The sequence below is a fragment of the Mesorhizobium sp. WSM3860 genome, assembly GCF_002294995.1.
Classification (GTDB): Bacteria; Pseudomonadota; Alphaproteobacteria; order Rhizobiales; family Rhizobiaceae; genus Mesorhizobium.
The window spans coordinates 54,815-109,849 of sequence record NZ_NSGF01000017.1 but is presented as its reverse complement, the minus strand read 5'-3'; the positions used below and the strand labels follow the sequence as shown (position 1 = coordinate 109,849).

55 protein-coding genes, 3 tRNA genes and 2 pseudogenes (1 of these 60 running past the window's edge) are annotated in these 55,035 nt (G+C 62.9%); 28 read left to right on the top strand and 32 right to left on the bottom strand.

Annotated elements, in window-relative coordinates; all coding sequences use genetic code 11:
* On the bottom strand, nucleotides 1–1,624 hold the 5' portion of the coding sequence (locus CK220_RS23765; RefSeq protein WP_095813859.1) for a hypothetical protein. 113 nt of this gene lie to the left of the window's left edge; 1,624 of the gene's 1,737 nt are visible here — the first part of the coding sequence; it begins with the start codon at nucleotides 1,622–1,624; its stop codon lies beyond the left edge, outside the window.
* A gap of 164 nt (nucleotides 1,625–1,788) precedes the next feature.
* Nucleotides 1,789–2,964: an elongation factor Tu gene (gene tuf, locus CK220_RS23760; RefSeq protein WP_066989565.1), complete on the bottom strand. Its 1,176-nt coding sequence runs from the start codon at nucleotides 2,962–2,964 to the stop codon at nucleotides 1,789–1,791.
* A gap of 285 nt (nucleotides 2,965–3,249) precedes the next feature.
* On the opposite strand from tuf, the gene CK220_RS23755 reads away from it, so the two are divergent.
* On the top strand, nucleotides 3,250–4,137 hold the full coding sequence (locus CK220_RS23755; RefSeq protein ID WP_095813858.1) for a DMT family transporter: 888 nt from the start codon (nucleotides 3,250–3,252) through the stop codon (nucleotides 4,135–4,137).
* Nucleotides 4,138–4,162: 25 nt separating this feature from the next.
* On the opposite strand, the gene CK220_RS23750 is transcribed toward CK220_RS23755, so the two are convergent.
* The 3 genes from CK220_RS23750 to CK220_RS23740 form a co-directional block, all read right to left on the bottom strand.
* The gene (locus tag CK220_RS23750; RefSeq protein ID WP_095813857.1) at nucleotides 4,163–4,969 is read right to left on the bottom strand and encodes a sulfotransferase family 2 domain-containing protein; all 807 of its coding nucleotides are present in this window, start codon (nucleotides 4,967–4,969) and stop codon (nucleotides 4,163–4,165) included.
* Between the two features lie 42 nt (nucleotides 4,970–5,011).
* A tRNA-Gly gene (locus tag CK220_RS23745) sits at nucleotides 5,012–5,085 on the bottom strand.
* A 68-nt stretch (nucleotides 5,086–5,153) separates the two neighbouring features.
* A tRNA-Tyr gene (locus CK220_RS23740) sits at nucleotides 5,154–5,238 on the bottom strand.
* 199 nt (nucleotides 5,239–5,437) lie between these two features.
* Here CK220_RS23740 and rlmB point away from each other — a divergent pair.
* Complete coding sequence (gene rlmB, locus CK220_RS23735; protein ID WP_095813856.1) at nucleotides 5,438–6,298, top strand: 23S rRNA (guanosine(2251)-2'-O)-methyltransferase RlmB; 861 nt, start codon at nucleotides 5,438–5,440, stop codon at nucleotides 6,296–6,298.
* A 49-nt stretch (nucleotides 6,299–6,347) separates the two neighbouring features.
* Entirely contained in the window at nucleotides 6,348–6,728 is a 381-nt protein-coding gene (locus tag CK220_RS23730; protein WP_141245206.1) for a hypothetical protein, read from the top strand.
* On the opposite strand, the gene CK220_RS23725 is transcribed toward CK220_RS23730, so the two are convergent.
* The 3 genes from CK220_RS23725 to gcl form a co-directional block, all read right to left on the bottom strand.
* Nucleotides 6,725–7,609 carry a 2-hydroxy-3-oxopropionate reductase gene (locus CK220_RS23725; protein ID WP_095813854.1) on the bottom strand — a complete coding sequence of 295 codons (885 nt, stop codon included), beginning with the start codon at nucleotides 7,607–7,609 and terminating at the stop codon, nucleotides 6,725–6,727. The two genes, CK220_RS23730 and CK220_RS23725, sit on opposite strands and share 4 nt — an antisense overlap.
* A 191-nt stretch (nucleotides 7,610–7,800) precedes the next feature.
* A complete protein-coding gene (gene otnI / locus CK220_RS23720) occupies nucleotides 7,801–8,598 on the bottom strand; it encodes a 2-oxo-tetronate isomerase (RefSeq protein WP_095813853.1) in 798 nt (265 codons plus the stop codon).
* A 27-nt stretch (nucleotides 8,599–8,625) separates the two neighbouring features.
* Complete coding sequence (gene gcl, locus CK220_RS23715; protein ID WP_095813878.1) at nucleotides 8,626–10,407, bottom strand: glyoxylate carboligase; 1,782 nt, start codon at nucleotides 10,405–10,407, stop codon at nucleotides 8,626–8,628.
* Between the two features lie 202 nt (nucleotides 10,408–10,609).
* Between gcl and bhcR the strand changes: the two genes are divergently transcribed.
* Together bhcR and CK220_RS23705 are read left to right on the top strand one after the other, a co-directional pair.
* The gene (bhcR, locus tag CK220_RS23710) at nucleotides 10,610–11,431 is read left to right on the top strand and encodes an HTH-type transcriptional regulator BhcR (RefSeq protein ID WP_095813852.1); all 822 of its coding nucleotides are present in this window, start codon (nucleotides 10,610–10,612) and stop codon (nucleotides 11,429–11,431) included.
* Between the two features lie 230 nt (nucleotides 11,432–11,661).
* Nucleotides 11,662–12,021, top strand: coding sequence for a hypothetical protein (locus CK220_RS23705; protein ID WP_245429361.1), 360 nt, complete (start codon nucleotides 11,662–11,664; stop codon nucleotides 12,019–12,021).
* Between the two features lie 57 nt (nucleotides 12,022–12,078).
* Here the strand turns inward: CK220_RS23705 and CK220_RS23700 are convergent, their stop codons facing one another.
* Together CK220_RS23700 and CK220_RS32035 are read right to left on the bottom strand one after the other, a co-directional pair.
* Nucleotides 12,079–12,390: a BA14K family protein gene (locus CK220_RS23700; protein WP_095813877.1), complete on the bottom strand. Its 312-nt coding sequence runs from the start codon at nucleotides 12,388–12,390 to the stop codon at nucleotides 12,079–12,081.
* A gap of 169 nt (nucleotides 12,391–12,559) precedes the next feature.
* A complete protein-coding gene (locus CK220_RS32035; RefSeq protein ID WP_095813850.1) occupies nucleotides 12,560–12,727 on the bottom strand; it encodes a hypothetical protein in 168 nt (55 codons plus the stop codon).
* 153 nt (nucleotides 12,728–12,880) lie between these two features.
* Here CK220_RS32035 and CK220_RS23690 point away from each other — a divergent pair.
* Nucleotides 12,881–12,956: transfer RNA gene (locus CK220_RS23690), tRNA-Thr, on the top strand.
* A 72-nt stretch (nucleotides 12,957–13,028) separates the two neighbouring features.
* Here CK220_RS23690 and CK220_RS23685 read toward each other — a convergent pair.
* Nucleotides 13,029–13,601, bottom strand: coding sequence for a DUF2569 family protein (locus tag CK220_RS23685; protein WP_095813849.1), 573 nt, complete (start codon nucleotides 13,599–13,601; stop codon nucleotides 13,029–13,031).
* A gap of 212 nt (nucleotides 13,602–13,813) precedes the next feature.
* Here CK220_RS23685 and CK220_RS23680 point away from each other — a divergent pair, with 212 nt between their 5' ends.
* Entirely contained in the window at nucleotides 13,814–14,014 is a 201-nt protein-coding gene (locus CK220_RS23680; RefSeq protein ID WP_095813848.1) for a DUF2905 domain-containing protein, read from the top strand.
* Between the two features lie 47 nt (nucleotides 14,015–14,061).
* On the opposite strand, the gene CK220_RS23675 is transcribed toward CK220_RS23680, so the two are convergent.
* Complete coding sequence (locus CK220_RS23675; RefSeq protein WP_095813847.1) at nucleotides 14,062–14,676, bottom strand: TetR/AcrR family transcriptional regulator; 615 nt, start codon at nucleotides 14,674–14,676, stop codon at nucleotides 14,062–14,064.
* A gap of 92 nt (nucleotides 14,677–14,768) precedes the next feature.
* Here CK220_RS23675 and CK220_RS23670 point away from each other — a divergent pair, with 92 nt between their 5' ends.
* The 7 genes from CK220_RS23670 (at nucleotide 14,769) to CK220_RS23635 (ending at nucleotide 22,265) form a co-directional block, all read left to right on the top strand.
* A complete protein-coding gene (locus CK220_RS23670) occupies nucleotides 14,769–15,848 on the top strand; it encodes a spermidine/putrescine ABC transporter substrate-binding protein (RefSeq protein WP_095813846.1) in 1,080 nt (359 codons plus the stop codon).
* 8 nt (nucleotides 15,849–15,856) lie between these two features.
* A complete protein-coding gene (locus CK220_RS23665) occupies nucleotides 15,857–16,702 on the top strand; it encodes an ABC transporter permease (protein ID WP_095813845.1) in 846 nt (281 codons plus the stop codon).
* 2 nt (nucleotides 16,703–16,704) lie between these two features.
* On the top strand, nucleotides 16,705–17,487 hold the full coding sequence (locus tag CK220_RS23660) for an ABC transporter permease (protein WP_095813844.1): 783 nt from the start codon (nucleotides 16,705–16,707) through the stop codon (nucleotides 17,485–17,487).
* Nucleotides 17,484–18,548, top strand: coding sequence for an ABC transporter ATP-binding protein (locus CK220_RS23655; protein WP_095813843.1), 1,065 nt, complete (start codon nucleotides 17,484–17,486; stop codon nucleotides 18,546–18,548). The genes CK220_RS23660 and CK220_RS23655 overlap by 4 nt, the downstream gene beginning before the upstream one ends.
* A 3-nt stretch (nucleotides 18,549–18,551) precedes the next feature.
* A complete protein-coding gene (locus CK220_RS23650) occupies nucleotides 18,552–19,313 on the top strand; it encodes an MBL fold metallo-hydrolase (RefSeq protein WP_095813842.1) in 762 nt (253 codons plus the stop codon).
* 425 nt (nucleotides 19,314–19,738) lie between these two features.
* Nucleotides 19,739–20,512, top strand: a complete 774-nt coding sequence (locus tag CK220_RS23640) for an NAD kinase (protein WP_067321550.1) — start codon at nucleotides 19,739–19,741, stop codon at nucleotides 20,510–20,512.
* A 193-nt stretch (nucleotides 20,513–20,705) separates the two neighbouring features.
* On the top strand, nucleotides 20,706–22,265 hold the full coding sequence (locus CK220_RS23635) for a DEAD/DEAH box helicase (RefSeq protein WP_176479175.1): 1,560 nt from the start codon (nucleotides 20,706–20,708) through the stop codon (nucleotides 22,263–22,265).
* A 109-nt stretch (nucleotides 22,266–22,374) separates the two neighbouring features.
* Here the strand turns inward: CK220_RS23635 and CK220_RS23630 are convergent, their stop codons facing one another.
* The 9 genes and pseudogenes from CK220_RS23630 to CK220_RS23590 form a co-directional block, all read right to left on the bottom strand.
* Nucleotides 22,375–22,983 (bottom strand): hypothetical protein, encoded by a 609-nt coding sequence (locus tag CK220_RS23630; protein ID WP_095813839.1) that lies wholly within the window; start codon nucleotides 22,981–22,983, stop codon nucleotides 22,375–22,377.
* A gap of 246 nt (nucleotides 22,984–23,229) precedes the next feature.
* Nucleotides 23,230–23,880, bottom strand: coding sequence for an OmpA family protein (locus CK220_RS23625; RefSeq protein WP_095813838.1), 651 nt, complete (start codon nucleotides 23,878–23,880; stop codon nucleotides 23,230–23,232).
* 102 nt (nucleotides 23,881–23,982) lie between these two features.
* Nucleotides 23,983–24,351 carry a GFA family protein gene (locus CK220_RS23620; RefSeq protein ID WP_095813837.1) on the bottom strand — a complete coding sequence of 123 codons (369 nt, stop codon included), beginning with the start codon at nucleotides 24,349–24,351 and terminating at the stop codon, nucleotides 23,983–23,985.
* Nucleotides 24,352–24,525: 174 nt separating this feature from the next.
* Entirely contained in the window at nucleotides 24,526–24,903 is a 378-nt protein-coding gene (locus tag CK220_RS23615; protein ID WP_095813876.1) for a hypothetical protein, read from the bottom strand.
* Between the two features lie 297 nt (nucleotides 24,904–25,200).
* Nucleotides 25,201–25,624 (bottom strand): annotated as a pseudogene (locus CK220_RS23610) (GFA family protein).
* Nucleotides 25,625–25,672: 48 nt separating this feature from the next.
* Nucleotides 25,673–26,804, bottom strand: a protein-coding gene (gene prfB, locus CK220_RS23605; RefSeq protein WP_141245205.1) for a peptide chain release factor 2 whose coding sequence is annotated in 2 segments (ribosomal slippage) — nucleotides 25,673–26,737 and nucleotides 26,739–26,804 — 1,131 coding nt in all. Because the reading frame shifts where the segments join, the coding sequence is not laid out codon by codon here.
* Between the two features lie 127 nt (nucleotides 26,805–26,931).
* The gene (locus tag CK220_RS23600; RefSeq protein WP_095813835.1) at nucleotides 26,932–29,388 is read right to left on the bottom strand and encodes a penicillin-binding protein 1A; all 2,457 of its coding nucleotides are present in this window, start codon (nucleotides 29,386–29,388) and stop codon (nucleotides 26,932–26,934) included.
* 230 nt (nucleotides 29,389–29,618) lie between these two features.
* On the bottom strand, nucleotides 29,619–30,875 hold the full coding sequence (locus CK220_RS23595) for an N-acetylmuramoyl-L-alanine amidase (protein ID WP_095813834.1): 1,257 nt from the start codon (nucleotides 30,873–30,875) through the stop codon (nucleotides 29,619–29,621).
* 292 nt (nucleotides 30,876–31,167) lie between these two features.
* Entirely contained in the window at nucleotides 31,168–31,422 is a 255-nt protein-coding gene (locus tag CK220_RS23590; protein ID WP_095813833.1) for a hypothetical protein, read from the bottom strand.
* 92 nt (nucleotides 31,423–31,514) lie between these two features.
* Here CK220_RS23590 and CK220_RS23585 point away from each other — a divergent pair, with 92 nt between their 5' ends.
* Complete coding sequence (locus CK220_RS23585; RefSeq protein ID WP_095813832.1) at nucleotides 31,515–34,478, top strand: Rne/Rng family ribonuclease; 2,964 nt, start codon at nucleotides 31,515–31,517, stop codon at nucleotides 34,476–34,478.
* Between the two features lie 99 nt (nucleotides 34,479–34,577).
* On the opposite strand, the pseudogene CK220_RS23580 reads toward CK220_RS23585, so the two are convergent.
* Nucleotides 34,578–35,506, bottom strand: a pseudogene (locus tag CK220_RS23580) (glutaminase).
* Nucleotides 35,507–35,511: 5 nt separating this feature from the next.
* The gene (locus CK220_RS23575; RefSeq protein WP_095813831.1) at nucleotides 35,512–36,660 is read right to left on the bottom strand and encodes an aminotransferase class I/II-fold pyridoxal phosphate-dependent enzyme; all 1,149 of its coding nucleotides are present in this window, start codon (nucleotides 36,658–36,660) and stop codon (nucleotides 35,512–35,514) included.
* A 188-nt stretch (nucleotides 36,661–36,848) separates the two neighbouring features.
* Between CK220_RS23575 and CK220_RS23570 the strand changes: the two genes are divergently transcribed.
* The 6 genes from CK220_RS23570 (at nucleotide 36,849) to aat (ending at nucleotide 42,255) form a co-directional block, all read left to right on the top strand.
* Nucleotides 36,849–38,261, top strand: coding sequence for a M48 family metalloprotease (locus CK220_RS23570; protein ID WP_095813830.1), 1,413 nt, complete (start codon nucleotides 36,849–36,851; stop codon nucleotides 38,259–38,261).
* A gap of 55 nt (nucleotides 38,262–38,316) precedes the next feature.
* Nucleotides 38,317–39,120 (top strand): DsbA family protein, encoded by an 804-nt coding sequence (locus CK220_RS23565; protein ID WP_095813875.1) that lies wholly within the window; start codon nucleotides 38,317–38,319, stop codon nucleotides 39,118–39,120.
* 202 nt (nucleotides 39,121–39,322) lie between these two features.
* On the top strand, nucleotides 39,323–39,757 hold the full coding sequence (aroQ, locus tag CK220_RS23560; protein ID WP_066989889.1) for a type II 3-dehydroquinate dehydratase: 435 nt from the start codon (nucleotides 39,323–39,325) through the stop codon (nucleotides 39,755–39,757).
* Between the two features lie 26 nt (nucleotides 39,758–39,783).
* Complete coding sequence (accB, locus tag CK220_RS23555) at nucleotides 39,784–40,251, top strand: acetyl-CoA carboxylase biotin carboxyl carrier protein (protein ID WP_095813829.1); 468 nt, start codon at nucleotides 39,784–39,786, stop codon at nucleotides 40,249–40,251.
* 19 nt (nucleotides 40,252–40,270) lie between these two features.
* Nucleotides 40,271–41,614 carry an acetyl-CoA carboxylase biotin carboxylase subunit gene (accC, locus tag CK220_RS23550; RefSeq protein WP_095813828.1) on the top strand — a complete coding sequence of 448 codons (1,344 nt, stop codon included), beginning with the start codon at nucleotides 40,271–40,273 and terminating at the stop codon, nucleotides 41,612–41,614.
* A gap of 23 nt (nucleotides 41,615–41,637) precedes the next feature.
* Entirely contained in the window at nucleotides 41,638–42,255 is a 618-nt protein-coding gene (aat, locus tag CK220_RS23545) for a leucyl/phenylalanyl-tRNA--protein transferase (protein WP_095813827.1), read from the top strand.
* A 9-nt stretch (nucleotides 42,256–42,264) separates the two neighbouring features.
* Here the strand turns inward: aat and CK220_RS23540 are convergent, their stop codons facing one another.
* The 3 genes from CK220_RS23540 to CK220_RS23530 form a co-directional block, all read right to left on the bottom strand.
* Nucleotides 42,265–42,648: a hypothetical protein gene (locus CK220_RS23540; RefSeq protein WP_095813826.1), complete on the bottom strand. Its 384-nt coding sequence runs from the start codon at nucleotides 42,646–42,648 to the stop codon at nucleotides 42,265–42,267.
* Nucleotides 42,649–42,717: 69 nt separating this feature from the next.
* A complete protein-coding gene (locus CK220_RS23535; RefSeq protein WP_095813825.1) occupies nucleotides 42,718–43,299 on the bottom strand; it encodes a DUF2155 domain-containing protein in 582 nt (193 codons plus the stop codon).
* Between the two features lie 115 nt (nucleotides 43,300–43,414).
* A complete protein-coding gene (locus tag CK220_RS23530; RefSeq protein ID WP_095813824.1) occupies nucleotides 43,415–43,813 on the bottom strand; it encodes an NADH:ubiquinone oxidoreductase subunit NDUFA12 in 399 nt (132 codons plus the stop codon).
* Between the two features lie 224 nt (nucleotides 43,814–44,037).
* Here CK220_RS23530 and panB point away from each other — a divergent pair, with 224 nt between their 5' ends.
* On the top strand, nucleotides 44,038–44,877 hold the full coding sequence (panB, locus tag CK220_RS23525) for a 3-methyl-2-oxobutanoate hydroxymethyltransferase (protein WP_095813823.1): 840 nt from the start codon (nucleotides 44,038–44,040) through the stop codon (nucleotides 44,875–44,877).
* On the top strand, nucleotides 44,874–45,725 hold the full coding sequence (panC, locus tag CK220_RS23520) for a pantoate--beta-alanine ligase (RefSeq protein WP_095813822.1): 852 nt from the start codon (nucleotides 44,874–44,876) through the stop codon (nucleotides 45,723–45,725). Before panB ends, panC begins: the two co-directional genes overlap by 4 nt.
* Before the next feature lie 23 nt (nucleotides 45,726–45,748).
* Here the strand turns inward: panC and CK220_RS23515 are convergent, their stop codons facing one another.
* Nucleotides 45,749–46,210 carry a MarR family transcriptional regulator gene (locus CK220_RS23515; RefSeq protein WP_095813821.1) on the bottom strand — a complete coding sequence of 154 codons (462 nt, stop codon included), beginning with the start codon at nucleotides 46,208–46,210 and terminating at the stop codon, nucleotides 45,749–45,751.
* A gap of 189 nt (nucleotides 46,211–46,399) precedes the next feature.
* Between CK220_RS23515 and CK220_RS23510 the strand changes: the two genes are divergently transcribed.
* The gene (locus CK220_RS23510; RefSeq protein WP_095813820.1) at nucleotides 46,400–47,182 is read left to right on the top strand and encodes an alpha/beta fold hydrolase; all 783 of its coding nucleotides are present in this window, start codon (nucleotides 46,400–46,402) and stop codon (nucleotides 47,180–47,182) included.
* 57 nt (nucleotides 47,183–47,239) lie between these two features.
* Here CK220_RS23510 and CK220_RS23505 read toward each other — a convergent pair whose 3' ends face one another.
* The 5 genes from CK220_RS23505 to CK220_RS23485 all read right to left on the bottom strand — a co-directional run bounded on the left by CK220_RS23505 (nucleotide 47,240) and on the right by CK220_RS23485 (nucleotide 51,506).
* Nucleotides 47,240–47,938 (bottom strand): AIM24 family protein, encoded by a 699-nt coding sequence (locus CK220_RS23505; RefSeq protein ID WP_095813819.1) that lies wholly within the window; start codon nucleotides 47,936–47,938, stop codon nucleotides 47,240–47,242.
* 124 nt (nucleotides 47,939–48,062) lie between these two features.
* The gene (locus tag CK220_RS23500) at nucleotides 48,063–48,551 is read right to left on the bottom strand and encodes an N-acetyltransferase (protein ID WP_095813818.1); all 489 of its coding nucleotides are present in this window, start codon (nucleotides 48,549–48,551) and stop codon (nucleotides 48,063–48,065) included.
* 4 nt (nucleotides 48,552–48,555) lie between these two features.
* Nucleotides 48,556–50,055, bottom strand: coding sequence for an Asp-tRNA(Asn)/Glu-tRNA(Gln) amidotransferase subunit GatB (gene gatB / locus CK220_RS23495; RefSeq protein ID WP_095813817.1), 1,500 nt, complete (start codon nucleotides 50,053–50,055; stop codon nucleotides 48,556–48,558).
* Between the two features lie 177 nt (nucleotides 50,056–50,232).
* Nucleotides 50,233–50,664: a CBS domain-containing protein gene (locus CK220_RS23490; RefSeq protein ID WP_095813816.1), complete on the bottom strand. Its 432-nt coding sequence runs from the start codon at nucleotides 50,662–50,664 to the stop codon at nucleotides 50,233–50,235.
* Nucleotides 50,665–50,768: 104 nt separating this feature from the next.
* Complete coding sequence (locus tag CK220_RS23485; RefSeq protein ID WP_095813815.1) at nucleotides 50,769–51,506, bottom strand: rhomboid family intramembrane serine protease; 738 nt, start codon at nucleotides 51,504–51,506, stop codon at nucleotides 50,769–50,771.
* A 419-nt stretch (nucleotides 51,507–51,925) separates the two neighbouring features.
* Between CK220_RS23485 and CK220_RS23480 the strand changes: the two genes are divergently transcribed.
* The 4 genes from CK220_RS23480 to CK220_RS23465 all read left to right on the top strand — a co-directional run bounded on the left by CK220_RS23480 (nucleotide 51,926) and on the right by CK220_RS23465 (nucleotide 55,027).
* Nucleotides 51,926–52,561 carry a PAS domain-containing protein gene (locus CK220_RS23480; RefSeq protein ID WP_095813874.1) on the top strand — a complete coding sequence of 212 codons (636 nt, stop codon included), beginning with the start codon at nucleotides 51,926–51,928 and terminating at the stop codon, nucleotides 52,559–52,561.
* A 173-nt stretch (nucleotides 52,562–52,734) separates the two neighbouring features.
* Nucleotides 52,735–53,349 (top strand): PilZ domain-containing protein, encoded by a 615-nt coding sequence (locus CK220_RS23475; protein ID WP_095813814.1) that lies wholly within the window; start codon nucleotides 52,735–52,737, stop codon nucleotides 53,347–53,349.
* Nucleotides 53,350–53,614: 265 nt separating this feature from the next.
* Nucleotides 53,615–54,220 carry a transglutaminase-like cysteine peptidase gene (locus CK220_RS23470; RefSeq protein WP_095813813.1) on the top strand — a complete coding sequence of 202 codons (606 nt, stop codon included), beginning with the start codon at nucleotides 53,615–53,617 and terminating at the stop codon, nucleotides 54,218–54,220.
* A gap of 255 nt (nucleotides 54,221–54,475) precedes the next feature.
* A complete protein-coding gene (locus CK220_RS23465; RefSeq protein WP_176479177.1) occupies nucleotides 54,476–55,027 on the top strand; it encodes an ankyrin repeat domain-containing protein in 552 nt (183 codons plus the stop codon).
* Nucleotides 55,028–55,035: the final 8 nt, after the last annotated feature.

The following is a 55,035-nucleotide window of genomic DNA, read 5'->3' as shown; positions in this document are numbered from 1 at the left end:
CCGGCCCGGTCACCAGCCCGACCTTGAGCATTATATCGGGTTCAAGCTGACGCTCGACCGAACTCTGCTCTATCGCTGCGAACAGGCCTGGGCTGATCGCCATCTCGTCCAGATAGGCTTTGACGATCCGCTTCTGTCCCATCGAGGACACGCTGAGCCGTGCCTTGGGGTCGACCAGCCGCCTGGCGCCGCCGGCAAGCATGAGTGCGCAGGCTGAATCGCACTCCACTCCGAATCGGCTGATCAGCCCGACATAGGCGCCATTGTCGTCCAGACAACCTGCTCCGGCAGGGTTGCAACCTAGGATATTGGTGCGGGCGACGACGACGTCTAGCTTGCGTTCGCGGATAAGCCGCCCTGCGACCAAGGCGCTGAACAAGTCTCCGCCTCGTGAGCTGACCACAATGGGAAGCCGCGGGTTGTCGAGCGCGGCGAGCAACTGGCGAAGTTTCTGCGGGGTTCGAGGGGTGATCGCGCCTTCCGCCGAAATCCATCCCGGGCAGTCGGGATCGCAGAGCGGATCGCTTCCGCGAACCACCACGAAACGCATCTCCGGCGCGGCATTTCCTGCTGCTCCTTGAAACGGCACGGCAGTCGGGGCTTTGGCTGGCTGGGAAGATGGAGGTTCCGCCTGTTGAGAAGGTGCCGGCTGTGCCGTTGTTACAGCGGCCGGCCGGGTATCCTCCGATATTGCCCGGCAATTCGGAGCCGGTTTGTCCCCCATGCACAGGATCACTCCGGTGAACAGCTCCACGATGTCCGTGCTGGTGGCCAGTTTCATCGTCAGCATGTCGTGGAGGGTGATCCGCTGAATGTCGCTCGCCGGCGTGGCTTTCATTTTGTCGAGGACACCCTGCCCCACGCCCATCTCCTTGAGATAGGCCGAGATTTTCCGAGCGAACCCCTTGCTCATTTTATACGTCTTGTAGCTTTGGCCTTGGGTGACGGTCTCCGTTGTGACCTGATATCTTTTGCCCCGAATGGTTTTATAGGTGGTTCGAAAATGCCTTGTGGAGGGGAACCAAGTGGTGGTGATCTGATGAACACCCAGATAGGCCCAGCCACCGGCTACGCGGCGAACGCCACCCGCAAACATCAGGGGACATGCCGAGTTGCACATGGCGCCGCCGTCAGACGCCACGCCGAAATAGGCAACGGCCTTGCCGAAGCTGGCTCCGCAACCCTCCGTTCCCGGCCAACAATCGGAAAACTCGGTCTTGCCGATCGCGATGTCGAGCCCGTTCTTGCGTATGATGCGACCAAGTTGAAGTGCGGCCTCGACATCGCCGCCAGGGGAATTGACAACGATCGGCAGCTTGCGAGTGCCGAGCTTTTTCAGCACCCGTTTGAGCAAAGCCGGCGTGCTGGCGGTGATGGCGCCTTCCGCTGAAATCCATTCCGGACAGTTGGTCTTACAGCCGGCTGCACTGCTGCGGGCAAAGGTGAACCGCATGTCCGCAAAGCCGTCGGAAGACGGATCGTGCCAAATGGTATCGGGCCATGTCTGTAAGACGTCGTCGGCCTTTGCAGGGAAGGCCGCCGCCACCATCGCAAGCACCGGCACCAGGCGAACCAGTCCGCGAAACCACCATGATACGCTGTTTGAATGATGCCCCGAAATCATGCTTGCGAAGCCCCCCTTCGACGCAACCTATAATAGTGGCAGCGAGGGTGCTTGCAATAGCCGAAACAATCGCCCAGGGCTTCTTCTGAACGGCGCAAGTAAACGAAAAAAGGGCGGCCCCGAAGACCGCCCTTTCCTTGTCGAACCGGCGGATGCCGGATCGATTATTCTTTGATGGTGACGACGATGCCGGCACCGACGGTGCGGCCGCCTTCACGGATGGCGAAGCGCAGCTTCTCTTCCATCGCGATCGGCACGATCAGCTCGACGTCGACGGTGATGTTGTCGCCGGGCATCACCATCTCGGTGCCGGCCGGCAGCGTCACGATGCCCGTCACGTCGGTGGTGCGGAAGTAGAACTGCGGACGGTAGTTGGTGAAGAACGGCGTGTGACGGCCGCCTTCGTCCTTGGTCAGGATGTAGGCTTCGGCCACGAACTTCTTGTGCGGCTTCACCGAGCCCGGCTTGGCCAGAACCTGGCCGCGCTCGACACCCTCGCGGTCGATGCCGCGCAAGAGCGCGCCGATGTTGTCGCCGGCCTGGCCCTGGTCGAGCAGCTTGCGGAACATCTCGACGCCCGTGCAGGTGGTCTTGGCCGTCGGACGGATGCCGACGATCTCCAATTCCTCGCCGACCTTGACCACGCCGCGCTCGACGCGGCCGGTCACGACCGTGCCGCGGCCCGAGATCGAGAACACGTCCTCGATCGGCATCAGGAACGGCTTGTCCAGCGGACGCACCGGCGTCGGGATGTAGGCGTCGACCTGCGCCATCAGCTCGCGGATGGCATCCTCGCCGATGGTCTTGTTCGAATCCTCAAGCGCGGCCAGCGCCGAACCCTTGACGATCGGAATGTCGTCGCCGGGGAACTCGTTCTTGGTCAACAGCTCGCGCACCTCGAGCTCGACCAGCTCGAGCAGCTCGGCGTCGTCGACCTGGTCGACCTTGTTCAGGAACACCACGATCGAGGGCACGCCGACCTGGCGGGCAAGCAGGATGTGCTCGCGGGTCTGCGGCATCGGGCCGTCGGCGGCCGAAACCACCAGGATCGCGCCGTCCATCTGCGCGGCACCGGTGATCATGTTCTTCACATAGTCGGCGTGGCCGGGGCAGTCGACGTGGGCATAGTGACGGTTGGCCGTCTCATACTCGACATGCGCCGTCGAGATGGTGATGCCGCGCGCCTTCTCTTCCGGCGCCGCGTCGATCTGGTCATAGCGCTTGTATTCGCCAAAATACTTCGTGATCGCCGCCGTCAGCGACGTCTTGCCATGATCGACATGGCCGATCGTGCCAATGTTCACATGCGGCTTGGTGCGCTCGAATTTACCTTTTGCCATAGTCTCTTTCCTTGGGCGGCCTTGACCTTCAGTTCAGTCGAATGCGGGGCGATTAGCGACAACGGCCGCAAAACACAAGTGCCTTGTGGTTGAGCGTTGTCTCGCTCGAGCCGAACCAATGATCTGATTTCAGGGGTATGGCGCGGATATAGGATCGCGACAGGCGAATTCAAATCCGCGCGTCTTGCCTCGGCTTGCTGATTGATAGTTTCGCGCGGGTAGACGCCCCCGATCGGCCGGAACTGGCCCATTGCCGCCCCGATCCGCCTCTGATTTCTTCAGCCAATGCAATTCATTCCGGCAAATATCCGCGGTCCGCTGTTCATGATCATCTCGACGGGCTCCTACCTCGTCAATGACACGATGATGAAGCTCGCGACCGCAGGGCTGCCGCCTTATGAGGTGCTGCTGCTGCGTGGCGCGGCCGCCACGCTGTGGGGCATGCCGCTGCTTTTCATGCTGGGCTATGGCAGGCAGATCCCGCTGCTGTTCGAGCGCAAGGTGCTGCGCCGGAACCTTTGCGAGCTGGCCGCGATCCTTTGCTACGTCGTGGCCTTGGCCAACATGCAGATCGCCGATTCGACGGCGCTCGGGCAGATCACGCCGCTTATCGTGCTGGTCGGGTCCTCGCTCCTGTTCGGCGAGAAGATCGGCGCCTTGCGGATGGCGCTGATCGGCCTCGGCTTTGTCGGTGCCGTCATGGTGGCGCAACCGACGATGCAGGGCATTTCCATCTATGCCTTGCTGGCGCTGGGCAACGCGGCCCTGGCCGCGGCGCGCGACCTCGCCGGACGTAAGGTTGGCGCCGAGGTTCCCGGCATGATCGTTGCCATTTCCGCCGTGGTGGTCGTGCTGGCCGGCTCGGGTGTCGCACACCTTGTCTCGGAACAGTGGGTGATGCCCGAAGCCCGCCATCTCCTTTTGATTGTCGGCGCCGGCCTGTTCCTGATCTTCGGCCACTTCTTCATCTTCATGGCCTATCGCGTAGGGCCGACAAGCACGGTGGCGCCCTTCTACTACTGCTTCACCCTCTGGGCGGTGATTTCCGGCCTTCTGGTGTTCGGGCAGTTCCCCAACGCGCTCGCCGTCTGCGGCATTCTCCTGGTGATCGGCAGCGGCCTCGCCATCGTCTCGCTCGACGAGCGAAGGAGACGCCTGACCGTTGTGGCCTGAGGTCGTCCGGACTGAAAGCTGAACGCTACAGCCCCACCCTTTTCTTCAACGGACGTTTGGCAAGGAAACCGACGAGGTTGCGCAGCGTCCGCGGGTAGACCAGACGGCCGTTGCGAAAAGCGGTCAGATCGCCGGCGACATGCAGCGAGGACGTCTCATCGGGATCGCCCTGGGGGATGCCTCCCCATCGTGCCGGATCGTAATAGTCGACAAGGTAGCCGTAGTCGTAGCGGCAGAAGCGCATCGCCTTTCTGAACGCCGTGGGGGACAGATCCGATGGACTGACCTTGCCCCGGGCTGCCTGCAGCCGCGGCATAGAGACTGTCCTGCCACTGACCGTGGACAGGAAGGCGCCGACCTTGTCCATGTCCTCGAATTTGAAGACGTGCTCGAACAGGAACAGGCTGGAACCGATGAACCGGCGTGGCGAGGCGACGTGAAAGTGGATGTCCCCTGAGCACGCGCAGTATTTTTCGATGTTGAGGATGAAGGTATCGGGATCCGGGTTGGTGGGCAGCCCAAAGCTCTCGAGCAACTTGAAGTTGGGCGAGCGTGACCGTAGGACATCGGTGTCCAATATCCTGCTGGAATAAGCCGAGAGCAGCCGCTCCAGCGGATCACGAACGATCGTGAATTTGCCGCTGAGCCCGTCATAGACCGGCTCGAACGGATCGGCCCAATTGGTTGCAATTTGACTGTGGACGTCGTTGTCCGGGTCAAGCAGAGTGGCTTCCTGGCCGCCGAGCGCCATCAGCGCGTATTTGACGCTGCTGGTGCCGCTTTTCGGGATTGGATAATAGGTGACCGGAAGGCCTTCAATCCGGACCGCCATTGCCGATCTGCCTCACGCCATTCAATGATACGGGTGGAAATCTGGAGCGGGTAGCGGGAATCGAACCCGCATATTCAGCTTGGAAGGCTGCTGCTCTACCACTGAGCTATACCCGCCTGCGATAGCATCGGAAAACAGCGGCACACTTCCGGTGCTTTTCGTTTCAGGGCTTCCGGGCCGGCAGTGGTGGAGAGGGTTGGATTCGAACCAACGTAGGCTAAGCCAACGGATTTACAGTCCGTCCCCTTTAACCACTCGGGCACCTCTCCAGTCTGCCGCCGGAGCCATGCAACGAGGCATTTCAGCTGACCCGGAGCCCGAGTAGGATCTTCTCCGAAATCAGCGATGCGCCTTATGGCGGCAAGGCCGGTGGGTGTCAACCGGCGCGGCCAGGGTTTTTCGAGGATGTTCGGCATTCATCGCCGCAGCCCATATCCTTAGCCGGCCGGGACGGTTATAGAGGCCGGCATGAGCGACAACAAAAGCAACAAACCGGGCACCCCGAAGGATACCCACTACGCCAAGCTGAGGCGCGCGCATCGCGACCAGAAGGCCGGCGGCGCACCGGCATTCCGGCCGCGCCAGCCTGTGCCGCCCGGCGAAGGCCCCGCCGACGGGCTGGTGCGGCTTTATGGCCTCCACACGGTGCGAGCGGCGCTCGACAACCCGCGGCGCAAGATCAGTAAGATGCTGGTGACGCGCAATGCGGCCGAGCGGCTTTCCATCGCTGATCTTGCCGCCCTGCCCTTCAAGACCGAACTGGTCGAGCCGAAGGACATCGACCGGATCACCGGGTCGGACTCGGTGCATCAGGGCGTGCTGATCGAGGCCGAGCCGCTGAAGGCAAAGCGCCTCGATGCACTGGGCGACACCAGCCTGGTGCTGGTGCTCGACCAGGTCACCGATCCGCACAATGTCGGCGCGATCCTGCGCTCGGCGGTTGCCTTCGGCGCCGGCGCTCTGATCACCACGGCGCGTCACAGCCCGCAGGAATCTGGCGTGCTGGCGAAATCCGCCTCCGGCGCGCTCGAGCATATCGACCAGATCGAGGTGAAGAACCTGGCCGACGCGCTCGGCCAGCTGCACGAGGCCGGCTTTCAGACCATTGGGCTCGATTCAGATGGGCCGGCCGAGCTCGAAAAGACATTCAGCGGCGATAAGATTGCGTTGGTGCTGGGTGCCGAAGGCAAGGGCCTGCGCCAGAAGACGCGCGAAACGGTGACGGCGCTCGCCCGTCTCGACATGCCCGGCGCAATCAGGTCGCTCAACGTTTCCAACGCGGCGGCGGTGAGCCTTTATGCGGCGCGCAAATTCCTTTCTGCGGATTGAACGTGCGACCAGGATGTTCGAGCCGTTATCAAACCGAGGTGAATGGCACGTGCTTCTCGCGAGTACAATCAGCACGTTAAGGACACTCACCCCACCGGAATTCTACGACGAGGCAAACGACCGTTACCACGCTGTTGCGGAGGACATATCGCGGCTTGTCTACAGCCTCGAGAATCCAGCCGATTTTGGAAAGTTCCTTGGCGTCAACGCCGGGCGGGAAAGTTGGCTACCGGAGCATTCCGAAGCCCTGGCTATTATGGACGTCACAGAGATTCATCATCGGGTCGCCAGCAACTTGGCCGATGAACGGTGGGTTGAAGGAGCACTAGGCGAAGCGTTTCAGAACGGCGCGCTTATACCAGCCCTTGAGCGGATCGCTGCCGATATCGGTAAGTTCAAATTTACTGGCAGCAGCCAGCAAACTCCCTAACCAATTTCGAAATTCGCCATCCGCTCGAGCGCCCGGACCAGCGCCGAGTGATCTTCCTTGGCCCCGCCATTGGCGGCACAGAAATTGAACAATTGCTGCGTGGTCGAGGTGTTGGGCAGCGAGACGCCGAGCGCTTTTGCGCCCTCCAGCGCCAGGTTGAGGTCTTTCTGGTGCAGCTCGATCCGGAAACCCGGCGCGAAAGTACGCTTGATCATACGCTCGCCATGCACTTCGAGGATGCGCGAGGCGGCGAGACCGCCCATCAGTGCTTGCCTGACCTTGGCCGGATCGGCGCCGGCCTTTGACGCGAAGACGAGGGCTTCCCCAACCGCCTCGATGGTCAGCGCCACGACGATCTGGTTGGCGACTTTGGTGGTTTGGCCAACGCCGTTCGGGCCGACAAGCGTGATGTTCTTGCCCATCTTCTCGAACACCGGCCTGGCGCGCTCGAACGCTTTGTCCTCGCCGCCGACCATGATGGTGAGCGATGCCGCCTTGGCGCCGACCTCGCCGCCGGACACCGGCGCGTCGAGATAGTCGCAGCCGAGATCGTTGATTTTTTTGGCGAATTCCTTGGTGGCGATCGGCGAGATCGAGCTCATGTCGATGACGAGCTTGCCTTGCGACAGAGCTGAAGCGACGCCGTTTTCGCCGAACAGCACATCCGCCACCTGCGGCGTATCCGGCACCATGGTGATGATGATGTCGGCGGCGCTGGCCACCGCATCATGGCCGGTGACGGTCTTCAGCCCCTTGGCGGCAAGATCGGCCGGCGGCTTGGAGCGATGATCGCTGGCGATAACCGCATAGCCGGCGTCGAGCAGATGCCCCGCCATCGGCGCACCCATGATGCCCAGCCCGATGAAGCCGATGGTTTCCATTTTGCAGTCTCCTGAACGTCTTGTTCTAACCTGTCACAGGTCGGCGCCGCCCCTCATCCGCCTGCCGGCACCTTCTCCCCGTGCAGTGACGGGGAGAAGGGAAGCGCTCTAACGCTGGCGACCCCCTCTCCCCGTTCTTCACGGGGAGAGGGTAAGGGTGAGGGGCGGCGCCGGCGTTGGCTGGAAATCAACTACGCCGCCGCACTCCCCTGCCCGGCGAACTGTCGGAACCAACCGAGCCCTGCCTCGGTGCCGCCCTTCGGTTTGTATTCGGCGCCGATCCAGCCTGAATAGCCGAGCCGGTCGATATGCTCGTAGAGGAAGGGATAATTGATCTCGCCCGTCCCCGGCTCGTGACGGCCGGGATTGTCCGCAAGCTGGATATGCGCGATGCGGCCGAGGTTTGCCTGGATGGTACGGGCGAGATCCCCCTCCATGATCTGCATGTGATAGATGTCGTATTGGACGAACAGGTTCTTCGAGCCGATGCGGTCGATCAGCGCCAGCGCCTGGTCGGTGTAGTTCAGGAAGAAGCCCGGAATGTCGCGGGTGTTGATCGGCTCAATCAACAGCCTGATGCCGGCTTGCTCGAGCTTCTCGGCCGCGAAAGCGAGATTGTCGGCAAAAACGTTTTCCAAAACAGTGCGATCGGCGCCCTGCGGCGCGATGCCGGCAAGGCAGTTGACCTGCTCGCAGCCCAGCGCCTGCGCATAAGAGATCGCCTTGGCGACGCTCTGGCGGAATTCCGGCACGCGGTCGGGCAGCACGGCAATGCCGCGCTCGCCCTTTGCCCAGTCGCCGGCCGGCAGGTTGAAGAGAACCTGTGTCAGGCCGTTCTTCTTGAGGCGCGCCGCAACAACGTACGGCGCATGATCGTACGGGCCGATATATTCGACGCCCTTGAACCCGGCGCGGGCAGCGGCATCGAAACGGTCGAGGAACTCGTGCTCGCCGAAGAGCATCGAAAGATTGGCTGAAAAACGCGGCATTCTTTTTTCTCCTTCTTTCCGCCGGACTTAATCCAACATCATGATGGCCGTCGGCGCGTCCTCATTGCGTTCGGCAAGCTCCTCGAATTCGGTGATCTTGTCGATTTCGGTGCCCATGGAAATGTTGGTGACACGCTCAAGGATTAATTCGAGAACGACCGGGACCTGGTGTTCCTTCATCAGGCGCTGCGCCTCCTTGAAGGCGCCGGCGAACTCCTCCGGCTTCCTCACCCTGACCGCCTTGCAGCCCATCGCCTCGGCGACGGCGACGTGGTCGACGCCGTAGCCGGCCTCGGGATCGTTTGCCCGGTTGACGTTCTCGAAGGCGAGGCTCACCTCGTAGTCCATCGAAAAGCCGCGCTGCGCCTGGCGGATCAGCCCGAGATAGGCGTTGTTCACGACGACATGAATGTAAGGCAGCTTGTGCTGCGCGCCGACCGCCAGTTCCTCGATCATGAACTGGAAGTCGTAGTCGCCGGAGAGCGCCACGATGTTGCGCTCCGGATCCGCGGCGCGCACGCCGAGCGCGGCCGGCAGCGTCCAGCCGAGCGGGCCGGCCTGGCCGCAATTGATCCAGTTGCGCGGCTTGTAGACGTGCAGGAACTGCGCGCCGGCGATCTGCGAGAGGCCGATCGTGGTGACATAGGTGGCGTCGCGGGCAAAGGCTTTGTTCATCTCCTCATAGACGCGCTGCGGCTTCAGCGGCACCTGCTCGAAATGCGTCTTGCGCTTCATGGTCTTCTTGCGCTGCTGGCATTCCTTCGACCAGCCCGACCAATCGCGCAGCTTGCCGGCGGTGCGCCATTCGGTGGCGACGTCGAGCAGCATTTTCAGCGCGGCGCCCGCATCCGAGACAATGCCGAGATCCGGCGCGAAGACACGGCCGATCTGGGTGGGCTCGATGTCGACATGGATAAACTTCTTGCCCTTGGTGTAGACTTCGACCGAGCCGGTGTGGCGATTGGCCCAGCGGTTGCCGATGCCGAAGACGAAGTCGGCCTCAAGCATCGTCGCGTTGCCGTAACGGTGAGAGGTCTGCAGGCCGCACATGCCGGCCATCAGCCGGTGGTCGTCGGGGATCGCGCCCCAGCCCATCAGCGTCGGAATGACCGGAACGCCCGTGACTTCGGCGAATTCGATCAGCAAATCGGAAGCATCGGCATTGATGATGCCGCCGCCGGCGACGATCAGCGGCTTCTCCGCCTGGTTGAGCATCGCCAGCGCCTTCTCGGCCTGGGCGCGCGTCATTGCCGGCCTGAAGGGAACCAGCGGCTCATAGGCGTCGATGTCGAATTCGATCTCGGCGAGCTGCACATCGAGCGGCAGGTCTATCAGCACCGGGCCCGGTCGCGAGGAGCGCATCAGGTGGAACGCCTTCTGGAGCGCCATCGGCACCAGATAGGGTTCCATGACGGTGACCGCCCATTTGGCGACGGGTGCTGCGATCGAAGCAATGTCGACGGCCTGGAAATCCTCCTTGTTGAGGCGGGCGCGCGGCGCCTGCCCGGTGATGCAGAGGATCGGAATGGAGTCCGCGGACGCCGAATAGAGGCCCGTGATCATATCGGTGCCGGCTGGACCGGAGGTGCCGATGCAGAGCCCGATATTGCCGGCCTTGGCGCGGGTAAAACCTTCAGCCATGTGCGAGGCGCCCTCGACATGGCGCGCCAGCACGTGGCGGATGGTGCCGCGCGCCTTCAGCGCCGAATAAAGCGGGTTGATCGCCGCGCCCGGCACGCCGAAGGCATTGGTGATGCCTTCCTTTTCAAGAACGAGAACCGCAGCGTCGACGGCGCGCATCCTGGTCATGTCCAGCTCCACTTCGTTGGTTGGCTTGAGAATGCCAGCACGTTGCCGATTTTTCAATTTTTTCAGAATATTTTTCCACTTCTAGAAAACTGCGCTTATTGCTTGATTCTGCTTGTCTTTTCCTTTTCCAGAAAAACCGCTCCGAGAGCCAATGAAAAACTTTTTCATTGTGTTCTGCCCGAAATTGGGGAGAATGCCGCCCATGGAGACCACGGAAAAACGCCAACGCGGCCGGCCGCGTGCCTTCAACGGCCCGCAGGAAGCGGCTTCGGTGCAGTCGCTCGACCGGGCGCTGCGCATCCTGGCGATCGTCGCGGATGCCAGCGGCCTGTCCTTGAGCGAGATCGCGGCGCGCAGCGGCATCGCCGCCTCAACCGCCTATCGCATGCTGACGACGCTAGAGAACCACGGCATGGTCGAGTTCGACTCGACCGACCAGCTCTGGTCGATCGGCGTCGAGACCTACCGAATGGGCGTCGCTTTCCTGCGCCGCCGCAAGCTGGTCGACCGCGCCCGCATCGTCATGCAGGAATTGATGGAGAAGACCGGCGAGACCGCCAATCTAGGCGTCGCCGAGGACGATTGCGTGGTTTTCGTCAGTCAGGTCGAGACGCACCAGGCGATCCGCGCCTTCTTCCGGCCGGGCACGCGCAGCTCCTTCCATGCGTCGGGCATCGGCAAGGCGGTGCTGGCGCATCTCGAGCCGGAGCGGGTGGCGGCCATCCTGCGCAAGGCCGGCCTGCAACGCTACACCGACAAGACGCTGTCCGACATTTCGGCGCTGGCCCATGATCTGGCGGCCATCAAGCATCGCGGCTGGTCGGTCGACGACGAGGAACGCCATCCCGGCATGCGCTGCGTGGCCGCCGCCATCTTCAACGAGTTCGGCGAGCCGATCGGCGGTGTTTCCGTGTCCGGCCCGACGGTGCGGGTGACGCCGGAGCGCCTGGCCGAGATCGGTCCGCTGGTGCGCGAGGCGGCGGCCGAGGTGACGAAGATGATCGGCGGCGTGAAAGCGTACTGATTAAGACGGCTGTGTTTGCGGATGATCCTGTCCGAACCATCGAGACCACCCCTCCCCCGATCGGCCAGCAGGGGCCAGACTAAACGTTCGCCAAATCGCTGTACACCGGGACTGCATCGGCCCTTGCCGTCTTGCCGCGGCGTTCGAATGCATGCGAAAGGGCGTGGATGCGGAAAACGGTTCAACTATTGCTTGCCGCTTCACTTTGCGGATGCGCCGCCACGACACCGGTGCCTGACTCCAGCGGGCAGCCCGTCGATTCCATACCGATCTCGCTCGCCCTCGAGGAGATCATCACCGCCGGCGTCCGCCAACACTTGAAGGATCCAGTCTCGGCGAAGTTCGGGACGATGCTTGCCGGGGAGCGGACGGTGAACGGCCGCCAGGAGATCGTGGTTTGCGGCTTTGTCGACGACAAGCGCGCGTCCGTCCGCTCCGGCGACGGCAAAGCCTTCATTGCCAAGATCTACCCGGATGCCGGAAACAGCTTCAAACTTGTCGCGATGGGCGGTGAATCGCCGAATGCCGGGCTTGCCGTTGCCGGCGCCTGCCGCAGCGCGGGATTGGCGATAGAGGCCAAAACATCCTAGCACCGAACGAAAAAGGGGCCGCGAGGCCCCTCTTCCGGTTGCCGAGACGATTGCCCCTTAGAGGCGGCAATAATGCGGATAGCCGTCGTAGCCGATGTAGGTGTTCGAGCCCGGATCGTAGCTGGCATAGCGGGCCATGCAGCGGCGAACATGCCAGGAACCGTCGTACTCGTCCTCGACATAGACTGTGCGCGGCTGCTGGGCGAGCAGGCTGCCCAGGACGAAGCCGCCGACGCCGGCGGCGATGCCGATGCCGAGCTCGCGGCGGTGATGATGGTCGTGAGCGGCCGAAGGCTGGACGGTGCCGGCCAGCGTGCCGGCGGCGACAGAGGTGGCGATGAGGGCCGAAACGAGCGTGCGCTTGAACATGATGGTCTCCTGGGTGCGTTGACCGAGGCGACCCATCCGCCTCTTGATCATCTGTCGCGGCGCCCTGGAAAAAGGTTCGAAATTTTTTTGCGAATAGCGAGTAGGGAAAAGCGAATAGGGACAATTCGCGATCCGGCTCCCCCTATTCGCTATTCCCTACTCGCTCACCTCACCCCATCCCCGTAACGTGCCGCAGCCAGAAGGCGAGCACGACGAAGCCGACAAAGGTGGCGACGCCAGTCCAGTCGATGTTGGATTTCCTCAGGTCACTGATGGCTTTCATCAGGAGAATCCAGGTCACGAGGATGATCGGCAGGATGATGACGAATCTGATCATGCGACACCCCGTTCGATGCGATTGCGCCTGGATGGAAATGTAGGAAGCCGCGCGCCGCATTTCAGCATGCCAACCAAGCCACGCGGGTCCATTAGCAACCCAAAACGGAGTTTTGTCTTTACTGGCGCACGAAATGTGCTACCGGAGCGCCGTGCCCTTGTAGCTCAGCTGGTAGAGCAGCGGTTTTGTAAACCGAAGGTCGCGGGTTCGATCCCTGCCGGGGGCACCATCCTTCGCTCTTCAAGCTTCGGATGGGCCCACCCGAAACTCGTTAGTTCTCCGAGTAGTCCTCCCCTCGCCCTTAATGAATGGCCGTCGCAATCTGCGCAGTCGACGCGGCGCTTTCGAAAGTGTTTCTGACCCGGACGGACTTATAGACGTAGGCAGTCCAGATTCCGGTCAGAACGAATGACGTGATTGGGGCGGCCAGTGCATCTCCGGCAAGGACTTGGCTCATCGGAGCGCCGAGAATTGTCGACATCCAAACGGCGTCGAGGATGAACATGACGGGGATAGCAATCCACTGATAAAGGAACAGCCGCTTGAAGCGTGGACTCCGCCGCAGCATTGCGAAAAGAACAAACACTTGGAGTCCTGCAAACGCCAGCAACAGCACGATTTCTCCGCAGACGGCCAAAGGGCCATTGGGCAGCAGCATCAGCTGCTGGTAACCCTCACTTGAGGAGAACAGCTCAGCCAACGTGCGGAACGGTGACAAGGTCTGCCCAATCGCCAGCAACATAAGCCAACCGCCAATCCCAACTAGGCTGTCTGGATTCTGTGATGGCTTGATTGCTGACCGAACGGCAAAGAAAACAGGCACGCCGATAATGAGCAGCACTATCGCCCAATGCCAAATGGAAAACGCCCCCATCTACCCCCCCTCCGTTGGATACGCCTTATGGTTGTATCAGATTTCAATCTCAACTCAATAGGCAATCTTGGGGTAAAGCGCCGCTGCCCAACACGGCAAGCCGCGCGATGACCGAAAACCGAAAGCAGCTTTTAAGCTGGCCCTGCCTGCAAGACCCGTCATCACTATATTTCACTATATTTCGGCCAGAAGCTGTCCGGCAGGATGCTGCCATGTCGCGAACACTGATCGTCGTTGGTCTCATGATAGTCGCCGCAGGCCTGCTGTGGCCCTGGTTGGCCCGGATCGGCCTTGGCAGGCTGCCTGGTGATATCGTGATCGAGCGTGAGAATTTTAGGCTCTACGTTCCCATCACCACCGGAATACTGATCAGTATCGTGCTTTCGGCGATCCTATGGCTGATCAACCGCTAAGCGACGTTGCGACGGCAGTAAGGCATTGTTCCCGACGCCATCGATCCTCACACCCCGATCGCCGTCACCACCACCCGGTTCTGCCGCCGTATCGCCGCGCGCAGCTCCGGGATTTTCGCCTCGTCGCGCTTCACGAACTCGATGAACATCATGTTCATGTTGTTGAAGATGAGCTCGCCCACCGCCGGCCCATCGATGTCTGACCGCACGAGGCCGATCTCCTGCAGGCGGGCGATCAAGGCGCGGATCTGTTCGGTCAGCGCGCGGTCGAGCGCGGTATAGGCTTGGCCGAAAGCGCTGTCGGGCAGTTGCGTCGAAATGGCCATCGCCTGCCGCCACATCTCCTTGCTCAGGTAATTCAGCGAGTGCTCGATGTAGATGCCGATCAGCGTGTCGAGCGCATCTCCGACATTGGCCGGCGGGCTGCCGACCACGCCTTGCCCGGCATTCAGCACCTCGTTGACCTCCATAGCCACGATGGCGCCGAGGATGTCACCCTTGTTCTGGTAGTAATTGTAGATCGTGCCGATCGAGACCTCTGCCTGCGCAGCTATGGCCTCGATCTTGGCGCCTTCATAGCCGGCCTCGCGGAAAAGTTCCGTCGCTGCATCGATGATGCGGCGGTGCCTGTCCGCCTTCTGCCGTTCGCGCAATCCGCTCATGTCGGCCTCTCTGCCACAAAATCATAATTGACTCAATTTTAGAATTGGTTCAACTTTTCCTTAACAAGCCAGCAAGGCAGGGAGAACACTCAATGACCGTCAATGTCCGAAATCCGCTTTCCACCCTGAGGTCCGGTCTCGGAGCCGCCTTCGCTGCTGTGGCGCTGCTCGCCGCGGGTGGCGCTCAGGCTGCCGATCTCAACGCGCTGATCTGGTGCGACCACTCCGATCCGGCGCTGCTGCAGCCCTTCGAGGAGGCCAACAACGTCAAGGTCAACGTCAAGGAATTCGAGGGCACCGGCGCAGGGCTCGCGATCGTCGATCAATCGCAGCCAGGCGATTGGGACGTCATGGTGATCGATTCCATCGACGTGCCGCGCGGCATCGAGAAAGGCCTGTTCGAGCCGCTGCCGGAGGACAAGCTGCCTTTCGCCGACCTCTTTCCGGAAGTGACGATGGACAAGTCCACCGTGGTCGACGGCAAGCGCTACGGCATCACCGAAAAGTTCGGCTACAACACGATCGGCTTCAACAAGTCCAAGGTCGATCCGGCCGACATGCAGTCGCTGGCTTCGCTCACCAGCGACAAATACAAAGGCAAGATCGCGATCTACGATTATTACCTGCCGGTGATCGGCATGGCGGCTTTGGCCATAGGCAAGAAGACCGCCGACCTCACCGAGGCAGACCTGCCCGCTCTCAAGGCCGAGTTGCTCAAGATGAAGGCCAACGCCAAGCTGGTCGGCGAGGTCACCGCCAGCCAGACCGCTTTGGCAACCGGCGAGGTCGACATCCTCGTCGGCGGCGGCGAATGGGTGACGGCGGGCCTGGCCAAGGAAAACCCGGCGCTCGACTTCTCGATCCCGAAGGAAGGCGCGGTGCTGTGGTCGCAGTCGCTCGCCATGTTCAAGGATTCGAAGAACAAGGACATGGCGCTGAAGTTCATCCAGTACATTCTGAGCCCGGAAGGCCAGGCGCGGCTTGCCACCTCCGCCTGCTACTGGGGCATGCCTTCCAACAAGAAGGCGACACTCACCGACGAGCAGAAGAAGATCCTGCGCTTCGACGAGCAGCCCGGCTTCCTCGCCCGCGCCCAGGCCTATCCGGCGCCCAATGCCGATCTCGACAAGAAGATGCAGGACATGTGGACCGAAATGCTGCAGGCGCAGTAAATCGGCCAATGAGCGTTGCGGGAACCAATGGACGTGCCCTGCCCTGGGCGCTGGTCACGCCGGCGCTGGCATGGACGCTGCTGTTCTTCGTGCTGCCCTTCATTGCCATGGGGCTTTCCAGCCTGACGGCGCATGAAGGCGGCGCTCTGACGCTCGCCAACTACAGCCAGTTCTTCACCAACCCGTCCTACTGGCGCGCGATGGTGAACTCGCTGGAGGTGACCGCAACCGTCACCGTGATTTCGATCGTGCTCGCCTACCCCTTCGCCTGGATCCTTGCGGAACAAGTACCGGAGCGGTGGCAACGGCTGGCGCTGATGCTGGCCGTGCTGCCGTTCTGGACGTCTTACGTCGTGCGTTCCTATTCCTGGCTGCTGGTGCTGGCGCAGAACGGCGTCATCAATCGGGCGCTCACCAGCGCCGGGCTGATTGCCGAGCCGCTGCAGCTCGCCAACACGCGTTTGGCCACCGTCACCGGCTTCGTGCATTTCTTCGTCATGCTGCTGACGCTCACCATCTTCGCCAACCTCAAACAGCTCAGCCCGAGCTACCGCAAGGCGGCCGCGGATCTCGGCGCCGGGCCGGTGCGCACCTTCCTGCATGTCGTGCTGCCGCTGACCCTGCCTGGCATCATGGTCGGCGCCTTCCTCACCGTCGTGCTTTGCATCGGCGACTACATCACGCCGCAGATCCTCGGCGGCAACAACGAGCTGGTGATGCCGCAGCTGGTCATGATGCAGATCGGCCGGCGCGGCGATTTCCCGCTCGCCTCGGCACTGTCGATCATCCTGATGGCCGTCGTCACCGTCGCCTATCTCGCCTGCGCGCGCTGGCTGAAGATCGAGCGGGCCTGACCATGCGTGCTGCCGTCCGCCTTGCCGCCTGGCTCTATGCGATCGCCGTCTACGGCTTCATCTTCCTGCCGGTGGTCGTGCTGATACTGTTCTCGCTGCAGGCGACCTCTTTCCCCATCCCGCCTTTCACCGGTCCGTCGCTGCGCTGGTACCAGGCGGTTCTGTCCGACGCACGGCTGACCTCGGCGCTGGTCAATTCGCTGCTGGTGGCGGTTCTCTCCTCGCTTGCTTGCGTCACGCTCGGCTTTCTCTCCGCCTGGGGTTTCGCGCGCTTCGCACTGCCCGGCTCGGCCTTGCTGCGCGGGCTGATCACGCTGCCGCTCACCGTCAGCTACCTGATCATCGGCATGGGGCTTCTGGTGCTGTTCAACTGGGCAGGCGTGCCGAAATCGCTCATCGCCGCCGGCGTCGGCCATGTCGTGATCAACCTGCCGCTCTGCTTCGCCATCATCTACAGCCAGATGGGCGATCACCAGATCAATATCGAGCGCGCCGCGCGCGACCTCGGCGCTCCCGAGTGGAAGGTGCTGCTGATGATCACCGTGCCGGTGATGGCGCCGGCGATCTTCGCCGGCTTCTTCCTGTCGATGACTTTTTCCTGGGACGAGTTCGTCATCTCCTTCCTGCTCACCCGCTTCGAGACGACGCTGCCCGTCGAGATCTGGAACCTCTTGCGCTCCGGCCTCAATCCCAAGACCAATGCCGTCGGCTCGCTGGTCTTTGCCGTCTCGATTGTGCTCGTGGTGCTGTTCGAACTGACCTTGCTGCGGAGAAAGACGGCATGAGCGCGCCTTTGGTGGATATCCGCAACGTCTCGCATCGTTTCGGCCAGCTCGCCGTTTTGAAGAACGTCTCGCTCGCGATCGAGCCCGGCAGCTACACGATCCTCCTCGGCCCGTCGGGCTCCGGCAAGACGACGCTGCTTTCGATCCTTGGCGGCTTCGTCACGCCCAGCGAAGGCAAGGTGTTCATCCGCGGCGCGGATTGCACCGCCGTGCCGCCGGCCAAGCGCCCGACGACGACGGTTTTCCAGGACTACGCGCTGTTCCCGCATATGAGCGTCGGCAAGAATGTCGGCTTCGGGCTGCGCATGCAGGGCGTCGATGGCGCGACGCGGGCGGCGAAGGCGCGCGAGGCGCTCGCCCTCGTCGGGCTTGCAGCCTCCTTCGACAAGAAGCCGCACCAGCTCTCCGGTGGCCAGCGCCAGCGCGTGGCGCTGGCGCGCGCGCTGGTCATCGAGCCGGCGGTGCTGTTGCTCGACGAGCCGCTCGGCGCGCTGGATCTCAAGCTGCGCCGGCAGATGCAGGACGAGTTGAAGGCGATCCAGAAGCGCGTCGGCACCGCTTTCGTCCATGTCACGCACGACCAGGAAGAAGCGATGGCGCTGGCCGACCATTGCGTGGTGATGAATGATGGGCGCATCGAGGACGAAGGACCGCCCGAGCGGGTCTATGCGCGGCCGAAGACTCGCTTCTCGGCCACCTTCATGGGCGAAAGCACCATCCTTGCCGGCAAAGCCGGCGAAATGCGGGATGGACGCGTCGCAGTGGCAACCAAGTTCGGGCCGATCTCGCTGCCCGCCACCTCGCCGGTTGGCGCGACTGTGGCGCTTGCCATCCGGCCCGAGCACCTCATCCTTGCGGGAGCGAAAGGCGACGTTGCGCTCGGCACGGCCAGAGTGAGTGACGTCGTCTTCCAAGGAAGCTTCAAGCGGGTGCTCGCCACCTCGGCGCGGGATCCTGCATTCCAGTTCATCGCCAAGGCACCGGCTCCCGCGACCGTCCAGGCAGGCGACACGGTCGCGGTTTCATGCAACGCTCAAGACATCATCCTGCTGGCGGACTGATCCATGAGCCCGCTTCCGGTCATCGAGGCTCCGGACTGGTACGAGACCATCCGCATGGGTGACGACGTAACGCTCATCCATGAGCCATGGATAAAGCCGTTCTTCCGCTGCAATATCTGGCATGTGCGCGGCCGCGACCGCGATCTTTTGTTCGATACCGGCCTCGGCCATTTCAGCCTGCGGCGCCATGTGCCGCTGGTCACCGAACGTAAGCTTGTCTGCGTCGCCAGCCACACGCATTTCGACCACATCGGCTGCCACCACGAATTTCCGGATCGCTGCGTGCATTCGGCTGAAGCCCAGATCCTCGCAGATCCGCGCAACGAGTGGACGGTCGCCGACCGCTACGCGACAGACGACATGTTCGACGGCATGCCCGACGGATGGGATGCGGCCAGCTACCGCATCCCGCCTGCCCCGGCCAACCGGCTGCTCGAGCATGGCGACGTGGTCGATCTCGGCGATCGTGCCTTCGAGGTGATCCACACGCCTGGCCACTCGCCCGGCGGCATCGCGCTCTACGAGCGAAAGACCCGCATCCTCTTGTCAGGTGACATCGTCTATGACGGGCCGTTGATCGACGACGTCTTCCACTCCGATATCGGCGACTATGTCGAGACGCTGCTTGCCATGCGCGACCTCGACGTCTCGGTCGTTCATGGCGGCCATTTCCCGAGCTTCGGCAAGGTGCGCTACCGCCAGTTGATCGACGAGTATCTGGCGCAGAAGCGGCAGGCGGGTTGTCACCTGCTGCAGAACCGCTAGCGCTTTAAAGCGCCCTTTGCGGACAGGGCATCCCGGCGGCGTCGCCGCAGCGGGAGGCCGTCGGATGCGGCCGCTGGCTCATCTCCTCCGAGTGGCGCACAAGCTCGGCGAAGATGAGGGCGAAACTTCCCATCATCAGGAAGACTATGATCAGACGCGTCACCGGCAATAGACAGGTCTCTCGACTGGCCAGCCCCCGCCAACCCATCCACTGCCGGCTAACATGATCGATCCGGCTTTACGAGTGTTTAAGCTTGGTCTTAACCATTTGCAGCCATCACATTCGTTGCACGCCTGTCACGAAGCGCGAGCGCCAACGCCCATCCAGATGGCGGGGGCGCACCGCCCTTTGCAGATGTGGTCGGCGCATGCTACGCCGTCGCCTGCGCGACCCGGCAGGCGGTAGCGGTCGCCGTTCGGGATCCATGAGCAAAGAAACCAGCCGTTTCGCCTTCGTCTCTTCCGACACCGACGACGCCCGCGCGGCGCTGGAAACCTTGTCGGCGCGCTATGGGCAAATACCTGTCGCCGAGGCGGAGATCATCATCGCGCTCGGCGGCGACGGCTTCCTGCTGCAGACGCTGCGCGACACGATGAGCACAGGCAAGAAGGTCTACGGGATGAACCGTGGCACCATCGGCTTCCTGATGAACGAATATCGCGCCGGCGGCCTCGATGAACGCATTTCGAAAGCGGTATCCGAGACGATCCGCCCGCTGGAGATGCAGGCGGTGACTCACGAGGGCGAAACGATCTCGGCGCTGGCGATCAACGAAGTGGCGCTTTGGCGCCAGTCCTACCAGACGGCGAAAATACGCATCACTGTCGACGAGCAGGTGCGGCTGGAGGAACTGAACTGCGACGGCGTTATGATCGCGACGCCCGCTGGTTCGACAGCCTACAATCTGTCGGCGCACGGGCCGATCCTTCCGCTCGACGCGCCGCTTTTGGCGCTGACGCCGGTGAGCCCCTTCCGGCCCCGGCGCTGGCGCGGCGCGCTGCTCTCCAACAAAGCGATCGTGCGCTTCGACATATTGGAGTCGGAAAAGCGCCCGGTGAACGCCGCCGCCGACCACACCGAGGTCAAGGCGATTGCCTCTGTCACGGTGCGGGAATCGCCGACCGCGACGGCGACGTTGCTGTTCGATCCCAATCATTCTTGGAACGAGCGTATTCTTGCCGAGCAATTCCGCTATTGAGCCGGCGCAAGGACAAGACCTCAATTAAGCATCGCGATTAAGGTTACGTCTTCACAATCGATGGATTTCCGGGCCGTTTCTGTTGACAAATCGCGGACTTGCGCCTAACTGCAACGCCGATCTTGCAGGCGCGCGGCGCCTGCCGCAACGCGTGTTGCGATTTTTCCCGAACCAGCCAAAAGACAGCCATCACTTGTCCGCAGACACCCAGACCGCTCAAGAAGCGTTGACATTCTCAGACCTCGGCCTGTCGCCGAAGGTCCTCTCCGCAGTCACCGATGCCGGCTATACCAAGCCGACCCCGATCCAGGCCGGCGCCATCCCGCATGCGCTGCTCGGCAAGGATGTGCTGGGCATTGCCCAGACAGGCACCGGCAAGACCGCTTCCTTCGTGCTACCGATGCTGACCCGGCTGGAAAAGGGCCGTGCACGTGCCCGTATGCCGCGCACGCTGATCCTCGAGCCGACACGCGAGCTCGCCGCCCAGGTCGAGGAAAACTTCGTCAAATACGGCAAGAACCACAAGCTCAACATCGCGCTGCTGATCGGCGGCGTCTCCTTCGAGGAGCAGGACAAGAAGCTGGAGCGCGGCGCCGACGTGCTGATCGCCACGCCCGGCCGACTGCTCGATCACCGCGAGCGCGGCAAGCTCTTGCTCAACGGCGTCGATATCCTCGTCATCGACGAGGCCGACCGCATGCTCGATATGGGCTTCATCCCCGATATCGAGCGCATCTGCGAGATGATCCCCTTCACGCGCCAGACGCTGTTCTTCTCGGCGACCATGCCGCCCGAGATCACCAAGCTCACCGAAAAATTCCTGCATGCGCCGGTGCGCGTCGAGGTATCCAGAGCCGCTTCCACCGCGACCAGCATCACGCAGCGCCTGGTGAAGTCGGGCTCCAAGCCGTGGGACAAGCGCGAAACGCTTCGCAATCTCATGCGGGCCGAAGAGTCCGATCTGAAGAACGCCATCATCTTCTGCAACCGCAAGGTCGAAGTATCGGAGCTTTTCCGCTCGCTGCTGAAGCATGATTTCGACGCCGGCGCGCTGCATGGCGACATGGATCAGCGTGCCCGCATGCAGATGCTTGCCAATTTCCGCGATGGCAAGCTGCGCTACCTCGTCGCCTCGGACGTCGCCGCGCGCGGCCTCGACATTCCAGATGTCAGCCACGTCTTCAACTACGACGTGCCGATCCATGCAGAGGATTATGTCCACCGTATCGGGCGCACCGGCCGGGCCGGCCGCTCGGGAAAATCCTTCACCATCGCGACGCGCTCCGACACCAAATATGTGGACGCCATCGAAAAGCTGATTGGCGCCAAGATCGAATGGCATGACGGCGACCTATCGACTGTCGCCGAGAGTGAAGGCGAAGAAGCGCCTCGCCGAGGCCGCGGCGCGCCGCGGCGCGCCGGTCGCAAGGACGAGGATCGCAAGGGCCGTGGCGAGCGCAAGAAAGGCGCGGACCGCCACGCCAGGCACAGCGAGGACGAGACGCCGGAGACACCACGCGAAGAGCAGCCGGTCGCCGAGATTGCCGATATTGCCGAGCGCCGCGCCCGCAAGGATGCGATCCGTTCCGAGAACGAGCGCAAGGGTTCCGACAACCGCACCGAGCAGCGCGGGGCTTCCCGTCCTCAGCGCGACCACAACCGCCCTGCCCGCCACCGCCATGAAGAGGACGACGCGACCGTCGGCTTCGGCGATGACGTGCCCGCCTTCATGCGCATCGTCGCGAAGGTCTAACCTCAATAGAGCGTCGGCAACAACGAAGACGGCCCCGAAATGGGGCCGGTCCTTTACTGCCGCTTCGCTTGAAAGATCAAGCGCTTTGCCGGGATTGTCCCGCTGCCGCTTACATCGGCCCGGGCATCATCTTGGTCGGCTTCTCCAACATCGGAAACTCGGCGTTGCTGCATTTTACCTTCGGGTTTGTCGGGCTGAACATGCCGTTCGGATTCTCCCTGAACAGCCAGGCGTGAAGATCGTAATGGACGAACTCCTTCGGGATGAGCGGATAATGCCCCTCCATCGGCCCCATGAATTTCTGGCCAAATAGGCTCGGTGGTTCCTTGACGTCCGGCGTTAAGGGCACCAGCCATTCTACGCCGACCAGTTTCAAGCCTTTCTTGGTCGGTTCGTAAATGAGCACGTTGGGCTTCATCGGGTCGAGCTTCTGGCCGACGCTGGGGACGTTGACGAAATGGATGCCCATGGCTCCCTTCGGATATTCCATCGTGCCCGGAACCTTTTCGCCCGAGTAGTAGACGCAGCCAACGGTCGACAGATAGAGGTCGCGAATGGCGGCCGTGTAGTCCTCATATTTGGCCAGCGATTTTTTCAGAGCTTCGATGTCGGCCTTGTTGGCGTCTTCGGCCCGAGCCGTGGCGGCTCCAACCCATGCGCCCAAGAGGCCAGTCAAAACGAGGACGCCGCAGCGCCCAAGGCGAGTCGTTCTTGTCATGCATTCCTCCCAGATTCTTGAACTGGCCGTGCAAGACCGAGGCGGAAAAATGCTGATTGCGCGGCCGGTTGTACCGCCTCGTCCCCTCTGGAACAGCGTCGATGCTAGTCCTTTCCAAGGCGATGGAAAGGCATCAATTAGAACTAGCTAACACCGTAACGCCTTGACCCGTCTCGAGATCAAACAAAACGGCCCTCGCGGGGCCGTTTTGCATAGTGGAGTAGTTCCCGCTGGCAGCAGCTTCTATCAGGTCAGCGGCGACAACTGGATCTCGACGCGACGGTTCTGGGCACGGCCGGCGGTCGTCGCGTTGGAAGCAATCGGACGTGTCTTGCCGAAGCCGGTCACGGCGAAGCGGCGGGAATCGACGCCCTGGCCCGACAGGTAGTTGGCGACGGCGAGCGCACGGCGCTGCGACAGGTCGAAATTGTGCTCGTCGCCGCCGGTCGAGTCGGTGTGGCCGAAGACGTCGACGGTCGTCTGCCGGAACTTGTTCAGCACCAGCGCCACCGAGTTCAGCACCGGATAGAAGCCCGGCTTCACCGCGTCCTGGTCGACGTTGAACGTGATGTCGGACGGCATGTTGAGAATGATCTGGTCGCCGCTGCGGGTGACGCTTACGCCGGTGCCCTGCAGCTGACGGCGAAGCTCGGCCTCGTTCTGGTCCATCGTCGCGCCGATCGCGCCGCCGGCAAGCGCACCGATGCCCGCACCGATCAGCGCGTTGCGGCGGTCGTTGCCGCCGGCCAGCAGACCAAGGCTGGCACCCGCCAATGCCCCAAGGCCGGCACCGGCCGCGGTGTTGGAGATCTTCTGGTCGCCGGTATACGGATCGGTGGTGGTGCAGGCGCTCACGAGCACAGCCGTCGCCACGACGACGAGCACGGTCTTCTTCATAAGATTGTCCCTCTCCAAATCGCGGCCGTTGCAGCCGCGCCAAATCAGCCCTTCCGCACGCGTTGTACCATGAATTGCGGCAAAAAGCGGAACGGCAAAAGGCTACCAGAGGTTCTTGCCGTCGATCACCACCACTTCGACCTTGTCCAGGTCGAAGTCGTCGAACAGACGGGAGTTGACGCTGATCCTCGGGTTGTCGAAGTCGGGCTGGCCCGTCGACCAATCCGGCGTTTCGGTGAAGGTGCCGCAGCCGCAGGTGGAGCAGAAGCCATGCTTTATCGTTTTCGAGCCCCAGCGGTAGAAGGACACGTTCTCAGGCGGGCTGGTGAGCTTGAATTGCGACGGGACGTAATAGGCCCAGAGCGACCCGCGCTTGGAGCAGAATGAGCACGTGCATTGCGTCACCGTCTGCGGCGCCTCGGAGACTTCGAAAGTCGTGGCCTTGCAGTGGCAGCTTCCCTTGATGATCATGGATCTCTCCGTTGTCCGCCGCCCGCCCAACAGAGTTCCGCGCGGAAGACGCTGCGGACCTTCTGTGGCAGCAAGGCAACATAAACAAGTGGTCCTGACAACCCGTGTGTCAGCGGGCGCGGCAGCGCCCGGTCGAGAGCTCGCATGCTTCGGCACTGCCCGGCCGCGGCGATCCTAGTAAGAGGGCGGCGGCACGAACAGGCAGATGGTCTTGCCGGCGTCCAATCCGGCCTGGTGCGCGCACCAGTGATATTCGCCATCAGGCGAATCCTTGACTCGCTTGTCGCTGTAGGCGACCACCTCGCCCGTGCCTTTTATCACATAGCCTTCCGGCCGCTCGCCGATCGATGTCTGCGGCACCTCCTTGCAATCGTAGTTGGCGCAGCAGGCAAAGGGATAGCTCCAGGCTTGCGGAAGCACCGCCGTGGGTTTGGCGTCGTGCGCGAAGGCAGTAGCTGTCAGCATCACGGTCCCGAAGGTGGCGAACAGGGAAAACAAGATTCGGCCGGCCGGGCGAACGGCTCGTGCCGGTCTTGACTTGGCAGCAGACATCGAAGCGTTCCTTTCGAGCATCAAGCGTTTTTCGCTTGCCCGTTCCCGGAACGTGTCTTCCCAGTGGCCGGATCGTCAGTCGCAGATATGCCGCGTCCGGCCATACATGCTTCTATACCCAGCCCGAATGCTGGGCTGATTCCTTGGCCGGCGCAAGAACTGGGCGCACCCTTCGGATCGCACCGGGGTTCAGCAGCGGCCGCAGAAAAGGGTGCGCCGACTTGGTTAACAATAGCTACAACAAGCCCGCAACCAGGGTGCCTAAGAACGAAATTCCGCCGACAGAAGTTCCGGCCGTCATCCAGTGACATGTTCACGATATTGCGGCAAGTCGTCCGCAATCGTGAACCATGGCGCCTTGGAACCGACGAAGATATGTGCATTTGGACGAATGCCCGGATCGTCCGTCAGCGTCCCCATGGCAACATGGACGTAGGCACCCTCCCGCACCAAGGAGTAGAGCAGGGAGCCGCACTGCCCGCAATGCGCGTCGTGGCCGCCGGCATCGCCATAGATCAGTAGCCTGTCGTCGCCCGCGGTGACACCGGAACTTGTCGCGCTCGATGCCGGCAAAGGGCTTGAAAGCCGACCCTGTGGTGCGGCGGCAGTTCGAGCAATGGCAATTCGCCGCGTAAGCGAATTCATCGGTTACGTCGTAGCGGACGGTGCCGCAGAAGCATTGCCCGGCAAGCGTACGAGCACCTCCCTTCGGATTTGCCAACGTCTCTCACCCTGCGAGCCGCCACCCGGCGGAAGGTTTTCGGAATATCTAGTCGAGGTCCGCCACTGCCTCACCTGCGCCGCCCTCGATGCGATGCGACAGCGAGGCCTCCATGAATTCGTCGAGATCGCCGTCGAGCACGCTTGACGGGCTGGTGTTTTCGACGCCGGTGCGCAGATCCTTCACCAACTGATAGGGCTGGAGGACGTAAGAACGGATCTGGTGGCCCCAGCCGATGTCGCTCTTCGAGGCTTCGGTGGCGTTCGCCACGGCCTCGCGCTTCTTCAGCTCTTCCTCGTAGAGCCGCGAGCGCAGCATCTCCCAGGCCTTGGCCCGGTTCTTGTGCTGCGAGCGTTCGGCTTGGCAAGCAACAGCGATGCCGGTCGCGAGATGGGTGATACGCACCGCCGAGTCGGTGGTATTGACGTGCTGGCCGCCCGAGCCGGACGAACGGTAGGTGTCGATGCGCACGTCTGATTCCGAAACGTTGATCTCGATCGTGTCGTCGATGACGGGATAGACCCAGACGCTGGCAAAGGAGGTGTGGCGACGCGCATTGCTGTCGTAGGGCGAGATGCGCACCAGGCGGTGAACGCCGGATTCCGTCTTCAGCCAGCCATAGGCGTTATGCCCCTTGATGAGCACGGTGGCCGACTTGATGCCGGCCTCTTCGCCTTCATGGACTTCCAGCACCTCGACCTTGAAGCGGCGTCGCTCGGCCCAGCGCGTGTACATGCGCAAGAGCATCGAGGCCCAGTCCTGGCTCTCGGTGCCGCCGGCGCCGGCATGGATTTCAAGATAGGTGTCGTTGGTGTCGGCCTCGCCCGACAGCAGGGTCTCCACCTGGCGGGCCTTGGCCTCGCCCTGCATCGAACGCAGCGCCGCTTCGGCTTCGGCCACGACGCCCTCGTCGCCCTCTTCCTCGCCAAGCTCGATCAGGCCGATATTGTCCTCGAGCGCCTGGGTCAGGCCTTTGACCGCCGCGATCCCCTCGTCGAGGCTCTGGCGCTCCCGCATCAGCTTTTGCGCTTCCGCGGGGTCGTTCCAGAGACTGGAATCCTCCGCGCGCGAGTTCAGATATTCAAGCCGCTTGATGGCCTGATCCCAGTCAAAGATGCCTCCTCAGCAGGGTTATCGCCTGCCTGATCTCGTCGACAATGTTCTGCGTTTCCGCGCGCATGGCTCTTCGTTCTGTCCTGTTCTTGTCGTTCTTTTCGGAATCGGCGCGATACATAGGCACGGCGCCGTCGCCTGTAAAGCGAAATGGGCCGGCGTTAAGCTGCCGGCCCATTTCGAACCCGGGGAGGTCAGTAAAGGCCGCCGCCGCCGTCCTGGATGGCCTGATTGGCCTGCGGCGACAGCGCGCCGCCGGCACCATTGGAGCCGTCTGCGCCCATGCCGATGACCCAATAGCTGTCGGCCGGGCCGGTCCCGGGCTTGAACGCCTCGATGATGGTGTTGGGGTCGCCTTCGGCCGCGCGCATACCGGTCTTGCGGTTGATGGCGATCAGCTTCATGCCTTCCGGAACCTGGAAGTCGACATTGGGCGTGCCGTCGAGCGCGACGCGCATGAAGTCCTTGAAGATCGGCGCGGCGAGGCCGCCGCCCGTGGCGCCCTTGCCCAGGCCGCGCGGCGTATCGTAACCCATATAGAGGCCGACGACGAGGTTCGGCGTGAAGCCGATGAACCAGGCGTCCTTCTCATCGTTGGTCGTTCCGGTCTTGCCGGCGATATGGCGACCGAGCTCGGCGATGGTGGCGCCGGTGCCGCGCTGCACCACGCCCTCCATCATGGAGGTGATCTGATAGGCGGTCATCGGATCGAGCACCTGCTCGGAATTGTCGACCAGTTCCGGCTCGGGCTGGTTCTTCCATTCGGCGGCGTTGCAGCCCTCGCAGCCGCGTTCGTCCTGCTTGAACACGGTCTTGCCGTAGCGATCCTGGATGCGGTCGATCAGCGACGGTTTGATCGACTTGCCGCCATTGGCCATGATCGAATAGGCCGACACCATGCGCATGACCGTCGTCTCGCCGGAGCCCAGAGCCATCGGCAGATACGGCGCGAGATGATCGTAGACGCCGAAACGCTCGGCATATTCGACGACCAGCTTCATGCCCATGTCGTTGGCCAGCCGCACCGTCATCAGGTTGCGCGACTTCTCGATGCCCGAACGCAAGGTGGCCGGGCCGGCGACCGTGCCGTCATAGTTCTTCGGCGTCCAGGTCGTGTTGCCGCTCTGGATGGTGATCGGGCCGTCCATGATCACGGAAGCCGGCGTGTAGCCGTTGTCGAGCGCCGCCGAATAAACGATCGGCTTGAACGAGGAGCCCGGCTGGCGCATCGCCTGGGTCGCGCGGTTGAACTCCGACTGCGCGTAGGAGAACCCGCCGACCATGGCCAGCACACGCCCGGTATGCGGGTCCATGGCAACCAGACCGCCTTCGACCTCGGGCACCTGGCGCAGGCTATAGGCGTTGTCGGAGCCCTCGTTCTTCTGCACGAAGATGACGTCGCCGGGTTCAAGCACTTCCGCAGGAGATTTCGCCCTGACGGACTTGCCGTTGACGAAATGGCGCATGGCGAAGCCCATGTCGTCCTTGCTGACTGTTCCCTCGACGCGGTCCTTGACGAGATCGCCGGAGACCTGGCGCGCCGGCTGAATGCCGATCGTCAGCCCGTCGGCAGAACTGTCGAGCACGACGGCGAGCGTCCACTCCGGCACGTCCTCCAGCCCCTTGACCGCGCCGAGCGGCACGCCCCAGTCGCCGGAAATGTCGATGTGGGTCACCGGTCCGCGATAGCCGCGCAGCGTGTCGTATTTCAGCAGTCCGTTCTGCATCGCCTTGCGGGCGATGAGCTGGATTTTCGGATCGAGCGTGGTGCGCACCGACAGGCCGCCCTCATAGAGCGCATTCTCGCCGTAGCGGGCGATGATCTGGCGGCGCACCTCCTCGGTGAAATACTCGCCCGCGAACAGGTAGGAGCCGTTGCGGCGCGGCTTCACGCCGAGCGGCTCGGCCTTGGCCTTGTCGCCCTCCTCGCGCGTGACGTAGCCGTTCTCGACCATCTGGTCGATGACCCAGTTGCGGCGCTCGATCGCCCGGTCGGCATGCTTGAAGGGATGATAGTTGTTAGGGCCCTTGGGCAGCGAAGCGAGGTAAGCGGCTTCAGCGACGGTGAGTTCGTTGACCGACTTGTCGAAATAGGTCAGCGCGGCGCCGGCAACGCCATAGGCGCCGAAGCCGAAGAAGATCTCGTTGAGATAGAGCTCGAGGATGCGATCCTTCGAATAGGCCTGCTCGATGCGGAAGGCCAAGATCATCTCCTTGATCTTGCGCTCATAGGTCTGGTCGGAGGTCAGCAGGAAGTTCTTTGCAACCTGCTGCGTGATCGTCGAGGCGCCGACCTGACGTCTGCCGGATCCGAAATTCTGCAGATTGACGATGATGGCGCGGCCAAGGCCGGTGATGTCGATGCCGGGGTGGTTGTAGAAGTTCTTGTCCTCGGCCGACATGAAGGCGGCCTTGACGCGGTCCGGGATCGCCTGGATCGGCAGGTAAAGGCGCCGCTCGCGGGCATATTCGGCCATCAGCGAGCCATCCGAAGCATGGATGCGCGTCGTCACCGGCGGCTCATACTTGGCCAGAACCTCGTAGTCGGGCAGATCCTTCGTCAGGTGGCTGATGTAGATGGCAAGGCCCGCAGCGACCAGCAGCGCCAGCGTCGTGCCGATGCCGAAGAAATAGCCGATGAGACGAATCATGCCCGCTCCAGTCCGAGGTTCGGGATTTCCTAAACGAAGCCGTCAGTCGCGCAAGCTTCAGGGGCGGTCCCAATCCGCAATGGAAACCCATTGTCGCGACCATGTGGACAAAATACGGCAGCACGAAGTTTCAGGAACTCCGTCCGCCAAATAATAACGCCACGTGTTGTCGTCGCGCAACGCTGCTTGCGGTTGTAGGACGGCTCAAGGTTGTGGGCGGGTGGGTCCAATCAGCCCCCAGCCCTGGCTCCCGCTTTCGCCGCGGCAAATAGGGCAACGGCATTGGTTATGCTCTGGGCTGCCTTGCCGCGCCAGTCGGCGTTGAGCAACTGCGCCTCGTCCTTGCTGTTGGAGAGATAGCCAAGCTCGACCAGAACCGAGGGCACGTCCGGCGCCTTCAGCACCTTGAAGCCCGCCGAGCGCTGCGGATTGTTGATCAGACCGACGCTGGTCGACAGCTGGCCGACCAGCGTGTGGGCAAAGCTCATCGAAAAGCCGTGCGTCTCGCGCCGGATCAGGTCGATCAGGATATCGGTGACCTCCTTGTTGTCGTCCTCGATTTTTAGGCCGGCGAACTGGTCGGAGAGGTTTTCGCGATCGGCGAGCGCCTGAGCCTCGGGATCGGAAGCCTTGTCCGAGAGCGTGTAGACGGTGGCGCCGCGGAGACCTTTGACGGCGATCGTATCGGCATGGATGGAGATCAAAAGATCGGCTTCGTGCTGGCGGGCGATGCGCACGCGCTCGTCGAGCGGCAGGTACACGTCACTGTCCCGCGTCATATAGACATCATAGCTGCCGACCGCGGCCAGCTTGTCACGCAATTCGGTGGCAAAGGCGAGCGTGACGTTCTTCTCGACCGTGCCGCCGGCGCTCTCCGCGCCGCCGTCGACGCCGCCATGGCCCGGATCGATAACCACTGTGAAGCGGTGCCCAGGCGCCGAAATCGGCCCTGTGCCGACACGGCCGCCCTTGTCGGTAGAAACGGTCGAGCCGGTCGTCAGCGACTGGTTGGCCAAAGCCTCGTCGAATTCCCTTTCCGATGCGGCCGACATGTCGATGGCGACGCGATAGCCGCTGCCATCGTCATTCTTCAGCACCTCGAGCTTGTCGATGGCAAACGGTCCCTTGCCGGTCAGGATCAGCCGCGAGCCTTTGCCCTGATCGCCGTAGCGAACGGCGCGCACCAGCCCGCGCGGCTTCACCTCCTTGGCGTTGAGGGCGAATCGCGTGCGCGGCAGGTCGACGACAAGGCGGCTGGGACCGCGCAGCAGGAACCACTTCACGTCCGGTTCTCGGTCGAAGGTCACGACGATGCGCATCCTGGTGGCGTCGCCGGCCATCTTGTAGCCGGTGGCGCCAAGCAACCCGTCGGCCCGCGAGGCGGCGGTCACGCCGAGCAGGATCACCAGCAGGAAAACAGTCCTTGCCATGAGCCGCAGATGCCCGGCGGCGCCACGCTCCTTGTCTGCGGTGCCTGCCAATCCCATCTCTATATCCAGTCGCTCCCCGTTAGGCGCCTCGCGCCGGCCTGTTTGGCAGAACGGCCCGTCTGGCGGCCAACCCAATTAACGATTGGTATCCAGAGAAGGTTAACCAAGCCTTTTCATGCAGCAGGTGGAGCGCGACCTTCCCCTACGGAAGCGCTTTTTGCCGGCATCCGAAATCGGGGTTGCCTTCCAACCCGCCAAATCATAAAAGCGACATTGGATCACTGCAATCCTGGAACCGCCCGCCCTGCAGCTTCCCGCCAGGGTAAGATGTGCAAGGCGCTTCCAGGTTTCAGGTGATCGCGACGATTTTCGCAGGCGTGCTCCCGTGGCGGGGGAATCGCTTGCGCGATGAAAACGGCCGGGATGTCCCGCGCCGGCTCTGTGCGAGCAAACAAGCTGGTCCGGCCAAGTCCGGGCTTTGGTTCAAAAGGTTCTGCTGGGTGCCGATGGCTTCAAGCGCAATCATGGAAAGGTCCGCATCGAACCGCGCCATTGTGGCTGCGGGCGGCACCGCCATCGCGCTCAAGCTCCGGCCGGCGGACATTCAATTATCCGGCAGTCACACAAATCCAGGCACACAGCGGCGGGGTCTGCCTCGCCAGCTGCGGCTGATGGCTGCCGGGAGGAAACGAAATAATGCCCAACAAGATGCTGATAGACGCCTCCCACCCGGAGGAAACACGCGTTGTCGTCGTTCGCGGTAACCGCATCGAAGAATTCGACTTTGAATCCCAGGACAAGAAGCAGCTCAAAGGAAACATCTATCTCGCCCGCGTAACCCGCGTCGAACCTTCCCTTCAGGCAGCCTTTGTCGAATATGGCGGCAACCGTCACGGTTTTCTCGCCTTCAGTGAAATTCACCCCGACTATTACCAGATCCCGGTTGCCGACCGTCAGGCCCTGCTGCGCGCCGAAGCGCAGGAGGCGGATGACGAAGAGGACGAGGAGGCCGAGGCCGGCGAGGAACAGCAGGCGCGCGATCGCGGCGGCCGCCGCAACCGCCGGCGCGGCGGCAAGAACCGCGACCGGGTCGAGCAGAAGCGCGGCGCCGATGCTGCCGGTGCCGACGAAGGCGGCGAAAGCGCCGATGAGGTCGCAGCTTCCAGCGCTTCCGCCGATGAGCCCGGCGATGCGGCCGATACCTCGACCGAAGCCACCGAAGGCTCCGAGACCGCCGAGACCGCCGAGACCGTAGCCGAGACGGCTGGCGAAGAGGAGAGCAAGGCCCCCGAAGCCGGCAGCGACACCCAAGAAGCCGACGCGACCGACAGCGAGAATCGCCAGCCTTCCGAGGGCGGCCCCACTTCGATCGCCGCGAGCATCGATGCGGATGTCATTTCGGAAGTGGTGCCGGCCGAATCCACCACCGAGGTCGCCCCGGCCGACGAAGCCGCTTCCAGCGACAATGATCGCGGCATGCTCGAAGAGGTCTCGTCCGCGCATTCGGACGAACACGAAATCGAATCGGTCGGCGCCGAGGATGCGCTTGAAGAGGTTCGCAACCGCCGCAAGCCGGTGCGCCGCCAGTACAAGATCCAGGAAGTCATCAAGCGCCGCCAGATCCTGCTGGTCCAGGTCGTCAAGGAAGAGCGCGGCAACAAGGGCGCGGCGCTGACCACCTATCTGTCGCTCGCCGGGCGCTATTCGGTCTTGATGCCGAACACCGCGCGCGGCGGCGGCATCTCGCGCAAGATTACCAATGCCCAGGACCGCAAGCGGCTGAAGGAGGTCGTCGCCGATCTCGAGGTGCCGCAGGGCATGGGAGTCATCCTGCGCACCGCCGGCGAAAGCCGCACGAAGGCCGAGATCAAGCGCGACTACGAGTATCTGATGCGGCTTTGGGAGAACGTTCGCAATCTCACGCTGCAGTCCACGGCCCCTGCCCTGGTCTATGAGGAAGGCAGCCTGATCAAGCGCTCGGTTCGCGACCTCTACAACAAGGATATCGACGAGATCCTGGTCTCCGGCGAGGACGGCTACCGCGAGGCCAAGGACTTCATGCGGATGCTGATGCCGAGCCATGCCAAGGTGGTGCAGCCCTACCGCGACACCACGCCGATCTTCGTGCGCAACGGCATCGAGGCGCAGCTCGACCGGATGCTGCAGCCGCAAGTGACGCTGAAGAGCGGCGGCTACATCATCATCAACCAGACCGAGGCGCTGGTCTCGATCGACGTCAACTCCGGCCGCTCCACCAAGGAGCATTCGATCGAGGATACCGCGCTCCACACCAATCTGGAGGCCGCCGAGGAAGTCGCGCGGCAGCTCAGGCTGCGCGACCTTGCCGGCCTGATCGTCATCGACTTCATCGACATGGAGGAGAACCGCAACAACCGCGCGGTCGAGAAGCGGCTGAAGGATCACCTCAAGAACGATCGCGCCCGCATCCAGGTCGGCCGCATCTCGCATTTCGGCCTGATGGAGATGTCGCGCCAGCGCATCCGCGCCAGCGTGTTGGAATCGACGATGAAGCCCTGCCCGCATTGCGGCGGCACGGGCCATCTGAGATCGGACTCTTCGGTGGCGCTGATGGTGGTGCGGGCGATCGAGGAGTTCCTGCTCAAGGATTCGCGCAGCCACATCACAGTGCGCACGCCGGCGGCGACCGCGCTTTATGTGCTCAACCACAAGCGCGCCAATCTGGTCGAGCTCGAGGCCCGCTTCGGCCTGACCATCACGCTCGAAGCCGACGAGACGCTGGGCGCGCAGCACTACGCGATCTTCCGCGGCGCGGTGGCGGAGAAGCCGGAAGGCTTTGTCGAGGTGCGCAGCCTGCCGACCTATGTCGAGCCGGAAGAGCCAGAGGACGAGATCGTCGTCGAGGAGGAAGAAGAAGTATCGGTCCAGGCCGAACAGCCGCGCCATCCGCAGCAGGGACAGCATCCGCAGAGGTCGGAGGACGGCGAAGGCGGCCGCAAGCGCCGCAAACGCCGTCGGCGGCGCGGCGGCAAGGATCGCGACCGCGAGCATCAAGTCCATGGCGATGCCGTTTTGGCCCCAGCGCCCGCCGATGCCGCCACGATTGCGGACGAAGCGACAGCCGAGGTAACGGCTGAAGCGTCGGCCGAGGCGGAAGCAGCCGAAGAGGGGCACGGCAAGAAGCGCCGCCGCGGCAAGCGCGGCGGCAAGCGCAATCGCCGCGAGGAAGACGAAATCGCTGCCGATGCCGGCGCCGGTGATGATCTCGACGGCGAAGAGGCGGAGGTCGAAGCACCCGAAGGCGCGCCGCCGGTCGCTGCAGCCGAAGAGCAGGCCGCGCCCTCGCCCGCCAATGACGATGTTGCGGAAACGGAGAAGCCGAAAAAGCCGCGCCGTGCGTCGCGATCGAAGAAGGCTGCCGTGGAAACCGTCTCCGAACAAGCGCCCGAGCCGGCGGCGGAACTTCCCGCCGAACCTGTGGCCGCCGAACCGGAGCTGGCGGCGGCCGCTTCTGCTCCGACCGAGTCTGAAGCACCCGTCAATGCCCATCCCACGCGTCGCAAACCGCAGTCGATCGACGCGCCGGTTGTCCCCGTCGTTTCGTCCAACGTCAGCGAGGAAGCCAAGACCGAAGAAAAGCCGAAGCGTGCCGGGTGGTGGCAGAGGAAAGGCTTTTTCTAAGCTCTTTCAGCCCATTAGGCTTAGTTGCTAACAGAAGATCCCGTGCCGCCCGGCGCGGGATTTTCGTTTCGAACGTTCCAATCCTGCGCCCCAGCCCCTCTAAGGCGCAAAGATCGACCAGTTCATCATCCTCGCGAGCTTCTCAAGCGCTCGGAGCCGAGCTTGGAGTTGCCGTTCTCGTTGAGGCCGGGCGACCAGACCGCGAGCGAGGCGACGCCCGGCACGATGCCAAGAATGCCGCCGCCGACGCCGCTCTTACCCGGAATGCCGACACGGAAGGCGAAATCGCCGGAGCCGTCATAGTGGCCGCAGGTCAGCATCAGCGCGCCGATGCGGCGCGCGCGCTCGGTCGACACGACCGAATGCCCGGTCGCCGGGTTCCTGCCACCATTGGCGAGGAAGCGGCCGGCCATGGCGAGTTGCCGGCAGCTCATGGCGATGGCGCAATGATGGAAGTAGACGCCCAGTGCCAGCTCCGGCTCGTGGTGGAGATTGCCAAAGGATTTCATGTAATTGGCCAGAGCGAAGTTGCGGTAGCCGGTGGCGCGTTCGGAGGCCGCGACCTCGCGGTCGATGATGATCGTGTCGTCGTCGGCAAGGAACTGGACAAAGCGCAGGATCTCGCCGATCGCCTCGCGCGGCTGGTGGCCGGCAAGCAGGATGTCGGAGACCACGATGGCGCCGGCATTGATGAACGGGTTGCGCGGAATGCCGTTCTCATGCTCGAGCTGGACGATCGAGTTGAATGGATTGCCCGACGGCTCGCGGCCGACACGCTGCCACAACGCATCGCCCACCTTGCCCAGCGCCAGCGTCAAGGTGAACACCTTCGAGACGCTCTGGATCGAAAAGGGTTCTTCGGCGTTGCCCGCAAGGATCAAACGACCGTCATTGGTCACGGCGGCAATGCCGAATTTCTTCGGGTCGACCTTGCCGAGCTGCGGGATGTAGGTGGCGACAGCGCCGCGATCGCTGCGCTCGGTCATTTCGGCGGCCACTTCCGCCAGCGCCTGTTCAAGTTCCGGCATGGCGTCTATTTCAGCCAGCTTTCGATGCGCGCCAGCGCCTCGACCATGTCGTCATACCTGCCGGCATAGGAAAAGCGCATGGTGCGATGGCCCTGGAGCGGATCGAAATCGCGGCCGGGCGTGGCCGCCACATGCGCCTCGGCCAGCATCTTGCGCGCGAAGGCCATGCTGTCATTGGTGTGCCGCGTGACATCGCAGAAGGCGTAGAAGGCGCCGTCCATGGGCGCCGCGAGCGCGAAGCCCAGCTCCGGCAAACGCTTCATCAGCAGGTCGCGGTTCCAGGCATAACGCGCCTTCACCGCTTCCAGCTCTTGCGTGGCACTGAAGGCCTCGATTGCCGCGATCTGCGACAGTTCCGGCGGCGAGATGTAGAGGCTTTGGGCGATGCGCTCGACCGGCCGCACCAGTTCCTCCGGCAGCACCATCCAGCCGATGCGCCAGCCGGTCATGCAATAGTATTTCGAGAAGGAGTTGATCACCGTCACGCCGGCGCCGTAGGCAAGTGCGGTGACATCGGGCGCGGCGTAGGCGAGCCGGTGGTAGATTTCGTCCGAGATCACCGCGATGCCCAGCTCCTCCGCGGTCTTCACCAACGCGGAAAGCTCGTCGGCTGGAATGACCGCGCCGGTCGGATTGGCTGGGCTGGCAAACAGCACGCCCTTCAGGGGTTTTTCGTGGTGTGCGCTCTTCAGGTGGTCGGCATGCAGATAGGCGTCCCGGCCAAGCTCGATCTCAATGATTTCGATACCAAGCGCGGCCATGATGTTGCGGTAGGCTGGATAGCCGGGCGCCGCGATGGCGACGCGGTCGCCGGGATCGAACATTGCCAAGAAAGCGAGGTTGAAAGCGGCGGACGAGCCGGTTGTGACGGCGATACGGGCGGGCGCGACATCGATCCCGTAATGCTCGCCATAGTGTGCGGCGATCGCCTTGCGCAGCTCCGCCAGGCCCAGAGCATCGGTATACCCGATGCGGCCGTGCTTCAGCGCGAGAGCGGCGGCTTCGCGGACGCCGGCCGGCGCCGGGTCCGACGGCTGGCCGACCGCCATCGACACCACAGGCATCCCGGTCGCCTTCAGCCGGTTGGCCTCGGCCAGAATATCCATGGCGTGGAACGGCTCGACCTCGCCGCGGCGTGAAAGCGAAACGACCATCTGACCCTTCAGCCTGCCTTTGGTTGGCAAAATCCACAGGCAAACCATCGCTCGCTTGCCCTGGAACTGCCGGAAGTTCGACGGCAGCGCCGCACAAATGCCCGATTGGTGTGGGGATCACAAGCGCGCAGGAAGTTATCGGCGCCGACTTTTCATCCTTCGCCCGCTCGTCTACCAGTGGACCTGTCATGTTGAGCCGACCCCGAACGATGGTCGATAGATCGACCGCAATAGGGCGAACCGCGCGCGGGTTCGCGACACTCCTGCTTGCCGCCGCCGTCGCGGCCTCCGCTTCGGTGAACGCCTTCGCGCAAGGCGTGCCAGTGGTGCGCGACGCCGAGATCGAGGCGCTGGTGCGCGACTATGCCCGGCCGATCTTCAAGGCGGCGGGCCTCGCCAATGACGGCATCGACATCGTTCTCGTCAACGACCAGAGCTTCAATGCCTTCGTGACGGGCCGCCGCCTGTTCATCAACACCGGCGCGCTGGTGACGGCCGAGACGCCGAACGAGATCATCGGCGTCATCGCGCACGAGGCCGGCCATATTGCCGGCGGCCACCAGCAGAAGCTGCGCGATCAGCTCGATCGTGCCAAGACCATGGCCATCATCGCGACGCTGCTCGGGGCGGGCGCGATTGTGGCCGGCGCCACGACCAACAGCCGCGGCCTTGCCGGCGCCGGGATGGGCGTCGCCGCCGGCGGCGGCGAGATGGCGCAGCGCAGCATCCTTGCCTATCAGCGGGGCGAAGAAATCACCGCCGACCGCTCGGCGATCACTTACCTCAATGCCACCGGCCAGTCCGGCATGGGCATGCTGAAGACCTTCGGGCGCTTCCAGAGCGCGCTTTCGCTGTCGGGCACCCAGCTCGATCCTTACCGGATCAGCCATCCGATGCCCCGGGAGCGCATCGCCAATCTCGAGGTGCTGGTCAAGGCTAGCCCATACGTCAGCCAGGTCGACGCGCCGGCGCTGCAGCAGCGGCATGACATGATGCGCATCAAGATCGCGGCCTATATGCAAGGCCAGGCGGCCGTGGCACGGCTGATGCGCAAGAACCCGACCAGCCTCGCCTCGCGCTATGGCGACGCGCAGCAGACCTATCTCTACGGCAACCCTGGCGCCGCGCTGACGAAAACCGCGGCGCTGATCAAGGAACAGCCGAAGAACCCCTATTTCCAGGAATTGCGCGGCGACATCCTGATGAAGGCCAACAGGCCCAAGGACGCCGCGGATGCCTATGCCAAGGCGGCGAGCCTCGACCCGGCGCGGTCCGGCTTGCTGCTGGTCTCGCTCGGCCAGGCGCTGATGGCGGTCGGCACGCCGGACTCAATCAAGAAAGCGGTGGCGCAGCTCAACAACGGGATCGGACGCGACAAGGAAAATGCCGGAGCCTATCGCTATCTAGCTCAGGCCTATGGCGAATTGGGGCAAATCCCGGCCGCCGACCTTGCGACGGCAGAGGGCCACTTCTATTCGGCCGATTATAAAAACGCGAAGATCTTCGCCATGCGCGCTCAACAGAAATTGAAGCGCGGGGAGCCCGGCTGGCTTCGCGCGCAGGATATCATAAACTACACGCCATCTAACAAACTCAAATGAACGTCCCGGCCGCGCGGCGACTAGGTTGGACCGGGACATGCAGAAGGAACTGATCATGAACAAGGCAATCCTGCTCGGCAGCGCCGGCGTGGCGGTAGCGCTCGGCATGCTGGCATTCGGCTTCGTGGCAGGAAGCCCGCAAGCCGCTAAGGCCGATACGACGCAAGCCATCCAGGTGGCCTCGGCGGACAGCAAGATCGACCGCAAGGAGGTCGAAGGCATTATCCGCGACTATCTGCTGAAGAACCCCGAGGTCCTGCTCGAGGTTCAGGACGCGCTCGAGGCCAAGCAGAAGGAAGAGCAGCGGCTCGCCGCACTCGGCGTCATCAAGGACGCGAAGGACGAAATCTTCAATTCCACCTTCGACGGCGTGGTCGGCAACCCGAAGGGCAAAGTCACCATCGTCGAGTTCTACGACTACAATTGCGGCTTCTGCAAACGCGCCATTGAGGACATGAAGGCACTGACAAAGGCCGATCCGGACCTGCGCTTCGTGCTCAAGGAATTTCCGATCCTCAGCCCGGATTCGCAAAAGGCCAGCGTGGTCTCGATGGCCTTCCATCTGATGATGCCGGAGAAGTACAGCGAGTTCCACACTGCGCTGCTCGGCGGCCAGGGCCGTGCCACCGAATCCACCGCCATGAAGGTCGCTCTTTCGCTCGGCGCCGACGAGGCGAAGCTGCGCGAGAAGATGAAGGATCCGAGCATCAACGAAGCGCTCTCGCGCACCTACGATCTCGCCACCAAGCTGTCGATCACCGGCACGCCGTCCTATGTGGTCGGCAATGAGGTGGTGTTCGGCGCGCTCGGACAGCAGGTTCTGGCGGAGAAGATCGAGCAGGCCAAGAGCGCGCTCTAGGTTTTTGAGCATGATCTTTTCCGAAAGCCGCTGCACACTTTTCGGGATCATGCTCTAAGCGATTGCGAGTCGCGAGAACAGGCGGTTTTCCGCCTGTTGTGGACAGCGAAAGAACGCACTTGCGCTCTTTTCGCGGGCGGCTATGCCCATTATAGAGATCCGGCGCGCCGGCTTGAGGCCGGCGCCGAAGAGGTCGGCATATTTGAAAACGATTTTCGTCCTTAACGGTCCCAATCTCAATGCACTCGGCAAGCGCGAGCCGGGTATCTATGGCGGCAAGACGCTTGCCGCCATCGCCGAGGATTGCAAGGCCGCCGGCACGGCGCTCGGGCTCGAGATCGATTTTCGCCAGTCCAATCACGAAGGTGATCTCGTCGACTGGATCCAGGAAGCCGGTGAAAAGGCCGCAGGCATCGTCATCAATCCCGGCGCCTACAGCCACACCTCGATTGCCATTCACGACGCCATCCGCGCCATCGCGCCGCTGCCCGTCGCTGAAGTCCATCTTTCCAATATCCACGCGCGGGAGCCTTTCCGCCACGTCTCCATGGTCGCGCCGGTCGCTGTCGGCATGATCTGCGGGTTCGGGCCACTCGGCTATACGCTTGCGCTGCAGGCACTGGCGGCGCGCCTGTGACCGGCTCCCAAACAGAAGGCTCGAAAATGTCGATAAAGAAGAACGGTGTTGACCAGCAGCTCATCCGCGACCTGGCGGGCATACTGAACGACACCAACCTGACGGAGATCGAGGTCGAGCTCGGCGACTTGAAGGTGCGCGTGTCGCGTCAATCCCAGGCTGTCCATGCGGTCGCCGCTCCGCTTCCTATGCCGGCCGCTGCGGTTGCCGTGCCGGCTCAGGCGGCCGCGGCTGCGCCCGCGGCGGCAGCCGATTCTGCCAAGAACGCCGTGCCCTCGCCGATGGTCGGCACCGCCTATCTGGCGCCCTCGCCCGACGCCAAGCCGTTTGTCGAGATCGGCCAGAAGGTGAAGGAAGGCCAGACGCTGCTCATCATCGAAGCGATGAAGACGATGAACCAGATTCCCTCGCCGCGCGCCGGCACGGTGATGGCGATCCTGATCGAGGACGCTCAGCCGGTCGAATACGGCATGCCGCTCGTGGTTATCGAGTAGAGCCGGGAACAGCGGGCAGATGTTCCAAAAAATCCTCATCGCCAATCGCGGCGAAATCGCACTCCGAGTGCTGCGCGCCTGCAAGGAGCTCGGCATCCAGACCGTGGTGGTCCATTCGACGGCCGATTCGGACGCCATGCATGTTCGGCTTGCCGACGAAAGCGTCTGCATCGGCCCGCCGCCGTCACGCGAAAGCTATCTCAATATTCACCAGATCGTCGCCGCCTGCGAGATCACCGGCGCCGACGCCGTGCATCCGGGCTACGGCTTCCTGTCGGAAAACGCCAAGTTCGCCGATATCCTCGCCGCCCATAACATCACCTTCATCGGTCCTTCTGGCGACCATATCCGCATCATGGGCGACAAGATCGAAGCCAAGCGCACGGCGAAGCGGCTCGGAATCCCGGTGGTGCCTGGTTCGGACGGCGCGATCAGCGACGAGAAGGAAGCAAAGCGCATTGCCGCCGCGATCGGCTATCCGGTGATCATCAAGGCTTCGGCCGGCGGCGGCGGCCGCGGCATGAAGGTGGCGCGCACCGAGGCCGACCTCGAAGTGGCGCTGCAGACGGCCAAATCGGAAGCCGGCGCTGCCTTCGGTGACGACGCCGTCTACATCGAGAAATATCTGGAAAAGCCGCGCCATATCGAATTGCAGGTGTTCGGTGACGGCGCCGGCCGCGGCGTGCATTTCGGCGAGCGCGACTGCTCGCTGCAGCGCCGCCACCAGAAGGTGTGGGAGGAGGCGAACTCCCCGGCCCTCAATGCCGAGGAACGTGCGCGCATCGGCGGCATTTGCGCCAAGGCGATTGCCGATCTCGGCTATTCCGGCGCCGGCACGATCGAATTCCTCTACGAGAACGGCGAGTTCTATTTCATCGAGATGAACACCCGCCTGCAGGTCGAGCATCCGGTGACCGAAGCGATCACCGGCATCGACCTCGTGCATGAACAGATCCGCGTCGCCTCCGGCGGCGGACTGTCGGTCAAACAGGAAGACATCAAGTTCAACGGCCACGCCATCGAGTGCCGCGTCAACGCCGAGGATCCGCGCACGTTCACGCCGTCGCCCGGTACGATCACGCATTTCCACACGCCGGGCGGCCTCGGCATCCGCGTCGATTCCGGCGTCTATTCCGGCTACCGGATCCCGCCCTATTACGACAGCCTTATCGGCAAGCTGATCGTGCATGGGCGCAACCGCGTCGAATGCATGATGCGGCTGCGCCGGGCGCTCGACGAATTCGTCGTCGACGGCATCAAGACGACGCTGCCGCTGTTCCGCGACCTCGTCGGCAATCCGGATATCGCCAACGGCGATTACGACATCCACTGGCTCGAGAAATATTTGGCCAAGGAGGAATAGGATCTTGCGGTTATAATGGCGCAATGACCCGTCCCTACGCGCCCGGCTACCGCATCCCGACCGACCTGCTGCTGAAAGCCTATGCCTCGGGCGTGTTCCCGATGGCAGAGAGCGCCACCGACCCGGAAGTGTTCTGGGTGCGGCCGGAAACGCGCGGCATCATCCCGCTCGACGGATTCCACACGCCGCGCAGTCTGAAGAAGACGATCCGCAGGCATCCTTTCGACATCCGCTACGATTTCGACTTCGAGGCGACGATCGACGGCTGCGCGGAAAGGCGCGACGAGCGCCGCTCGACCTGGATCAACGCGCCGATCCGCGAGGCCTATGTCGAGCTCTACCGGCTGGGCCACTGCCATTCCGTCGAGGCGTGGCGTGAGGGCCGGCTGGTCGGCGGCCTCTACGGGGTGTCACTCGGGCGCGTCTTCTTCGGCGAAAGCATGTTCGCCCGGGAAACCGACGCCTCGAAGACTTGCCTCTATTATCTCGTCGAGCGGCTGAACGAACGCCGCTTCGCGCTCCTCGACACGCAGTTCACCACCGAGCACCTCAAGCGTTTCGGCGCCGTCGACGTCCCGCGCAGCCGCTACGAAAAGATGCTGGCCGAGGCCTTGAAGGGCGACGCGGCCTTTTATCCCTGAGGTGAGCCGTCAGCCGGTCGCAGTTTCGATTGGCGTTTGGGAATGAAACATCATCTTCCAGCCATCGGCGCGATGGACATAGCCGGTGCTGACGAGAGCGGCATAGGGCTCGCCGTTTTCCCGCGTCGCGCGCGCCTCGTAGGTCAGCATGACGATATCGCTGCCGGGTTCGACCATGCCTTTCAGCCGGATGTCGAGATCGCGCCAGCGCTTGGGCTTGGTGGCGGTCTTGGCCAGATCGGCGTTGGTCATCGCCTGCGCCATCTCCGGAAAGGCGACGAGGCAATCCACATCGGCGTGGGCCGCGAAATATGCGGAATCGCCGGTCCAGAAGCCTTTCTCGATATCGAGAAGCTCTTTCTTGCTGGCAGTGATCGGCCTGACTGTTGCCATGGAAATCTCCCGTCGCCATCACCGTTTATCCAACGGATTGCGAAAAAGAGGGTTCCGAGAGTTCCGAGATCAGTTCGTGTCTGTGGTGTCGGCGCCATCCGGCGCGGGCGCGGCGTCCGACGGCTCGGGCGCTGCCTCGGCAGGCGGCTCCTGCGCAGCCGGCTTCGGCTTGGCGGCATTCGTCTTCGGCTTGCCCGTATCGGCCTTGGCGGCGGTCGGCGGCGGCACGTCCGATTTTTGCTTGCAGCCCTTGAGCCAGACGTCATAGACGGCGTGCTCGACGGCGTTGAGACCGGGGCTCTCGGCGAACATCCAGCCGGTGAAGATGCGGCGGATCTTGCGATCGAGCGTGATCTCGTCGACCTCGACGAAGGAATCGGTCTTCGGCTGTTCCGTCTCGGGCCGCGAGTAGCAGACACGCGGCGTAACCTGCAAGGCGCCGAACTGCACCGTCTCGTCGATATAGACGTCGAAGGTGATGATGCGGCCGGTGATCTTGTCGATGCCAGCGAATTCGGCGACCGGATTGGTGAGGCGGTCGGAAACCGCCGGCACCGCCGGCGTCTGCGCAGCGGCGAACACCGCCGTCGAGGCAGCCAGAACGGACGCTGCCGCGAGCAGTCCCGTCGAGAGTCGGCCGAAAGAGTTCATGCAGGGGTACCGGTGGTTGCGCCCGGGTGATTCCTGATCGCCCAAGGCTAAACAGGGCTGCGCTATCAGCAAGCAGCTAAACGCCAATTGTGGCGATAAAGGACCGAAAACGCGTTTACGAACCGGGCGTCCAGGCGTCGTAGTCGCCGGTGACCTGCGGGCGATGCTGATTGGTCAGAATGGAACCTTGCGGGCGATAGGCGCTCGGCGTTCCTGTGAGGTTCGGCCGGTGCGGCTTCTGCCACTCACGAGCCTTATAGCTCTCGCTTGACGGAGGCGTGTCGACGCGATGATGCATCCAGCCATGCCAGCCCGGAGGGATCTTCGAGGCTTCGGAATAGTCACGATAGATAACCCAGCGGCGGGTGCGACCTTCCGAATCGACGCCGCCCTCGTAATAGACATTGCCGACCTCGTCCTCGCCGACCTTGTTGCCGAAGCGCCAGGTGTGGAAGCGCGTGCCCAGCGTCTGGCTGTTCCACCAGGTGAAAAACTGCAGCAGGAAAGTCTTCATCCAGATCCTCGTGGCGGCAGCGGCCGCGCGGTTTCCTGCTTATGGCGTCAGGTCATCGCGAAGGCAAGGGTTTTGCCCTGGCCGCGATGTAAATGCTTCGTGCGCTAAATCGATACAGACGCTCAAGCCGCGGCAACCCTGCTTGCCAAGCGTTTCCGCACTTTCTAAAGCTCGCACGCTCGGCAAGCGGGCGGCTGGCCCGCGCCGGTTGAGGGAGGTGACGATTGGCACCAGAACGGTCCACCGGCAATCGGATCGGCGCCGAAGACATCCGCCGCCGCAAGGGCGGCGTGCCGGTCGTCTGTCTCACCGCCTATACCTATCCGATAGCCCGCATGCTCGATCCGCATGTCGACCTGCTTCTGGTCGGCGACAGCGTCGCCATGGTGCTGCATGGCCATGCCACGACGCGCGGCGCTTCGCTGGAGATGATGATCGCGCATGGACAAGCGGTGATGCGCGGCTCGGCAAAGGCCTGTGTCGTCGTCGACATGCCGGCAGGCAGCTACGAGGCCTCGGTGGCGCAAGCCGTTGCCTCGGCGAGGCGCATCACCGCCGAGACGGGCTGCCAGGCAGTGAAGCTCGAGGGCGGCGTCGACATGGCCGCGCAGATCGCTGCAATCGTCGCGGAAGGCATCCCGGTCATGGGCCATATCGGCCTGCAGCCGCAGTCGGTGGACAAGGACGGCGGCTACAAGATCAAGGGCCGGAGCAGGGAAAACATCGCCGCCCTTTTTCGCGACGCCGAAGCGGTCGAAAAGGCCGGCGCCTTCTCGGTCGTCATCGAGGGCACGGTCGAGGCGGTGGCTTCGGATCTCACCCGCCATATTGCGATCCCGACCATCGGCATCGGCGCCAGCGGCGACTGCGACGGCCAGATCCTAGTCATAGACGACATGATCGGCATGACCGTCGACCGCGTGCCGAAATTCGTCAAGGAATACGCAAAGCTGCGCGACACCATTGCGGAGGCGGCGGCGCGTTACTCCGCCGAGGTGCGCAGCCGCGCATTTCCAGGACCTGACCACGTCTTTTCAACGACCTCAGGCAAGGACCAGGCATGAGCGGGCCAATCGTCGTCGAGAGCGTTGCGGCCCTTCGCGCGCAGATCCGGGATTGGCGCCGGGATGGCCTCAAGATTGCCATGGTGCCGACCATGGGCGCCCTGCATGACGGCCACATCTCGCTGGTCAGGATCGCGCTCGAAAAGGCCGATCGCTGCGTCGTCTCCATCTTCGTCAATCCGACCCAGTTCGCGCCGGCCGAGGACCTGGACAAATATCCGCGCCAATTGGCCCGCGATCTCGACCAAGTGCGGGAAGCAGGCGCGCATCTGGCCTTCACGCCAGGCGTGGCGGAAATGTACCCGGCTGGCTTCGCCACCAAAATCTCGGTCGGAGGCCCCTCCTCCGGCCTGGAGACGGATTTTCGGCCTGCCTTCTTCGACGGCGTCGCCACTGTCGTGGCCAAGCTTTTCCTGCAGGCGGCGCCCGACTGTGCCGTGTTCGGCGAGAAGGACTACCAGCAGCTTTGCGTTGTCAGGCAGCTGTGCCGCGACCTCGATCTGCCGGTCGAGATCATCGGCGCGCCGACCGTGCGTGATCCCCACGGCCTCGCCATGTCGTCGCGCAACGCCTATCTCGGCGCGGCCGAACTCGAGATCGCGCGCAAAATCAACGTGGTTCTGCGTCAGACCGCGGCCGAGCTCGCGTCGGGCGCGGATGAGGCATGTGCGGTGAGTGAGGCTGCGGAAGCGCTCGTCAGGGCGGGCTTTCGAAAGGTCGACTACGTCGCCGCGCGGGAGGCCGCAACGCTCGCGCCCTGGCGACGGGACCGCGACGGCCGCTTGCTCGCGGCGGCCTGGCTCGGCACCACCAGGCTGATCGACAATGTGGAAATCCCAGCCGCCTGATCTGTGCTGAGCAGCCCGGCGTCTCAGGCAGCGTTCAGTCCGTCGCGCACCCGCATTATCCGCTCGCGGAGTTGCGCCTGGGTCTCGAACGTCTCGCCTGAATGCACGGTCATCGCCAGCGCGGCCTCGCAGCCGGCCTTGCGCATCGCCATACCGGCAGCGGTCGGAACGACATCGAGAACGCGCTCGTCAGCCTTGCTGCGCGCGCGCGTGACCAGGCCGCGGCTCTCCAACTTCTTCACCAGCGGGGTCAGCGTGCTTGAATCGAGATCGAGCCGCTCCCCGAGCGACTTCATCGTTGTACCCCTGGTCTCCCACAGGACAACCATGACCAGATATTGCGGGTAGGTCAGGTCGAGCTCCTCCAGCATCTTGCGATAGAACCGATTCACGGCATTCGCAGCCGAATAGATCGCGAAGCAGGGCATCACGTCGAGGGTTAGCCGCTCCATCAACTCCGGGTTCTCGTCGAGGTCGATCTTCATGGGTTCCCTCCGGCACGGCAGTCCGTCGCGGCGCCAGCCGCTCTAAGACTCGTCCCATTCAGATAGATCGCGAACGATCAAATCGCAAGCTATTCAACTTTTCGTGATCCCGCATAACAGTCGTAGACAATTAAATCGTCTACGATTAAATCGCGCAATCGCAAAACGATCCGGAAAGGATAGAACTCAATGACCCACTCCCGCCTGACCCGAACCGTTGTCCTTATCCACGGCGCCTGGATGACAGCCGCGTCCTGGAGCAATTTCCGCAAGCCATTCGAAGAGGCTGGCTACACCGTCCACGCGCCGTCCTGGCCGTTCCTGGATCGGGGAGCCGCCGAACTGCGCGCGAATCCGCCGGCGGACCTCGGCTCACTGAAAGCCGGCGACATCGCGGACCACATCGCCAAGTTCATCGAAACGCTGCCTGAGAAGCCGATCATCATCGGACATTCCATGGGCGGGCTGGTGACGCAGCTTCTGCTCGACCGAGGCTACGGGGTGGCCGGCGTCCTGCTGGACTCCGGCCCGGTGGCGGGCATCATCGCCGACCCGGTGTCGCTGCTTGCCGCGCTCCCGGTGCTCGCCCGCTGGAATGCCTGGAACCGCACCTACACCCTGTCCAAGGCTCAATTCGACGCCAAATTCGCCAACACCGCTCCGGCCGCGCTCCGAGACGAAGCCTATGAGAAGTACATGGTCCCGACTTCGGGCCGCGTCTTCGCCCAGACGGCGACCGGCCTGGGCATCGGCATCAACATAAGGAAGCGCACGCAACCGGTTCTGGTTACCGCGGCCTCGGAGGACAAGACCGTTGCGCCGGCGATGTCGAGGAAAATCTACAAAAAGCACAAGAAGGCGCCGTCGCGCACCGACTACGTCGAGTTTGCAGGCATGTCGCATTTCCTCATGGCCGAGCCGGGCTACGAAAAAGTGGCTGCCTTCATCATTGAATGGGCGAAGGACCTCTAAGGCAGTAAGACTGCAAGACGACCGGTGAAACGGCTATGCCACGTGACCGGTCGTGCTCTACTCTTCCGACGGCATGTGCAGATACATCGACTGGATGCCGACGCGGCTCGGTCCGGTGAAACGGTTGACGACGAAGTTGACGTTTGCGCCGAAGAAGCCGCTGGAGAGACGGTCGATCCTGGTTTCCATCCTGACAGAAGCGTCCTTGAACAACCAGCCGCCCGGCTCGATGTCGATGGTCTCGCCGGGCGCAAGCACCTTCTCGAAGACATTGCCGTAGCCGTGCAGCCAGACGATGCCGTCGCCGGTTTCGCCGCGGAAGCGGTCGATGAAGAAGCCGCTCTGGCCGAACAGCATCGTCGCCAGGCCGCGCACCCGCTCGAAGGTGTAGTCGACGCTGGCGGTCGCGGCGAGAAACTGGTGCTCGCGCACCTGGATCTCCTCGCCGCGGCGAAGATGGATCGGCACGATGTGGCCCGGCCCGTCACGGCTGAAGGCGATGACGCCCGAGCCCGACGCCTCGGTGACGAAGACCTGCATGCCGGCCATCATGCGCTTCAGCGCGCCGCGCAGCGATTTTAGCCCGATGCTGACGGTGGAGTGCTTCCAGAGCAGGATGTGATGCTCGAAATACACCGGCATCCTGCTCACGTCGACGGAGAGCACGGGCACCAGTTCACCGGCGACGTGATAAGTCACGCCACCGAAAGACTCATCCGACACTTGGGTCGGCAGCAGTTCCGGCAAGCTCGGCATCGCGGTTCCCTCGGCGAGCGATGCGCCTGCCCCATGGCGGACGTCGCGAGGACAGGTTTGATAGCGGGGATCAGTGCGATCAAATCAAAACCCTGCGATGATCGCTTTGGGCGTCCGCCGGCGCTTAGCCGAGCCGCTTCTCCAGGATGAGCGCGGGCAGTCCCGAACTGCCACCGCAATCCGCTGTCCTGCCTGTCGTCCGAAATCCGTTCGCCTCGTAGAAGGCGATCGCCACGGCATTCGCCTCCTCGACCTCGAGACGCAGCGTCCGCATCTCCGGAAAACTGGCCTCGACTTCCTCGAGCAGCGCCCGGCCGATCCCTTGCCGCTGACAACCCGGGGATACGTAGAGCTGGTTAAGAAGGACGATCTTCGGGTCGGTGGTAGCGGCCGCGAAAGCCATGCTGCCAAGCCGCTTGCCGTCGTCAGCCACCAGGAATTCGGAATTCGGCCGCGCCAGCTGCGCCTTGAGCGAAGCAATAGAATGCCAGTCGTCGGTGATCGCCGTTACCTGCTCGGGGCCGTAGATGGCGTCATAGGTCGCATGCCACGTCTCGACCAGCAGCGCGCGCACCGCATCAAGATCGCGCTCGCTGGCAGTGCGGATGAACATCGCTCTATTCGATGCCGAGCTTGGCCTTGACCAGCTCGTTGACCGCCTGCGGGTTCGCCTTGCCGCCGGTCGCCTTCATCACCTGGCCGACGAACCAGCCGGCCATGGTCGGCTTGGCGCGGGCCTGCTCGGCCTTGTCGGGGTTGGCGGCGATGACCTCGTCGACCGCCTTCTCGATGGCGCCGCTGTCGGTCACCTGCTTCATGCCGCGGCTTTCGACGAGCTGGCGCGGATCGCCGCCCTCGTTCCAGACGATCTCGAACAGGTCCTTGGCGATCTTGCCGGAGATCGTACCTTCCTTGATCAGATCGATCACGGCGCCGAGCTGCTCAGGCGAAACCGGAGCATTTTCAATATCTTTGCCGGCCTTGTTGAGGGCGCCCAGCAGGTCGTTGATGACCCAGTTGGCGGCAAGCTTGCCGTCACGCCCCGAGGCCACCTTCTCGAAATAGTCGGCGACCGGCTTGTCCGACACCAGCACCGAGGCGTCGTAGGGCGAGAGGCCGAGCGAGCCGATCAGCCGCGCCTTTTTCTCGTCCGGGAGTTCCGGCAGATGCTGTGCCAGATCATCGACATAGGCTTGGTCGAATTCCAGCGGCAGAAGGTCGGGGTCGGGGAAATAGCGGTAGTCATGCGCCTCTTCCTTGGAGCGCATCGAGCGCGTTTCGCCCTTGTTGGGGTCGAATAGCCGCGTCTCCTGCTCAATCGCGCCGCCGTCTTCCAGGATGGCGATCTGACGGCGCGCTTCGGACTCGATGGCCTGGCCGATGAAGCGGATCGAGTTGACGTTCTTGATCTCGCAGCGTGTGCCGAAGCCGCCGCCCGGACGGCGCACCGAGACGTTGACGTCGGCGCGCAACGAACCCTCGTCCATGTTGCCGTCGCAGGTGCCGAGATAGCGCATGATGGTGCGCAGCTTGCTGACATAGGCTTTGGCCTCGTCGGCGGAGCGCATGTCCGGCTTGGAAACGATCTCCATCAGCGCAACACCGGACCGGTTGAGGTCGACATAGGACATGGTCGGATGCTGGTCGTGCATCGACTTGCCGGCATCCTGTTCCAGATGCAGGCGCTCGATGCCGACCTCGATGTCCTCGAACTCGCCCTGCCGGTCCGGCCCGACGGAGACGATCACCTTGCCCTCGCCGACGATCGGCTGCTTGTACTGCGATATCTGATAGCCCTGCGGCAGGTCCGGGTAGAAATAATTCTTTCGATCGAAGACCGACTTGTGGTTGATCGCGGCCTTCAAGCCCAGCCCGGTACGGATCGCCTGCTTGACGCATTCCTCATTGATCACCGGCAGCATGCCGGGCATCGCAGCGTCGACCAGACTGACATTGGCATTCGGCGCCGCGCCGAAAGAGGTCGAAGCGCCGGAGAAGAGCTTTGCCTCGGACGTTACTTGCGCATGCACTTCGAGCCCGATGATGATTTCCCAGTCGCCGGTGGCGCCGGAGATCAGGCGTTTCGGGTCGGGCGTACGGGTATCGATGATGCTCATGGAGGCCTATGGGTCGCATTTTGTGGCTGGCGCGATTTTGCTTGTCGCGTTGCGAAAAATCGCATCACTCGCTAGTGCAAACCGTTCATTGAGACAAGTGCAAAGCCGCGCGCACGCCTTCTAGCTGCCTGCGCTTGTAAGCCGCCGGGCTGTGCTGGCGGCTCCTTCCCGCCTGTATCAGGCGGTGGCGATGTAGGCCCGGATCTCCTCGGCCTCCCGCTCGACATCCTCGATGCGGCGCTTGACCACGTCGCCGATGGAAACGATGCCGTCGAGCATGCCGTCCTTCTCCACCGGCAGGTGGCGGAAGCGACCCTTCGTCATGATCTCCATGACCTCGTTGACCGTGTGGCTCTCGTTGCAGATCTTGACCTTCGGCGTCATGGCCGAACGGACCGGAATATCGAGCGCGGCCGCGCCCTCCCTGGCCAACACCCGCACGATGTCGCGCTCGGAAAGGATGCCGACGATCTTGCGGTCGCCATTGGTGATGACGAGCGCGCCGATCCTATGCTCGGTCAGGATACGAATGGCTTCGCTCAGCTTTTCATTAGGCCCGAGTGTGAACACGTCATGGCCTTTTTGCTCAAGAATTGCCTTCACAGTCATGGCGGCCTCCTGTGCCTTGCCTGCCGGCTCCTGCCCTGACCGGCATTCACGTTCCGGTGAACATGGTGCGCCGCGATTGGTTGCATTTCAAGTGCGCCGCAGCGCTACTCGGACGGCTGGGGCCGATCGAAAAAGCGCAGGCCGAAAAAGCCGGCGACAAAGCCGCCGATATGGGCTTCCCAGGCGATCTGTCCGTCGATGCCCGGTGCAAAGCCAAGAAGGCCGGTGGCGAGGTTGATCACCATCCAGACGCCGAGGAAGGTCATGACGCCGCGCGAACGCAGCACGATTGGGATCGGCAACGGCTCGCCTGCGAAGGCCGCCTGGCCTGACGAGCGATCGATACGGAAACCGTAGCGCGCCGCCGCTCCCATCATGCCCGAGATCGCGCCCGAAGCGCCGACCAGCGGCATCTCGCCGTAAGGGTGCATGGCCCAGAACAGCGCGACCGAAGCCAGCCCGGTCACGGCGTAGAACACCGCAAATCGGGCCGCGCCGAAACGATTGGCGAGCGGTGAGCCGAAAGCGGCAAGCCAGACCATGTTGATGGCGATGTGAGCGAACCCCCCATGCATGAAAGCATAGGTGAAGGGGCGCGTGAACAGGAACCAGTCGAAGCCGTATTGACCGGTGTAAAGCACCGGAATGAAGGCTCCGTCGTAGAGCAGGGTCATTTGCTGGTCGTCGTTCAGCACATATTGCTGCAGCAGGAAGACGATCGCGCAGATTCCCATCACAGCCAGCACCACCGGCGGCAGGTTGAACACCGGCTCGCGGCGCGGCTCCGGCGCTTCGTCGTCCGGCTGCGGTTCGGATTCGGTCGGGGTTGCCGGTTCGCTCATGCGCCTCTTTGCAGTTGGCTGGAGACTCGATTTCGGGCGAGCATGTAGTTCACGCCTGATCGAATCACAAACCCGCGAATCGCCCCAAGCTGAATCGCCTGGATCGGCGACGCTGCGAATCAAAAGAAAGCCGTCCAGGTTTCCCTGAACGGCCGGTCGAGTCCCCTGCTCCCCGAAAACTGACTGAAGTGCTGCCGATCGCTGCTGAAACGACCGTTTTGGAGTGGTTTTTGATGTGCCACAGGCCCCGCCGGCAAGCAACGTAAACTACTTGTTAACCTTAACGGCCCCGAGACGTGAACAAACGTTAACGATGCTGGCACGCATCCTGCTCCGCACCGCATGAAGGTCATCGGAGGGCGCCCTGTCTGTTCGCCGATGGGACAACAAGAAAGACAGATTGCCGGAGCGGAATGGAAATGAATCAGAACGGATCAATCACGCTGTTCCAATATTGGAACCGGCTGCGTGATGGCCGCCCGGCTCCCAAACGTTCGGAAGTGGAGCCGGCGGACATCAAGACGCTCTTGGCCGATACGTTCATCCTGGAGCGCGACACACGCGGCGAAGCCGTGTTCCGGCTGGCCGGCACCAGGCTCTGCGCCTATTACGGCCGCGAGCTCAAAGGGTTCTCCTTCCCCTCGCTCTGGCGCGAGAAGGACCAGCGGCTCATGTCGCGGCTTATCCATGGCGTCTTCGACCAGAAATCGGTGCTGCTTCTGACCTATGAAGGATTCAGCCGAAACGGCCGTTCCTGCAAGTTCGAGCTGCTGGCGCTGCCGCTCGACGGCGTCGAGAGCCCTCGCTGCCTCGGCATCGTCAGCGCCGCGGATCGACCATTCTGGCTTGGTGCCGACCCGCTCGCCGACGCCCTGATCGACGCGATCCGGGTGATCGATCCCGAGAAGGAACCGATGTTCCTGAAAAACCGGCCGGCGATCGATGTTCCGTCGCTCGTACCGACGGAGTTCGACGCGCCCGAGACCATTTCGGCGCTCGGCCGCGTGCGCCGGATCCGGCACCTCGTCGTCTTCGATGGCGGGCGCAACGAGTAAGGCCGGATCGCGAGGTTTTACCCCCGGATCTGACGTGGCTTTTGCCTTGCCTAGGCGTCCGATCCCAAGCCATTTGGGGACCGGTTTTCCCCTTTGTTAACCTGCTTTGCTGTAGCTTTTGCGGTGAAATTCCTCGCATCGTCGCGCGGAATGCCAACGGGGTGTAGGCAGTCATGAGGTCAGCGGCGGAATATGCGCCGTCCCGTGTGGAGCGCCGCAATTTTCAGCGTGTCCGGGTAAAAATCTACGGACGCTTCATGCTGGAGGACCGCACGGAACATGCGTGCCAGGTGATAGACATGTCGCCAGGCAATGTCGCCTTGCGCACCGATCGCGTCGGCATGCCGGGCGAAAAGGTCATTGCCTATATCGATCATATCGGTCGCATCGAAGGCATCGTGACGCGAACCTCGCAGGACGGCTTCGCCATGACCGTCATCGCTTCGGATCGCAAGAAGGACAAGCTCGCCGCGCAGCTCACCTGGCTTGCCAACAAGCATGAGCTCGACCTGCCGGAAGACCGCCGCCACGAGCGCGTCGCGCCGCGCAATCCGATGGGCGTGCTTCAGCTCACCGACGGGCGCCAGTATCAGTGCCGCATCATCGACCTGTCGCTCTCGGGCGCGGCGATCGAGATCGACGTCAAACCAGCAATCGGCGTGCAGGTCATGCTGGGAACGATGCGCGGCCAGGTGGTGCGTCACTTCGAGGACGGCGTCGCCATCGAGTTCGCCGTCATTCAGCGGCCGGAAACCTTGGATTCGGAATTCAACGCTCCGCGGTCCTGACCGCTTAGAGTCCGGGTATGCATAAACCGGCCTCGAGCGGCCGGTTTTTTGTTGGCCGGATCAGCGCCTTCTGGCAGCCGGGCGGCATGTCGAGATGCCACACGATCCGGGTGGGACGCCCGGTCAAATTCTCAACAATCCGAAATCGAGATAGTTCAAATTTTATATTTAATCTACGGGCGTTTTACTCAATCTCTACTTCGGGTTTTTGCGTCAAATAAATCCCAACGTGGCACAGTCTCTCTCAAACGGGGAGACTACCATAATGAAAATGACGAGGGGCAAGCTGTTGCTCTTGGCAATGGCGATGCAGCTTTCCGCCTGGGGCACGGCAAGCGCGGGACCGGTATTCATGCATACGGGTGGCCGCACCACCCAGCCGGTCGGCCACTATGAATTCTGCCAGCGCATTCCGGTCGAATGCAATGAGAGGACGCCGAATGGGTCTCCTGTCGAGCTGACCCGCAAGCTGTGGGCGACGATGATCAACGTCAACAATTCGGTCAACACCCGCGTCAAGCCACGTACCGATATGGAGATCTACGGGGTCGAGGAATACTGGGCCTATCCCGACAACGGTGTTGGCGACTGCGAGGACTACGCGCTGGAGAAGCGCCGCGAATTGATGGCCGCCGGTGTCCCCGCCGGCGACCTTTTGATGACGGTCGTGCGACAGCCGAACGGCGACGGCCACGCGGTGCTGACGGTGCGCACCAGCCTCGGCGAGTTCATCCTCGACAATCTCGAGCCGAAAGTGCTCGCCTGGAACGACACGGTCTACACCTACCTCAAACGTCAATCGACCGAAAATTCGGGCGTTTGGGTTTCGATCAACGACGGCCGCGAGGACGCGGTCGCCAGCGTCCGCTAGGACCCGAATGCATGTCGCCCAAAATGCGCAGCGTATTTTGGGCAACGATATGCACGACGAGATTGAGCACGCCGCATTCATACGGCGTGTCTAGCAAAAGCCCGGTCGAGTCCCCACCCTCCCCGTCCCCAACGACCGGGTTTTAGGAGCCGGCCCTGTCCCCGGGCCGGCTCCGCTTTTTTTGCCCTCGCCCTTCGGACCTTTCTCGGAGCGGCAGACCGGAGCAATATGGCCGTCTATTTTGGATGGACGGTGATGCTAAAAATCCCTGACGACCGCTGTGAGCGCGCCAAGCTGTTCAAGGCGATAGACGACGCCTTCAAGGCTGGGGATTTCGAGGGGCTTGGCAAGGCGCTCGGCGGCTCCGCGCGATGGTACGACGAGAGGATGCCGTTCGAGCTCGGCCTCGGCCATCCGTTGGAATACGCGATCTATTGGAGCCCGGCCGCCTTGATCGCCACGCTGCTTGATGCCGGCTCGAATCCGAATTACCAGGATCCTGCCGGCTTCCCGTCGATCATCGCCGCGCTATCCACCGAGCGGCCGGACAGGCTGCAGCTTATCCGGATCCTGCTCGAGCACGGCGCCGACCCCAACATGCGCGGGGTCAACGACTGGACGCCTCTGCATTACGCGGTGGCGCAGCGCGACGCCGAGGCAATCCGCCTGCTTCTGGCGTCGGGCGCGGATCCATCGCTCAGGACGCGCATCGATGATAATGAAACCGCCCTGGAAGGTGCAGACCAAGCCGGTTTCGAAGCGGGGGCGTCGCTGCTGCGTGAGGCGATGTCTCGAGGCAGTCAATAAGGCCGCGG

Coding starts and splice junctions, on each gene's coding strand:
- CK220_RS23465 (WP_176479177.1), top strand. CDS start 54,476: ATGCTAAAAATCCCTGACGACCGCTGTGAGCGCGCCAAGCTGTTCAAG.
- CK220_RS23490 (WP_095813816.1), bottom strand. CDS start 50,664: ATGACTGTGAAGGCAATTCTTGAGCAAAAAGGCCATGACGTGTTCACA.
- CK220_RS23700 (WP_095813877.1), bottom strand. CDS start 12,390: ATGTTCAAGCGCACGCTCGTTTCGGCCCTCATCGCCACCTCTGTCGCC.
- CK220_RS23570 (WP_095813830.1), top strand. CDS start 36,849: ATGTTGAGCCGACCCCGAACGATGGTCGATAGATCGACCGCAATAGGG.
- CK220_RS32035 (WP_095813850.1), bottom strand. CDS start 12,727: ATGATCAGATTCGTCATCATCCTGCCGATCATCCTCGTGACCTGGATT.
- CK220_RS23655 (WP_095813843.1), top strand. CDS start 17,484: ATGAGCGCGCCTTTGGTGGATATCCGCAACGTCTCGCATCGTTTCGGC.
- CK220_RS23595 (WP_095813834.1), bottom strand. CDS start 30,875: ATGGGATTGGCAGGCACCGCAGACAAGGAGCGTGGCGCCGCCGGGCAT.
- CK220_RS23500 (WP_095813818.1), bottom strand. CDS start 48,551: ATGTTCATCCGCACTGCCAGCGAGCGCGATCTTGATGCGGTGCGCGCG.
- CK220_RS23540 (WP_095813826.1), bottom strand. CDS start 42,648: ATGGCAACAGTCAGGCCGATCACTGCCAGCAAGAAAGAGCTTCTCGAT.
- accB (WP_095813829.1), top strand. CDS start 39,784: ATGTCGATAAAGAAGAACGGTGTTGACCAGCAGCTCATCCGCGACCTG.
- CK220_RS23665 (WP_095813845.1), top strand. CDS start 15,857: ATGAGCGTTGCGGGAACCAATGGACGTGCCCTGCCCTGGGCGCTGGTC.
- CK220_RS23600 (WP_095813835.1), bottom strand. CDS start 29,388: ATGATTCGTCTCATCGGCTATTTCTTCGGCATCGGCACGACGCTGGCG.
- accC (WP_095813828.1), top strand. CDS start 40,271: ATGTTCCAAAAAATCCTCATCGCCAATCGCGGCGAAATCGCACTCCGA.
- CK220_RS23505 (WP_095813819.1), bottom strand. CDS start 47,938: ATGCCGAGCTTGCCGGAACTGCTGCCGACCCAAGTGTCGGATGAGTCT.
- CK220_RS23615 (WP_095813876.1), bottom strand. CDS start 24,903: ATGTCTGCTGCCAAGTCAAGACCGGCACGAGCCGTTCGCCCGGCCGGC.
- CK220_RS23530 (WP_095813824.1), bottom strand. CDS start 43,813: ATGAAGACTTTCCTGCTGCAGTTTTTCACCTGGTGGAACAGCCAGACG.
- CK220_RS23630 (WP_095813839.1), bottom strand. CDS start 22,983: ATGACAAGAACGACTCGCCTTGGGCGCTGCGGCGTCCTCGTTTTGACT.
- CK220_RS23755 (WP_095813858.1), top strand. CDS start 3,250: ATGCAATTCATTCCGGCAAATATCCGCGGTCCGCTGTTCATGATCATC.
- CK220_RS23535 (WP_095813825.1), bottom strand. CDS start 43,299: ATGAACTCTTTCGGCCGACTCTCGACGGGACTGCTCGCGGCAGCGTCC.
- panC (WP_095813822.1), top strand. CDS start 44,874: ATGAGCGGGCCAATCGTCGTCGAGAGCGTTGCGGCCCTTCGCGCGCAG.
- CK220_RS23515 (WP_095813821.1), bottom strand. CDS start 46,210: ATGAAGATCGACCTCGACGAGAACCCGGAGTTGATGGAGCGGCTAACC.
- CK220_RS23485 (WP_095813815.1), bottom strand. CDS start 51,506: ATGAGCGAACCGGCAACCCCGACCGAATCCGAACCGCAGCCGGACGAC.
- CK220_RS23680 (WP_095813848.1), top strand. CDS start 13,814: ATGTCGCGAACACTGATCGTCGTTGGTCTCATGATAGTCGCCGCAGGC.
- CK220_RS23475 (WP_095813814.1), top strand. CDS start 52,735: ATGAGGTCAGCGGCGGAATATGCGCCGTCCCGTGTGGAGCGCCGCAAT.
- rlmB (WP_095813856.1), top strand. CDS start 5,438: ATGAGCGACAACAAAAGCAACAAACCGGGCACCCCGAAGGATACCCAC.
- CK220_RS23675 (WP_095813847.1), bottom strand. CDS start 14,676: ATGAGCGGATTGCGCGAACGGCAGAAGGCGGACAGGCACCGCCGCATC.
- CK220_RS23625 (WP_095813838.1), bottom strand. CDS start 23,880: ATGAAGAAGACCGTGCTCGTCGTCGTGGCGACGGCTGTGCTCGTGAGC.
- CK220_RS23620 (WP_095813837.1), bottom strand. CDS start 24,351: ATGATCATCAAGGGAAGCTGCCACTGCAAGGCCACGACTTTCGAAGTC.
- CK220_RS23670 (WP_095813846.1), top strand. CDS start 14,769: ATGACCGTCAATGTCCGAAATCCGCTTTCCACCCTGAGGTCCGGTCTC.
- CK220_RS23575 (WP_095813831.1), bottom strand. CDS start 36,660: ATGGTCGTTTCGCTTTCACGCCGCGGCGAGGTCGAGCCGTTCCACGCC.
- CK220_RS23660 (WP_095813844.1), top strand. CDS start 16,705: ATGCGTGCTGCCGTCCGCCTTGCCGCCTGGCTCTATGCGATCGCCGTC.
- CK220_RS23685 (WP_095813849.1), bottom strand. CDS start 13,601: ATGGGGGCGTTTTCCATTTGGCATTGGGCGATAGTGCTGCTCATTATC.
- CK220_RS23480 (WP_095813874.1), top strand. CDS start 51,926: ATGAATCAGAACGGATCAATCACGCTGTTCCAATATTGGAACCGGCTG.
- CK220_RS23725 (WP_095813854.1), bottom strand. CDS start 7,609: ATGGAAACCATCGGCTTCATCGGGCTGGGCATCATGGGTGCGCCGATG.
- gcl (WP_095813878.1), bottom strand. CDS start 10,407: ATGACCAGGATGCGCGCCGTCGACGCTGCGGTTCTCGTTCTTGAAAAG.
- aat (WP_095813827.1), top strand. CDS start 41,638: ATGACCCGTCCCTACGCGCCCGGCTACCGCATCCCGACCGACCTGCTG.
- CK220_RS23650 (WP_095813842.1), top strand. CDS start 18,552: ATGAGCCCGCTTCCGGTCATCGAGGCTCCGGACTGGTACGAGACCATC.
- otnI (WP_095813853.1), bottom strand. CDS start 8,598: ATGCCGCGTTTTTCAGCCAATCTTTCGATGCTCTTCGGCGAGCACGAG.
- gatB (WP_095813817.1), bottom strand. CDS start 50,055: ATGAGCATCATCGATACCCGTACGCCCGACCCGAAACGCCTGATCTCC.
- CK220_RS23750 (WP_095813857.1), bottom strand. CDS start 4,969: ATGGCGGTCCGGATTGAAGGCCTTCCGGTCACCTATTATCCAATCCCG.
- CK220_RS23510 (WP_095813820.1), top strand. CDS start 46,400: ATGACCCACTCCCGCCTGACCCGAACCGTTGTCCTTATCCACGGCGCC.
- CK220_RS23470 (WP_095813813.1), top strand. CDS start 53,615: ATGAAAATGACGAGGGGCAAGCTGTTGCTCTTGGCAATGGCGATGCAG.
- CK220_RS23640 (WP_067321550.1), top strand. CDS start 19,739: ATGAGCAAAGAAACCAGCCGTTTCGCCTTCGTCTCTTCCGACACCGAC.
- CK220_RS23585 (WP_095813832.1), top strand. CDS start 31,515: ATGCCCAACAAGATGCTGATAGACGCCTCCCACCCGGAGGAAACACGC.
- tuf (WP_066989565.1), bottom strand. CDS start 2,964: ATGGCAAAAGGTAAATTCGAGCGCACCAAGCCGCATGTGAACATTGGC.
- CK220_RS23565 (WP_095813875.1), top strand. CDS start 38,317: ATGAACAAGGCAATCCTGCTCGGCAGCGCCGGCGTGGCGGTAGCGCTC.
- bhcR (WP_095813852.1), top strand. CDS start 10,610: ATGGAGACCACGGAAAAACGCCAACGCGGCCGGCCGCGTGCCTTCAAC.
- CK220_RS23590 (WP_095813833.1), bottom strand. CDS start 31,422: ATGTCCGCCGGCCGGAGCTTGAGCGCGATGGCGGTGCCGCCCGCAGCC.